This window comes from Streptomyces sp. NPDC050806 (genome assembly GCF_055586425.1).
In genome coordinates, this window is record NZ_JBVJIF010000001.1 from 813,344 (window position 1) to 868,918 (window position 55,575).

The following is a 55,575-nucleotide window of genomic DNA, read 5'->3' on the forward strand; positions in this document are numbered from 1 at the left end:
GTGTTGCGCGCGTACTGGTACTCGCTGGTGCCTTCGTCGAGCTCGGTCAGCCGCTCGAAGAACAGCTTCGACAGCGCCCTGGCATCCTGCGGCGCCACCTTGGCGGCTTCCTCGACCCACGGCAGTCCGGCGTCGATGGCCAGGGACTCGCCCTCGGCTCCCGCGGTCACCTGTTCCTCGGTATCCACCGCCGGCGACGTCGTCATGCTTCCACCCTCCCGAATGTTCATCCTGAGCTCAGGTCTCAGCGTCGTCTGCCCGTGCTCCACGATTCTATGCATCCCTTCGCGAATTCTGATGCACGAATTCGAGTACAGGTATCGGAGAGCGCCTGTCGGCGGCAAGCACGGGTGGTACATGAGATATCTCGTGCGATCGGGGTACAGGTGTGACACCCGTCGGTTGATGACTTAAGAGAGGTGCTGTTGTGCTGCTGCCGTCTCCCGAGACACTGCGCAATCTCGTCGCCCGGTACGAGGAGCTCCAGGTCCTCCACTCCGAGCAGGGCTCCTATGAGACGGCCCGGCGCCTGGAGGACATCACCTACACGCTGTGCGTCTCGACCGGCACGCGGACGCCGGAGGACGCCCTCGTCGTGGCCGAACGCCACCTGGCCCGTGCCGAGATCGCGGCGGCCACGCCGTCCGATGTGGCGCTCACGGCCTGAGTGGTGAGGAGCGGCCGCTCAAGGTGCTACAGTTGATCTTGAGCGCGCCGCGGAGAAACCTCAGGCGGCACGCCTCGCGTCGGTGGTCCAAGGAAAGACGCCCCGCTTCCTGCGGGGAGATGCAGGTGCAAGGCCTGCCCGGCGCTCCGCATCAGCACGGCCCCCGCCTCTCGGGCGGGGGCCGGCGTCGTTTCCGTGCGGGTTCCGGTCAGTTGCCGCGGTCCGCGGGGCCACCGTGCTCGACGGTCAGTGGCGCGAAGGCGACCCGGGTGACCGACCCGTCGTCGGCCCACCGGAAGGTGATCGCCTCGCCGTCGGAGTCCGCCGAGATCACCGACACGGCATCGGCCAACGGCACACCTTCGGCCTGCGCGGACCCGGCCACTCCGGACAGCGACGCGACGGCCGCCACGAGCACCGTCGCGTCCGCCTCCGCGACGGGAGCCGTGCTGAGCCGGGGAATCACCGCCCAGCGCGTGAACGCCGTGCCCTGCGGTGCGCGCGCCTCGTCCCGCTCCGCCCAGCCGTGGACACCGTGCAGCTCCGAGACCAACTCCGGTGCCTGATCCGGGCCCGTCGCCCAGCCCGTCTGGCGTATCCGCGCCCCGTACGGCACCCCCGCCGCCCGGTGCACCCGCAGCTCGTACCGGCCACGCACCACCGTCACGCTGCGGACTTCCAGCCCCGGCACCATCGGCGGCCCTGCCGCGAACACCGGGCGGTGCCAGGAGGCGGCCCAGCCCCAGCCATCGCCGCTGCCGGCGCCCAGCGGCTGGATCCGGCAGCGCAGCGACGCCCGCCCGCCGGCCTCGACCGACAGATGGTTGTCGGGCACGTTCGCGGGAGCGGTGGGGCCGGTGCTCGTCGAGTAGGCGAAGCGCCCGTAGAGCACGTCGTGCACGGCGGCGGTGTCACCCTCGTGCGGACGGACGTGATCGCTGCCGTGATTGTGCAGCCGCGCGATGCCGTCGCCGCCGGTGGTCTGGATGAGCAGGCCCGGCGCGGGAAGCGCGAGCACCCGGTCCGCGCCCTCGGCGGGCGCCGCCTCCTCCGTGGCCGTCCACAGCGGATCGCCGGCCGGGGCGAGGAGCGCCACGAACGCCTTGGACGCCCAATAGGGCGAGCCGGGCCCGGAGTACGTCTGGAGGGAGGCGTCGTGCGGCCCGTGCCAGCCCAGGCTGAGCAGCCCGTCGTCGGCCCCGACCCCGCCCCGGGTGACGAAGTAGCGCAACGCACCGCTCAGCAGCCGGCGGGAGACGCCCGGGGCGAGGGGAGTGTGCCCGGTCAGCGCGCCCAGGCCCACCGCGGCCCCGGCGGCGAAGCGGTACGTCAGTGAGCGGCCGAAGTGGACCGGGGCCCCGTCGCCGCCGAAGAGGAGCGAATAGCTTGCCAGATGCTCTCCGAGCCGGGGCCCGTAGAGGTCCAGCATGGCCTTGTCGTCCGCGAGGTGGGCGTGCAGCACCGGATAGAGGTGCAGTGCCCAGCCGTTGTAGTGGTCAAAGGCCCGGCCGTCGCCGTCCGCGTACCAGCCGTCGCCGCGGTACCACGTCTCCAGCAGGCGCAGGCCGCGCTCGATGGCCCGCCGGGTCTCGGCGTCACCGCGGCCGACCGACTCCAGGAACCCGGCCACGGTGACGGCGAAGAGGTACCAGTTGTTGGGCGCCGGGGTGTGCCGCAGGGCGCCGCGCAGCCATTGCTCGGCACGGTCCTGCACGGCGCCGTCGAGCCTGTCCCACAGCCACGGCCGGGTCAGCCGCAGGCCGAGCGCGACGGACGCCGACTCCACCATCGGCTGGCCCTGTACGTGATGGTCGAGGATCAGCGGCCAGGACTCGGCGTCGGCACGGCCCGGCGTACGGGTGCCGGCGGCGAGCCCGTCCGCGTACCGGCCGAGGAAGCCGTGCGGGTCGGTGCCGCCCGCGCCCGCGACGCGGAACGCCGCGGCCAGGAAGGTACGGGCGTATCCCTCCAGGCCGTCGGAGCGTACCCCGGACCGGGACGGCCGGCCCGGCAGGTCCAGCAGCGCGCCGCCGGGCGTGGCCCAGCGCCAGGCGGCGTCGACCAGCCCGTCGGCGGCGGCCTCCCAATGGGCGCGGGTGTATCCGGTGTGCGGGCTGAGAGCGCGGTCCTCGGGCGGCAGGTGCGGAAAGTGGCCGGTACGTGCGGATGCGGGGGTGCCGGGGACATCGTTCATGCCAGGAACGCCAGCCTTTCGCGGTGTACGGGATGGGCGAAGCCGTCGCCCGCGGCCCAGCGCGCCACCTCACTCACCGTCAGTTCGGCGAGGCGGCGCCATTCGTTGCCCTGGGAGCCGGCCAGATGCGGGGTCAGCAGGGCGTTCTCGCAGTCCCACAGCGGGTGGTCACTGGGCAGCAGCTCGGGCTCGGTGACATCCAGGACCGCGTGGACGTGGCCCGAGGCCACCGCGTCGGTCAGCGCGTCCTGGTCGACGACGGCTCCCCGCGAGGTGTTGATCAGTGTCGCGCCGGGGCGCAGCCGGCCGATCAGCTCGCGGCTGACCAGGCCCCGGGTGGCGGGCAGCAGCGGCGTGTGCACGCTGACGACGTCACTCGCCGCGAACAGCTGCTCAAGACCCACGGTCGGCACGCCCAGCTCCGCTGCCTCGGCCTCGGTGACGTACGGGTCGTAGAGCAGGACCTGGAGGTCGTACGGGCGCAGCAGTTCGATCACCCGCCGCCCGATCAGCGAGGCGGAGCAAATACCCACCGTCCTGCGGTAGTTGCCGATCGAGCGGTCGGTGTGCAGCCAGTTGTCGCGGCTGCGGGTGGCACGGTAGTCGCGGGCGCGCTCCAGGACGCGTTTGTTCGCCAGCAGGGTCATCGCCACGGTGTACTCGGCCACCGGCAGGGCGTTGGCCGCCGCTGCCGAGGAGACCTCGATGCCGCGTTCCCAGCAGGCCTCGGTGAGGTGGTTGCGGACGCTGCCCGCCGAGTGCGCGATGGCCCGCAGCCGGGGCGCGGCGGCCAGCACCGCGTCGTCGACGGGCGGACAGCCCCACCCGGTGACCAGTACCTCCGTCGTGGCGAGGACCGCGCGGGCCCGTTCGGTCGTCAGGTCGTCCAGTACGGGGAAGGGCGCCGGCTCGCACACGGCGGTGAGGGCCGCCGTCTCGTCCGGGCCGAAGACGGCCGTGGCGGCGTCCTGGCTCATGGCGAGCGCGGCACGCGGCCGGCGACGGACGTCGGGCATGGAACTCCTTCGACTTGTCGTACGCGGGCTTACTTCACCGCTCCGGCGGTGAGCCCCGAGCGCCAGAATCGCTGCAGCATCATGAAGGCGAGGATCAGCGGCAGCACCGCGAGCAGCGAGCCCATGACGACGACGGGGTAGTACTCGGGGGAGACGGTCGCCGAGCTGTTCCACGTGTACAGCCCCAGGCTCACCGGATACAGGTCCTGGTCGGACAGCATCACCATCGGCAGGAAGAAGTTGTTCCAGATCGCGGTGAGCTGGAAGAGGAAGACGGTCACCAGACCGGGCCCGAGCATGCGCAGGGCGACCTTGAAGTACGTGGCCAGTTCGCCGGCGCCGTCGATGCGGGCCGCCTCCAGCACCTCGTCGGGCACATACCCCTGGCTGAAGATGCGGCCGAGGTAGACGCCGAAGGGGTTGAAGAGGACGGGGATGAAGACCGCCCAGAAGGTGTTCACCAGCCCCACGCCGGACGCCATCAGGTACAGCGGCAGGGCGAGGACGGTCTGCGGCACCATGACGGCGGCCAGCACCAGGCCGAACAGCTTCTCCTTGTGCCGGAAGCGGTACTTGTCGAAGGCGTAGCCGCAGGCCATGCTGATCAGCGCGCCGAGCGCCGCGCCGACCACCGCGTACAGCAGGCTGTTGCCGTACCAGCGGCTGTAGAGCCCGCCGTCCATGGAGAACACATCGCCCAGGTTGGCGAAGAGCGAGAAGTCGCCGAGGGACAGCAGGTCGCTGCTGAAGAGCGCCTCACGGTTCTTCGCGGCGGCCAGCACCAGCCACAGCACGGGCAGCAGGGTGTACAGCACGCACACGCCGACCACGACGTTCACGGCGGTCCGGCCGAGCATGCGGGGACGCAGGGCGGTGGAGGTGGTGGTCATCGGGCAGCCTCCTCCGTGCCGCCGGACCGGTTGGTCCAGCGGGTCACGCCGTAGGACAGGGCGATGGTGCAGATGAGCAGGATCACGGAGGCGGCCGCCGCCAGGCTGTAGTTGTTGCGGTTGAAGGCGGCGTCGTAGATGTACATGCTCGGGGTGAACCGCGAGTTGATCATCGGCGTCTGCTGGCCCAGCAGCATCGGCTCGGTGAACAACTGCAGGCCCCAGATCAGCGTGAACATCGCGACCATGACGACGGAGGACCGTACGAGCGGGGTCTTGACCTGCAACGCGGTGCGCACCGGCCCCGCGCCGTCGACCACCGACGCCTCGATCACCTCGCGCGGCACCGCCTGGAGCGCGGCGTAGAAAATGATGGTGTTGTAGCCGAGGTTGCTCCACACCGCGATGTTCACGATGGAGGGCAGGACGGTGTGGACACCGAGGAAGTCGACGGTGATGTCCCCGCGGGCCAGCAGCTCGATCACCGGGCTGATGCCGGGGGTGTAGAGGTACAGCCAGATGATCGCGGCGATGATGCCGGGCACCGCGTGCGGCAGGAACAGCGCCAGCTGCGCCCAGGACCGCAGCCGCACCACCCCCGAGTCCAGCAGCAGTGCGAGACCCAGGGCGCACACCACCATCAGCGGGATGTAGACCAGGCAGTACGCGGCGACGGTGCCGAGGCCGCCGAGGAAGGTCGGGTCGGTGAGGACGGCGGCGTAGCTGCGCAGCCCGACGAACACCGTCCGCTCCGGGCCGAACCCGAGCCCCGGCTGGTCGGCGCCGAAGAAGCTCAGCCATACGGCGGTGCCGACGGGGATGAGGAAGACCGTCACGAGCAGGACGAAGAACGGCGTCATCAGCACGCCGCACGCGCCGAGCCGCCGCCTCCGTGCGCCGCGCCGCTGGGCGGCGGCGGACGGGGCGGCGGCCCGGTCGGGTGGTGCGACGGCATCCGTGGTGGTTGTGGTCGTGGTCATGGTGTCACCTGCCTCTCTGACGGTCGTCAGCTGCTGCGTGCGGTGGTGGCCAGGCCGAGGGCCCTGAGGTCGGGCATGGTGCCGCGCTGGGCTTCGCGAACGGCGTCGATGATCGTGCCCTGGCCGCCGGCGGCACGGGCGAACCCGTCCTGCATGACTTTCTGTGTCGCCGTCATCCGCGGCCCCCACGTCCACCGGTCGTCTATCAGCCGGGCCTGGTCCCGGAAGAGCGCGTAGATGTCCTGGCCGGAGTAGTAGCGGCGGTCGAAGGCCTTGCGGCCCACCTCGATCAGCCCGGGGGCCGCGGGGAACTGACTGCTGGTCCCGCTGGAGAGCCGGGCGCGCAGCGCGTCGGGATGGGTGACCTGCCAGCTGATGAACTCCAGCGCGGCCTCGGGGTTCCGGCAGTCCTTGGTGATGGCGAAGGTGGAACCACCGTGGGTGGCGCTCACGGGGCGCTTGGTGTCCCACTGGGGGAGGGGCGCCACGGCCCACTTGCCCGCCTGCTGCGGGTGGGCGTTCATCTGCGCGCCGGCGTCCCAGGCGCCGCTGAGCCGGGCGAGCAGCCGGCCCTGGCCGACCTGGGCGGTGCCGCGCGTGCCGTCGGTGGGATTCATGAAGATCAGGTCCTGGTCGTACAACCGCTGCCAGTAGTCGGCCACCCGCCGGCTGGGTGCGTCGGCCATGGAGACGTTCCAGGCGCCGCGCGAGGTGTCGAACCAGCGGCTGCCCGCCTGCCAGGACCAGGCGGCGAACTGCGTCATGCCGTCGGTGGGAAACAGCGCCAGCCTGCGGTCCGGTGCGCGCTTCCGCACCACCCGCGCCGCCTCCTCGAAGTCGTCCCACGTGGCGGGGGCGTCCAGGCCGTACTCCCGGAAGAGGTCCGTCCGGTAGTGCAGCACCATCGGCTCGACGTCCAGCGGGACGCTGAAGACCCGGCGGTCGAAGGTGGTCAGCTGGAGGGCCTGCGGCAGCAGCTTGCCGCGCAGGTCGTCGTCGACGAGGTCGGTGATGTCGCGGGTGACGCCGTCGATCGCGAAACCCGGGACCTGGGGGTACTCGATGGTGGCGACGTCCGGCGCGTTCCCGGCCCGGGCGGCGTTGCTGAGCTTGGCGTATCCGCCCTGCGCGCCGGACGGGACCTGCTGGAAGTCCACCTGGATGTGATCGTGTGTGCGGTTGAACGCGTCCACCACTTCCTGGCTGCCGCGCAGCGCGGACCAGAAGGTGACGCGAGTGGTGCTCTTGCCAGTGGTGCGCGGCTGTCTGCCGCCGCTGCCGGTGCAGGCGCTCACACCGGACACGGACAGGGCGGCGAGCACAGCGAGTACGGATCGACGGCTCTGTTGACCCGGCATGCGTGCCTCCCGCGGCTCGTTTCGGGACACGGGAATAGTGATCGGCACGACAGAACTCGGTCAATAGAGCGATCAGAAGAAAATAAAGCGGTCAAACGCTCATTGAGGGAGGGTCAGCGACCGCGAAGCCTGATGACCATTCACTCACCCGCACCGGCCGGCAGTGTGGTCGAGCCGCGGACCTGCAGATCCGGCAGCAGCTCGATGCGCCGTACGGGTGCCGGGCGTCCTCCGGAGGACGGCTTCAGCCGGTGCAGCAACAACTCGGCCGCCGCCCGCCCGACCTCCGTCTTGGGCGGCGACACCGCGGTCAGCGGCGTACTGCCCAGCGCCGCGACCACATCGTCGTACGCCACCACCGAGAAGTCCTCCGGCACCCGTATCCCGGCCTCCTGGAACCGCTGGACCAGCATCAACGCGTCCACGTCCCCGTGCAGCAGAGCCGCCGTCGCGCCACGGTCACGCACCAGCTCCAGGACATCGGGCGGCTCCTGACCGCCCTGCGCCCGGCCGCCGTCCTCCGCCCCGGCCCGCTCGCGCTCCGCCGCTTCCGGCACCGCGGTCGGCGAACTCAGCGTCACCGCCCAGTCCTCGATCTCCGTCCGCTCCGCCGCGATCGCGGTGAACGCCGCACGCACCGCCCGGGCCGTCGGGCTGTCGTCCCGCGCGGCCAGAATGATCCGCCGGTGGCCCAGCGCCACGAGATGCTCGACGGCGAGATGCACGCCGTACCAGTGGTCGGAGCAGACCGAGTCCAACGCGTGCAGCGCGCTGCCGGGCCGCGGGCGGCGCTCCATCAGCACGGTCGGTACGTCCAGCGCCCCGAGCCAGCCGTAGTCGGCCTCCTCCGCACCCCGCCCGCGCCACCGCGGCGCGATCAGCAGCCCCCGCACACCACTCGCCAACGCCCGCTCCACCATGGGGCGTTCACCGCCGGACACGGCAGGCGCGATGTGCAGCGCGATGCGCATGCCGGCTTCCTCCAGCACGGTACGCGCACCGTGCAGGGTCTCGAAGAGGTACGAGTGCCGCTCGGGCACCACCAGGCCGATCGCCGGAGCCGAGTCCTCACCCGGCCGCCCGCCCGCCGCCACCGCCGCGGCGGCACCCCTACCCGCTTCCTCGACCGGCACGATGGAACGTGCCACTCCGTGACCGCGCCGCAGCTTCCCGGCACGCTCGAGGTCCTCGACGTCCCGGCGGACGGTGACCACCGAGACCTCCAGCTCGGCCGCGAGGTCGGCGACGCGAGCCGACCCGCGCGACCTCAAGACGGCCAGTATGCGCTGCCGCCGCAGTTCCACCGGTTCCCGCATGCCCCGCCCCCTGTGTGTGCGTTTGAGCGTTCGGCGGCAGCATAACGATCAGCACCGCTCGGCACGAGGGAACCGGCTGCCCCGTCCTATCGAGTGCGCCGCTTGAGCATCGCCTTGATGGCGTACACGTCGCTGTAGTTGGACGGCCCGCTCCGCGTGTCGTTGTAGAGCGCGTTGGCGGAGAAGTAGCTCATGTTGACCGCCAGTGGATCCTGGACGAGCTCGACGCGGTACGTCCTCCCTTCGCGCAGCCGCGCCGCGGCGTAGGTGGAGCCGCGTACGGCGGTCCAGCTCCCGGTGTTGGGCAGGGCGATGACATGCTCGGCGACCGCGCGGTCCGTGGCGTCGTCGATGACCCGCAGCATCTTCATACCGCCGGCCACCCCGGTGTTGATCGCGCCGCCCACCGCCGCGTTCGCCTGCAGCAGGTACTCACCACTGGCCTCGGGCCGGATGCGGGCCGTGATCCGGTCGCCCGGTGCGGTGCCCCAGTCCGCGTAGTACACACCGTGCTCACCGTGGGCCCGGCGCCCGCCGACGACATCGAAGTCCGCGCCGGTGACCTTGATGACCCGCTCGTCGTCCGGCCCTCGGTAACACCGCGGTTCCGCGTGCTGCGACGTGTTGCCGCTGGAGGTGTAGCGCAGCCGGACGCTGTAGCAGTGCGAGACGTCAGCCGCATCCGTGGCGCTGCGATCGGTCCAGTTCTGCGTTCCGCCGGTGACGGGCCGGTCCTCGGCGATCACCTTGCCGTCCCGCAGCACGTCCATGGTCACGCGGGAAGCGTCTTCCGTACCGATGTCCACGGACAGCCGCATCCGGCCGTCTCCGTCGGCCTCGACGCCGTGCACGGCCGGCGTCCTCGGCCCGTACAGCGCCTCCTTCGAGGCGGTGTTCACCGGCTCGGGAGCAGGCGTCGCGGAACCCGCCCGCGGCGGACCCAGCTCGATCACGACCTTCGAGGTGCTCGCGCCGAGCATCTTCTCGGTGATCGGAGCGCCGGAGGGCAGCCGCTTCCCGTTCACCTGCAGCGACCTGACCCGGTAGGCACCCTCCGCAGCGGTGCCCTTCGGCAGGTCGAGCGCGATGTCCAGCCGGTGCCCGCGGTAGTTCACGTTCCGCAGCGCGGCCCGGCCACTGCCGCGGAAGTACTGGTTGCGCACCTGTGCCGGCAGGAAAGGGCGCACATGCAGCCCGTCCGGCCGCGCGTCCATGCCGAAGAGACTCTGCTGCACCATCGACAGCATTCCCGAGATGCTCCACAGCTGCCGGTCGGAATTGATCTCCGTCTTGGTGCCGCCGTCCAGGAGGTTGATGTTCTCCTTGTTCGTGCCGAAGAGCGCGGCTCCGCGCACCAGCGACCGCGCCTGGACCGCGGCCACCCCGTCGTTCCCCGTCTTCGCGGCCGCGCGCATCAGGTACGCGGTGACGAAGGGCCAGATGCCGTTGTTGTGGTACGCCGGTACGCCCTGCTGCTGCGGCCACAGCACGGACGGCCCGTACGGCGTCTGCGGGTAGTTGGCGACGGCCTCCCGGGCCTGCCGCGGGGTGGCGACACCGGTGAGCACGGCCAGCGAGGTCCCCAGCGCGTCGTACCGGTCGGCCGGCGCGGTGTCGAGCTCGGTGGTGAGCATCTGGGAGAACTGTCCCCGCTCCGGCAGCCAGAACTCGCTCCGGATCGCCGAGGCGAGCCGGCCGGCCCAACCGCGGTACTTCGCTGCGGCCGCGGCATCGCCCGCACCGGCCGCGAGGCGCGCCGCGGCATCGATGGCCACCCAGTGGGCGACGTTGGTCGACAGCGAACGAGAGGTGGCGATGGTGGCCACATCGTCCTTCGTCCAGTCCGGATAGCTCTGCTCGCGCCAGTCGAGGAAGGAGTGCTCGCCCTTGTAGAGCCCTTCCGACGGGTCGTGGACGACCTTGCGGTCGTGCTCGACGGTGTTGCGGATGGCGTCGTACGCCTTCGCCGCGAAGGCGGTGCGTTCGCCGTCCGCGTCCGGGAGCCAGTCCAGGATCTCGCTCGCGCCCAGCGCCCACACCACCCGGTCGGTGGAGCTCGGATAGCTGCCGCCGGTACCGGTGTCCTGGATGATCTGCGTGTCCCCGGAACCGTCCCGGCGGTCGCTGAGCTTGAACGCGAGCGTGTTGCGCATCCGCTCCGGATCGGCGGCCGTCAGCCCCAGATCCGCCGAGTAGGAGACATCGCGCGTCCACACGTACGTCCACGACTTGCCGGTGATGTAGCAGCCGCCCGGGCAGGCGACCGGCTTGCCGTTGTTGTACGAACCGTCGGTGAGCCGGTCGGTCGCGTTCTGCGCCGCCTCGTCGTGCGCCATCGCGTACAGCCCGTCCAGCAACACCGAACCGGACCGCAGTGCCGGCCGGTCCGCCCGCTCACGGAACGTCCGCTCGGTCCGCCCCTCTTCCGTCTCCTTCGTCGCCACCGAGCCGACCAGCTGGTACGTCCGCAGGCAGTCGTCCCCCGAACCGGCGACATCGACGATCGTGAGCGCCGCCGTCCCGGTCCCGCCCGCGAACCGCCCGCTGTCCCCGATCTCCCCGCACCCCTCGGCACCGCCACCGCCGGCCATCGAGCCGGCCCGGCCCTCCGGCACCGCCGCGCCGGCCGGGGACACGAGGACACCGGAGGACGCCAGCACGGCCAGGGCGATCAGCCCACCGCCGATCGGTCCCGTTCTCGTACGCCTTCGCCCACGCACCATGTATTCACCTTTTGAATAGAGGGGAGAGGTTGGTGGATCATTCCCCTACGAGAATTTCGGCGAAGTTAGCCCTCCTTCGCAGGCCCGTCAAGGGTTCTCGTGGCCATCATGGGACCTCCGGCTTCAACTCCCGAACCCTTGGGGAGGAAATCCGCCAGCCCCTCCACGCACTGTTTGGCGATGTCCACGGAGCGCGGCAGCATCACGCTCTCGTAGGCACGGACCCCGTCGTCGAGCGTGGCTTCCCGGACGATGGCCTTGGCCAGGTCGGCGCCGTCGAGGATGGCGAGGTTGGCGCCCACGCCGAGCGGGGGCATGAGGTGCGCGGCGTCGCCGAGCAGCGTGACGCCGGGAACGTGGTGCCAGGTGTGCGGCACGGGCAGGGCGAAGAGCGGGCGGTCCACGAACCCCTCGTCGTTGTCCCGCAGGAGCGCGAGCAGGCTGTCGTGCCAGCCGTCGAACCGCTCCAGGAGGTGCGCCCGTACGGCTGCCGTGTCTTCCAGCCCCACTCCCGCGGACGTGTACCAGTCCCGCGGGGCGCGGAAAGCGGCGACCACATCGAGACGGCCACTGCTCGTGCGCTGAGTGATCAGCCCCTTCTCGTCGGCCCGCGCCATCATGGTGCCGTGGCCGACCAGGCGCGCCACGTCCGGATGGCGGGCGCCCACGTCACTCAGCCCTGTCCCGACGAAGGTGATCCCGGTGTACGCGGGCACGGCGTCGGACAGGGCCGGGCGCACCCGCGACCACGCGCCGTCGGCACCGATGACCAGGTCGAAGTCCAGTTCGGTGGCATCGCTCAGACGCAGGCGGCCGGTGCCGTCGCCGAGCGGCACGACGCCATCGACGGGGCACCCCCACCGGACGGTGCCGGGGGCGAGGGAATCCAGCAGCAGACGGCGCAACAGGCCACGGTCGATCTCCGGCCGGTCGGCCTCGCCGTCGTCGGGCAGTTGGTGTGCGGTGAGGGCCGCCGTACGGGGATCGAGCACCCGCCATTCCTGCCCCTCGGCGCGGGCGAGCGCATGGAATTTGTCGAGCAACCCGGCGTCACGCAGCGCGAGTTGGCCGGTGTCGTCATGTATGTCGAGGGTGCCGCCCTGCGCGCGGGCGTCGGGTGCGGGCTCGCGCTCGAAGACGGTGACGCGCTGACCGTTCATCTGGAGGATGCGGGCGCAGAGCAGGCCGCCGGGGCCGGCGCCGACGATCGCGATGTGCGGACGGGGGGTGGTGTCTCTCATGTGCCACTCCAGCGGTGTGTGGGGTGCAGGCGTAGGCGGGGCGTGGGCCTCGCCCCACCAAAAAAGCACACTGACTAAGAAAGTGCAATCACTAAACTTTTATAGTGAATCAACCCTGAGGTACGGTGTGCCGGTGAACGAACCGATCGGACGCCGTGAGCGCAAAAAGGCCCAGACCCGCCAGTCACTGGCCGACGCGGCGCTCCGCCTCTTCCTCGACCGCGGCTACGACCAGGTCGGCGTCAAGGACGTCGCCGATGCCGCCGACGTGTCGGTGACGACGCTGTTCAAGCACTTCCCCTGCAAGGAAGCGCTGGTCTTCGACCGGGACGACGACTTCCGCGAAGCGCTCGTCGGCGCCGTACGCGACCGCGCGCCCGGCCGCTCCATCCCGCAGGCGCTGTGCGAGTACGTCCGCACCACGCCCGGGCCGTACTCCGTGACGGCGAAGACCGCCGACGAAGCGCAGCTCGCCACCTTCCTGCGACTGGTGGAGGAGACGCCGGCCCTCGCCGAGTACGCCCACCACCTGTGGACGCGCCACGAAACGGACCTCGCGCGGGCCATCGCCCAAGAGGCCGGCGCCCCCGAGGACGACGTCGCCTGCACCGCGCTGGCGCGATTCGCCCTGGAGGTGCCCTCTCTCGCCTGGCGCCACGCCGACCCGCAGCGCGCCGCCGAAGAGGCCTTCGCCCTGCTGGAACGGGGCTGGGCGCAGCTCCCGGTGGGCAACCGCTGATCGCCGCGACGGCGTCCTCCCCGCCATGACCACGATTCCGCCGCCCCGCCTGACGATGGCCGAGGAACTGCTGCTCCTGGCCCTCGACCCCACCCGCTCCCGGCCCCGGGGCCAGTCCGCCTACCTCCGCTACGGCCTGGCAGCGGCGGCGCTCGCGGAGCTGGAGGGATACGGCAGTGTGGCCGAGGAGCGGGGACGGTTCGTGGTCCTGCGTCCCTTGCCGGTCGGTCAGCCGCTGCTGGATCAGGTGCTGGGCGACCTCGCCGCCGGCCCGGCGGGCGGAGCCAACGGGAAGGGGAAGGGCGAGCGTCTGCAGGCCTGGCTCCGTCGGTACGGAAAGCAGGCGGAACACCTCGCCGCCGCTGCCCTCGCCGACCGCGGCGCGATCCGGGTGGCGGAACAACGCGCGCTCGGTCTGTTCCCCAGCCGGCGCTATCACGTGGTCGACCGACCGCTGCACGAGCAGGTACTCGCCTCCTTCCACGACGCCCTGGAGCAGGGTGTCCCCGACCGCCGTTCCCGCGCCCTCGTCGGACTGCTGCTGGCTACGGAGCTGGCCACGCGCCTGGGCGTCCCCTGGCGCGTACGCCGCGAACTGAAACCCCTCGTCCGCGAACAGTGGTTCGCCGAGGCGGTCCGCAAGCAGATCTCCTCGGACAAGGCCGCGGCCGGCAGCGGGGGTTGAGGATGCGGCCGGGGGGTCGAGGGGTGGGACGGGCGTCGCGGCCGTTGTGCCTTGTGGTGCGCGGTATGCAACGTACGGCGTGCGACGTACCGAGTACGCTGGCCGCGTGACCATGCACAAGACCGTCGATGTGAGTGTCGACGCCATGCTTGAGGACCTGAGGACACTCGTCGAGATCGAGTCTCCGTCGCGCGACATCGACGCCCTGACGGCATCGGCGAACGCAGTCGCCGCATTCATCGAGGACCGCCTCGGCGGCCGGGCCCGCCTCGTGGCGAGCGAGGCCGGTCCCCACATCCACTGGTCGGGTGGCGGCGACCCCAAGGTGCTGATCCTCGGACACCACGACACGGTGTTTCCGCTCGGCACTCTCGCCCGTCGCCCGTTCAAGGTCGAGGGCGGCCACGCGACCGGGCCCGGTGTCTTCGACATGCTGGGCGGCCTGGTGCAGGCCGTTCACGGTGTGGCGTCGCTCGACGACCGGTCCGGTGTCGAGGTCCTGGTGACCGCCGACGAGGAGGTCGGGTCCCACGCCTCGCGTGCGCTCATCGAAGAACGCGCGCTCGCGTGCGGCGCGGTGCTCGTGGCCGAGGGCGCGGCCGACGACGGTGGCCTGAAGACCGGCCGCAAGGGCTGCGGCACGTTCCAGGTGACCATCACGGGCCGCGCTTCGCACGCCGGGCTGGAGCCGGCGGCCGGGGTCAACGCCCTGGTCGAGGCGGCACACCAGGTATTGGACATCGCGGCACTCGGCCGCCCTGACATCGGCACGACGGTGACCCCGACCGTCGCCTCCGCAGGCACCCTGGACAACGTCGTACCGGCGGAGGCCACCATCACCGTCGACGTCCGGGTCGAGTCGGCGGACGAGAAGAACCGCATCGAGACGGCCTTCGCGGCACTGGCTCCGCACCTCCCCGAGGCGAAGATCGCGGTACAGGGGTCCGTCGGCCGTCCTCCGATGCCCGAGTCGGCGTCGGCCGACCTGTTCGCCGTGGCTCAGCGGCTCGTACCCGGCCTGACGGGCAAGGCGGTCGGCGGCGGCAGCGACGGAAACTTCACGGCCGCCCTGGGCGTGCCGACGCTCGACGGCCTGGGTGCGGTCGGTGGCGGTGCACACGCCGACCACGAGTACCTGGTGGTCGCGGCCATGACCGAGCGGGCGCAGCTCATCGCCGGTCTGGTGGACGCGATCGCACACGCCTGACCACCGTCAGCTCCACGGCGCGGGCCCGTCGCCGGCGGACCAGTCGATCAGTTCCGTGCCACTGAAGCAGAGGATGCCGCACTGTTCGGCGTACTCCAGGGCGGGATCGGTGAACGTACTGGTGGTGACGAGCGCCGCGACATCCGCACCGTGGACGGTGTAGCAGGTGCCGCCGAAGCGCTGGAGATCCTGCGAGCCGACCCTGTGGGTCTCGGCGTAGCGCTTGCACTGGATGACCACGGTGCGGCCGTCGGGCGCCCTGCCCACGATGTCCGCACCGAGGTCGTGGGCGCCGCCGACGACCTGGACGTCGAAGCAGCCGTCCCGTTCGCACAGCGCGGCCACCGCGCTCTCGAACTCCTCGGCCCCCATGGCCGCGTAGTCCAACACGCGCCCGGCTTCTTCGGCTTCAGCTCCGAATCCGACTTCGGACTCGTCCACCGTGAGACCCTGTTCGCCCGATGCGCCCGTGTGACGGACGCTCCCTCCGCGAGGACGGAAGCGCAGGACCCCGAAGACCAGCGCCGCGATCAGCAACACCACGACGAGGCTCGCCACAGGATGGCGAGCCGCACCGTCCAGGCCCGTTCTCAGCATCAGGCCGATCCCGACGATGCCGATGGCGATCAGCCCGAAGCAGACGGTGAGCTGGCGCAGGCTGAAGGCAGGGCGGCGGGTGACGGGGCGGGGCCGGCGAATCGGTGTGACCATGAGGCGCTCTCCAGGGCTGGGCGAAGATCGTTTTCTTCAAGTGCCCTGGATCAGCCGAGTTACTGCTGCACTTTCAGTTGCCCGTGGAACGCCCGGTGTTCGGGCTGCCCGCCCTCGTCACCTGCTGTGTCCCCAGGTCGGCGGCCCCGGATCAGCCGTTGGGGCCGCCGTACGGAGTGGGCCGGGCGTCAGGCCACCGGGGCCGGCGCCGGGTAGGTCGGGTACTCCACCCCGGAGACGTGCTGGACGACGCGGATGACCTGGCACGAGTAGCCGAACTCGTTGTCGTACCAGAGGTAGAGGATCGCGTTGTCACCGTCGACCTTGGTGGCACCCGCGTCGACGATCGAGGCGTGGCGCGAGCCGACGAAGTCCATCGAGACGGCGTCGGGGGCCGTGGTGAAGTCGATCTGGCGCTTCAGCGGCGAGTTGAGCGAGACGTCGCGCAGGTAGTCGAGGACCTCGTCGCGGGTGGTCTCGCGGCCCAGGCGCAGGCTGAGGATCGCGATCGAGACGTCCGGGACCGGCACCCGGATCGAGCTGCCCGTGATCGGCGCCTTGAGGTCCGGCAGGGCCTTGGCGACGGCCGAGGCGGCACCGGTCTCGGTGATCACCATGTTCAGCGGCGCGGAGCGGCCGCGGCGGTCGGCCTTGTGGTAGTTGTCCAGCAGGTTCTGGTCGTTGGTGAACGAGTGGACGGTCTCCACGTGCCCGCGCTCCACACCGAACTCGTCGTCCATCGCCTTCAGCGGCGGCACGATCGCGTTGGTGGTGCAGGAGGCGCAGGACAGGACGCGCTCGTCCGGCTTGACGGTGTCGTGGTTGACGCCGTGCACGATGTTGGGCACGTCGCCCTTGCCGGGCGCGGTCAGGACGACCTTGTCGATGCCGGGGCGCAGGTGCTGGGACAGGCCCTCGCGGTCGCGCCACTTGCCGGTGTTGTCGATGAGGATGGCGTCGTTGATGCCGTACGCCGTGTAGTCGATCTCGGAGGGATCGTTGGCGTAGATCACCTTGATGGTGTTGCCGTTGGCGACGATCGCGCCGTTCTCCTCGTCGACCGTGATCGTGCCCTGGAACTGGCCGTGGATCGAGTCGCGGCGCAGCAGCGAGGCGCGCTTGACGAGGTCCTGGTCGCCGCCGCCGCGCACGACGATGGCGCGCAGCCGCAGGCCGTTGCCGGAGCCGGCCTTCTCGATCAGGAGGCGGGCGACCAGGCGGCCGATGCGGCCGAAGCCGTACAGGACGACGTCACGGCCCTCGCCGCGCTCGATCTTGTTGGCGCCGGTGGCCCCGGCGACTGCCTCGGCGGTGAACTGCTCGACGGACAGGCCCCGGTCGTCGGCCTTGTAGGTCTCGGCGAGCCGCGCGAGGTCGATCTGCGAAGGGCCGAGATCGAGCGTGGTGAGAGCCTGCAGGAACGGCATCGTCTCGGTGACCGACAGTTCCACACCCGCGATCTGCCGGGCGAATCGGTGCGTCTTGAGGATGCTGACCACCGACTTGTTCACCAAGGAGCGGCTGTGGAGCAGGACGGTGACGTCCCGCTCCCTCTGCAGCTTCCCGATGATCGGGATCATCGACTCCGCGATCTCCTCGCGAGTCTTCCAGTTGGTGAACGAGTCATCGTTGACAGTCACAGGATTTATCTTTCGAGCTAGGCGGTGCTCATATGGTAACCCGACCCCGATTTGATCATCACGCCGGTCCCGCGCGAGAGGCGGGGTGGCTGGTCATCGCGGCCGCGCGGGAGCCGGGGGGCCACAGGGCGGTGCCGGGGCTGGCGGCCAAGCCCGTCATCGACCTGATGGCGGCAGCTGACGATCTCGCCGTGGTGGCGGCCCGGGAAGCCGGGTACGGCGCACTGGCGGACCTGGGCTACCGGCGGCACCGCAACGGCATGACCGACCGACTGCTGTACGTCCGTGCCGCCGACGGCCGGAGGACACGCATCCTGCCTCCGGCGTCTACTTCTGCCGTGTTCCAGGGGCGAGCGGCTTTTCGAACCAGTGGTGCGCGTAGGGCTCGTCGTTGAAGGCGGGGACCTCGGTGTACCCGCTGGAGCGGTAGAGGCGCGTGGCCGCTTCCAGGGCCTTGTTGGTGTCGAGCCGCACCAGGTCGCTGCCGTGCTGGGCGGCGCGTTCCTCCAGCTCGGACAGGAGGCGCCGGGCCAGGCCGAGCCCTCGGGCGCGGGGAGAGACCCACAGTCGCTTGATCTCGGCCGGCGCTCCGGCGGGCAGCTTCAGCCCCGCGCAGCCCACCGGCTCGCCATGCAGCCGGGCGACGAGGAACAGACCGCGAGGCGGGCGCAGCTCGCCCGGGTCGGGCAGCAGGCTGCCTGCCGGGTCGAAGCCGCCGTCGAAGAGCTCTTGCAGCTCGGTGGCGTAGGACCGCAGGCAGTGTGCGGCGTCCGGGTGGCCGGGGTCGAGCGCTTCCACGGAGACCACCGAGGCGGTCAGCAGCCGCTCGACCTCCGCCATGGCCGAGGTCAGCCGGTCCCGCTGCCGGGCGTCGAGCGGGGCGAGGAGCGATGCGGCGAGCGCGTCGCTGCGGTCGTCGAGGAGGGCGCGTTCCGCCCGCCCGGCCTCGGTCAGCCGTACGGTGCGTACCCGTCGATCGCGGGGGTGGGGCTCGACGGCGATGAGACCGTCGCGCTCCAGCGCACGCAGCAGTCGGCTCACGTAGCCGGAGTCGAGGCCGAGCCGGGCCCGTACGCCGCGGACGTCGTGCGTGCCCTCGTCGTCGATCTCCCAGAGCAGCCGCGCCTGGCCGTAGGGGCGAGCACCGCCCAGATAGTGGTCGTGCAGCACTCCCACCCGCTCGGCGACCGTCCGGTTGAAGCGTCGTACCTGCTCTACTTGTTCCGTCATATTCTCTGACCTTAGTCAGGTAATGGTGACGGGGTAAAAGTCGGTGGCCGGCGCGCGGGGGCCCGCCCTCACCGCCCTGCCCTCTCCTGCGCCCCCTCCTCGGCGTTCGCCAGCCAGAAGAACAGGGGCGGCAGCACCAGTTCGATGACCGTCAATGCCACCTGGAACCAGTGCGGCCATCCGTGCACGGCAAGCGACAGCAGGCGCCCGATCGCGCCCAGCGCAAACACTCCGGCCAGCCATCGCACCGCCGTCGCGGGGATCGGTGACTGCCGTGCCGCCCAGAGCCAGGCGAGCCCGTACCCGGCGAAGATCGCGCCGAAGAAGCGCCCGAGGCTGTCGATCGTCGGGCCGGCCGAGCCCGCGCCCGGGATCGCGGCGTTGCCGAGCAGTACGTGGAAGAGCCCGATCGCCACGCAGGCGTACCCCATCACCAGCGCGAGCCCGCGCAGCGCCTTGCCTCTGGTCATGTTCCGCCCCTTCTTCCGCCGCCGGTCGCGTCTGGTTGACACGTGTCTACTAAGCTACGGCCAACTAGTAGACGCGTGTCAACTAACATGCGGCTGTGTCTTCTCGTCAGCGCCTCAGCCCAGCCGACCGCCGTGCTCAGCTCCTTGCTGTCGCCGCCCAGCTCTTCGCCGCGCAGCCGTACGACGAAGTGCTGATGGAGGAGGTCGCCGAGCGCGCCGGTGTCTCCCGCGCGCTGCTCTACCGCCACTTCTCTAGCAAGCGGGACCTTTTCGCCGCGCTCTACCAGCAGGTGGCCGAGCAGCTGCTCGCCAAGACCCGGCTCGACCCGGCCGACTCCCTGGTCGAGCAGCTCACCGAGGGGCTGGACGCCCATATCGCGTACTTCGCCGAGAACCGCAACACCGTGCTCGCGGCGAACCGGGTACTGGCCGGCGACCGCCTGATCCAGACGATCATCGCCGGCGAACTCGACGCCCTGCGGGAGCGGTTGCTCAGCGCGCTCGCGCTGACCGATGACCACACCCGGGTGGCGGTGTCGGGCGTACTGAAGAGCTGGCTGGTGTTCGTTCAGGTGCTGTGCGTGGACTGGCTCACCGAGGAGACCTGCACCCGCGCCGAACTGCGCGACGTATGCATCGGCGCCGTACTGGGCGCCATCCGCCCTCTCCTGGCCGAGGACCCCGCCCCGGACTGGCCGCACTGACACTCCACTGACGGGGACCATCACTCCACTGACGCGGGCCATGCCGTGCCCGGGACTGCGGTGCCGTATCGGCGGCCTGTCGGCGGGGTCACCGAGCCGTAGGGAATCTGTCGGCGACCACTGCGATGGTCAGGGAGGGCAGATCTTGCTGCCCGTTCCTTCCCATCGCTACCGCCTCTCTGTCGCCTTCCCTTTCCTTCGCACTCCGCAGTCCCGCACACGAGGAGCCGCCACATGTCGTCCGTATCCCGGTCCCAGCAGTGGGACGTCCACCGACTCCCGCGGGCGGAAGAGCGCACCATCCTCGTCACCGGGGGTAACGCGGGCATCGGGTATTTTGTCGCGGAGCAGCTCGCCGGGGCGGGGGCCACGGTCGTCCTCGGCAGCCGGAGCACGGACCGGGCCCGGGCCGCGATGGACTCGATCCGTGCCCGCGTGCCCGGTGCGCGGCTACGCCATCTGCGGTTGGACCTGGCGGAGTTGACGTCCTTGCGCGGCTCCGCCGATGCGCTGGAGCTGGACCGCCTGGACGCGGTGGTGCTCAACGCCGGAGTGGCGCTCGACGACCTGCCGCGGAAGGTCACCGAGGACGGCCACGAGTTCATGTTCGGCATCAACCACCTCGGTCACTTCGCCCTGACCGGATGGCTGGCACCGCTGCTGTCGGCCGCGCCGGCGGGCCGCATCGTGACCGTCGGCAGCTTCGCAGCCAGGTCGGAGCGACTGGACCTGGAGGACCTGCAGTCCACTCGCGACTACCGGCCGAAACGCACCTATGGGCGGTCGAAGCTGGCCCAGATGCACGTCGCGTTCGAGCTCGACCGGCGGCTGCGGGCGGCCGGCAGCACGGTACTGAGCGTGGTGGCCCATCCCGGCGGTGCACTGGACTCCCTGACGCCCTCGCGCCCGCCGGTGCACGAGAGGAGCGTCGGAGACCGGCTGCGCGGCCTGCCCGGCGGCCTGCTGGTCCAAGGCAAGGACGCCGGTGCATGGCCCATGGTGCGTGCCGTCCTCGACCCGGAGGTGAGGGGAGGGCAGCTGTGGGAGCCGAGAGCCTTCGGCCTGCGAGGCCGCCCCCGGCTCGCACCCGTCCAGGGCCACTACACGGACACTGCGGTGGCGGTGCGCCTCTGGGAGGCCAGTCGCGAATTGACCGGATCGGAGCCGCACTTCGCGGCTCAGGAATCCAGCACGGCGGCGACGGCCTCGATCTCCACGAGCTGATCCGTGTAGCCGAGTACGGTGACGCCCATCAACGTACTGGGAACGTCGTGCTCGCCGAACGCGTCCCGCACCACCTCCCACGCCGTCACGAGGTCTTCCTGCCGGTGTGAGGCGACGAGCACGCGCGTGCTGATCACGTCGTCCAGCGCGGCGCCGGAGTCCGCCAGGGCGGTCCGCATGTTCGCCACGGCCTTGGCGGCCTGGCCTGCGTAGTCCCCGACGGCCGCCGTGGAGCCGTCCTCGTTCAGCGGGCACGCTCCGGCGAGGAAGATCAGCCGGGACTCGGCGGGAGCGGTGGCCGCGTAGGCGTACTCGGCGACCTCGGACAGGGCGGCAGAGCGGATCAGCGTCACGGCACGGGGCATGGGCATTCCTTTGTCGTCTTTGGCGGGCCGTCCACGACCCTGCCAAAGACGCGCTCGGCAATCGACACAATTTTCCCCGGGCTGCTTCCGCCGGGGCTCGTACCGGCTGTTACGCCGGGGCCGCCAGCAATGCGCCGTGGTCGGCGAGGTGCCGGTTGCGGCGTGCGGAGGGGCTGAGGCGGAGGCGGTGCGGGTCCCACCACCAGGAGGTGGCACTGATGTCCAGCGGTTCGGCCCGCGCGTCGGTGGGCATCGACGCGAACGTATGGGGCAACGCCGCCGGATCGTGCGGTGTGGTGTAACGGTGGCTGCTGATGCCCCAGTCCAGCGAGGCGCGTATGAAGTGCCCCAGGCTGTCGAGGTACTGCCGCAGCTGCGGGCCGGACTGGGAGGCCAGGGCGGTGCACACGCGCTGGAAATGCACCATCACTCGGTCGCGCTGGGCGATGGCCTCGGTGACGGCCTGGGCGGGGGACAGGCCGTGATGCTGCGTCAGGACTCGCAGCACGTTGAGGTAGTAGCCCCCGGTCTGCCCGGCCTCCTGTACTTCTTTGTGCGCCGAAAGCAGGTCGTTGTCCCAGGTGATGATGAAGGAGGCCATCTGGGCCGCGGCGCGGACCGCGGGGTGCGCCCGCTCCTGGGGCGACAGCTCGTACCCATAGCCCATTTCGAGCAGCGGCAGTACGACGGTGGTGGCGCCGTCGTACAGCCGCATCAGCGTGTAGTCCTCCAGGTCGGGCACGCTGCCGGCCCCACGGTGCCCGGCCTCCCAGGCCACCGACAGGGCGTACTCCCGCAGTGCGTTGACCCACAGCGCGACCTGCCCCGCCGTGCCGTGCTGCGCCACTCGGGACCGCAGGTCCCGCAGTCCCGCGGCCAGCGGATCATCGGTCAGCAGATCGGCTTCCGGGTTCTCGGCCACCCACAACAGACGTTGCAGGGCGGCGGTGAGTGCGCCCGGTGCCTTGCCGAGCTCCCCCTCCTCGATGACGCCGTCGTCCACCAGGAACAGCCACAGCACGAAGTCGCCCAGGAGTTGCGCCACATCCTCACGACCGGCAGGGAGGATGCGCGCGGCGAAGACCCCGATGTCCTGCTCGGCGAGCCGCTCGCTCAGCCGGGTGCCGGCCCCGAATCGGCGTGCCCAGGCAGCGGTCCGTGCGTCGATGGCCGTGTGGCGAGGGTGGACGGCGGACGGGATCGGGGCGTAGAGCGGGGGTATTTCGGGGGTCGGGGTGCTGGCCGGTGGGTCTATCAGCGGACTCATCTGGCGGGCCCTCCTGAGGCGCTTCGGTCACTCCCCCGGGGTGCTTCGCGGGCACCCAGTGTGATCAACAGACCGCATATTATGCGCCACCGCACATTGATCCAATAGGGGAAAGGTCACGCGTAAGTGCCGCGTAAGCTGGGCAGACCGCCCGGTACGAAAACGGGGTTGACCGGCAGATTTCCCCACAGAAGGGCAGGGCTGAGCGACAGTCCTAGAACTACCGTTCGTTGAGAGGTGCTCTCGACGCAAGTGGCCGATAGGCCAGTTCCTCCTTTTTGCGCCAAGCCGGGGATCGGCTCTCCTGGCCTCCCTCGGCCTCCGCTGGTCTCTGCCGGCCTCTACTGGCCTCGCCAGATGTTGTCGAAGGCGGCTGCTTCGATGGTGCGGCGCTGCCGTACGGCTTCCAGTTCCGTCACCGCCCCGTTGACGGCGGCGAGTACGGTCACGATCGCTTCGTTGTCAAAACTCGGGGAGTCCTCCGCCGGGGCCGGCGCATCGTGGACCCCGGCGGCGGCCGCGAGGGCGGCGAGTACGGGCTCGCCGGACGCCAGGCGATCGGCCGCGTGGCGGCGAGCGGGCGAGTCGGCAGCCAGCTCCGATCGGCGGTGCCGGAAGGGGAGCCAGCGGCGGCGGCCCCGAGCGACGCGCTCCGGCACCCCTGCCGCCCCGGTTCCTCCCGCTCCTCCCGCTCCCTCCGAGCCTCCCGTTCCCTCCGGGCCTCCCGTTCCCTGCGACCCTCCCGGTTCCGCGGTCCCTTCGGGGCTCTCCATGGCCAGCTCGGCCAGGGCGGCCATATAGGCCGCTGACAGGCCACGGCCCCGGCGCCACAGCCAGTCGTCGACCGACTCGTAGGGCATCTGGCGAACGAGCAGCGAAGCGGCCTCGTCGAGCTGACGGTCTGCCAGGTGTCCCGCACTGCTCGGCACGATGCGCTCGCCGTCCAGTACGAGCACCTCGGCGGCGAGCAGGTCGATCAACTCGGCCCCCGCGAGGGCGAGCGACAGGTCGCCCGGGTCCACCGGATGGCCGGAAGCCACGTCGAAGGCGACGATCAACAAGTCCCGCGGTGTGGTCATGAACGGCTCCGTGTAAGAGGCGCGGCACCGGCGGCGACACGCTGCCGAGTGGCCGAGTGGCCGACGATGAGGATCTGCGCTGATCAGGAGCTTCGCTTACGTGCCGACTGTACTCCGGCGCGAGGGTGTGGCGGGGGAGTAGTGCGCCTCGCGGCGACGGCTCCAAGCCCTGGCGGCCCCAGGTCATGACCTTCTGCCGCCGACCTCCTGCTGTCCGGCGCGCGGGCGGTGGCGCGCGGTGGTCAACTGAACGATGTTGATCATTCGCGGGCGGCAGGGAGAACGGAGCGGTCCATGGCCTGGGTGGTACTCATCGTGTCGGGCGTCCTGGAGACGGTCTGGGCGACAGCCCTTGAGGCGTCCAGGAACTTCTCCCGGCTGTGGCCCTCCCTCCTGTTCATCGGCGCGCTCGCGCTCAGCATGGGCGGACTGTCGTACGCGGTGAATCACATTCCGCTCGGCACTGCTTACGGTGTGTGGGTGGGCATCGGCGCCGTGGGAACCGCCGTCTACGGGATGGTGGCGCTCGGCGATCCGGCGACGGCCGCGCGCCTGGTCTGCCTGCTGCTGATCATCGGCGGGGTGGTCGGGCTGAAGCTGCTGCCCTGATCAAGGAGGGCCGCGCCTCTTGCCCGTCCGGCATCCGTCCGGGCGCGGGATGGGCGCCATCCGGAGGCCGTCCGGCCCGCCATCCAGTCGGCCGTCCGGACGAGAAACCCGGATACCCGGACCTGCCTTTGCATGGAAATGCGTAATCGTGCATACTCTTCCCATGTCTAAGGTCCTCACCTCCCTCCCCGCCGGCGAGCGCGTCGGCATCGCCTTCTCGGGCGGCCTCGACACCTCCGTCGCGGTCGCGTGGATGCGCGACAAGGGTGCGATCCCGTGCACCTACACCGCCGACATCGGCCAGTACGACGAGCCCGACATCGCCTCGGTGCCCGGTCGTGCGAAGACCTACGGTGCCGAGATCGCGCGCCTGGTCGACTGCCGCGAGGCGCTGGTCGAGGAGGGCCTGGCGGCGCTCACCTGCGGCGCGTTCCACATCCGCTCGGGCGGGCGTGCTTACTTCAACACCACGCCGCTCGGCCGTGCCGTCACCGGCACTCTCCTGGTCCGGGCGATGCTGGAGGACAACGTCCAGATCTGGGGCGACGGCTCGACCTTCAAGGGCAACGACATCGAGCGGTTCTACCGCTACGGCCTGCTCGCCAACCCGAACCTGCGGATCTACAAGCCGTGGCTGGACGCGAACTTCGTGACCGAGCTCGGCGGCCGCAAGGAGATGTCGGAGTGGCTGCTCGCCCACGACCTGCCGTACCGCGACAGCACGGAGAAGGCGTACTCCACCGACGCCAACATCTGGGGCGCCACCCACGAGGCGAAGACGCTGGAGCACCTGGACACGGGCGTGGAGACCGTTGAGCCCATCATGGGCGTGCGGTTCTGGGACCCCGAGGTCGAGATCGCCACCGAGGACGTCACGATCGGCTTCGAGCAGGGCCGCCCGGTGAGCATCAACGGCAAGGAGTTCGCCTCCGCCGTCGACCTGGTGATGGAGGCCAACGCCATCGGCGGCCGCCACGGCATGGGCATGTCGGACCAGATCGAGAACCGGATCATCGAGGCCAAGAGCCGCGGCATCTACGAGGCGCCCGGCATGGCCCTCCTGCACGTCGCCTATGAGCGCCTGGTCAACGCGATCCACAACGAGGACACCCTCGCCCAGTACCACAACGAGGGCCGGCGTCTCGGCCGCCTGATGTACGAGGGCCGCTGGCTCGACCCGCAGGCGCTGATGGTGCGCGAGTCGCTGCAGCGCTGGGTCGGCGCGGCCATCACCGGTGAGGTGACGCTGCGGCTGCGGCGCGGTGAGGACTACTCGATCCTGGACACCACGGGCCCGGCGTTCAGCTACCACCCGGACAAGCTGTCCATGGAGCGCACCGAGGACTCGGCCTTCGGCCCGGTGGACCGGATCGGCCAGCTCACGATGCGCAACCTCGACATCGCCGACTCGCGCGCCAAGCTGGAGCAGTACGCGGGTATCGGCCTGATCGGCACCGGCAGCCCTGCCATCGGCGCTGCTCAGGCGGCCGCGACCGGGCTGATCGGCACCATGCCGGAGGGCGGCGCAGAGGCGATCGCCTCCCGCGGCGAGGTCTCCGGTGAAGACGAGGCGCTGGACCGCGCCGCGATGGAGTTCGGCACGGACTGACCATCGCTCTCGGCGAGGTGCCAACGTTCTCCGCGAGGGCTTGGGGCGCTCGCGGCGAACGAGACATCGGAAGGCCGGCCCGACGTCGAGGACGTCGGGCCGGCCTTCCGATGTCAGGGACCCGGTCTTTCCGATGCCCACCGTAGCGATGAGGTACAGTCGCAGAGTCCTGTTGTCTCCGATAGAGGTGGACGTTGCGCATCTGAGGTTCGCGATCATCACGCGGTACGGCATCGGCCGTACGCCCGTCACGTCGTATCCGGCATTCCGCCGTCCGTGACCTCGCGTGCATGCGACCTCGGTGCCTGAGCTGTCCCTCGCCCTTCGGAGAGCTGCACCCCCTTTTTCCGCCGGTTCGGTCGCCGCGTGGTGCTCGCACACGTAGTCCCCATCCACCGCGTACGACTGCGAGAACACCATGTCAGGACCGACGCCCCACGCCTCTGTGACCTGCTCCGCCCTGTCCTTCCAGTGGCCGGACGGCACCACCGTCTTCGACGGGCTCTCCTTCACCGTCGGCAAGGGCCGCACGGGCCTCGTCGGTGCCAACGGCACCGGCAAGTCCACACTCCTCCGCCTGCTGGCCGGCGACCTGAAACCCGCCCGGGGAGCGGTGACCGTCGGCGGCCGCCTTGCCCACCTCCCGCAGAACATCACCCTGGACACCTCGCTCCGCGTCGACCAGGCGCTGGGCATCGCCGAACGGCGCACCGCCCTGCGCGCCATCGAGGCGGGAGAGGTGGCCGAGGAACACTTCGAAACGCTCGGAGACGACTGGGACGTCGAAGAGCGAGCCCTGGCCACACTGGGCTCCCTGGGGCTCGGCAACCTCGGCCTCGACCGCACCGTGGGAGAGATGTCCGGCGGCGAGACCGTACTGCTGCGCCTGGCCGCGCTGTTGCTGGAACGCCCCGACGTCCTGCTGCTCGACGAACCGACCAACAACCTCGACCTGTTCGCGCGCCGCCGTCTGTACGAGGCGGTGGACTCCTGGCGTTCCGGCACCCTAGTCGTCGTCAGCCACGACCGTGACCTGCTGGAACGGGTGGACCGTACCGCCGAGCTGCGGCCGGGGTCGGTGAGTTGGTACGGGGGCGGATGGTCCGCGTACCAGGAGGCACTGACCACACAACAGGAGGCGGCAGGCCGCACGCTGCGGGCGGCCGAGGCCGATGTACGCCGACAGCAGCGCGAACTGGAAGAGACCCGCATCAAGGTGGCCCGCCGGCAGCGGCAGAGCAAGAAGCTGGACGCCCAGCGGCGCGCCCCGAGGATCGTCGCCGGCGAACGCAAGCGGTCGGCGCAGGAGTCCGGCGACAAGCTGCGTGGCCTGCACGAAGAACGCCTTCAGGAAGCGCGCGAGCGCCGCGAGGCGGCCGCGGACGCGATCCGTGACGATGCCGAGATCCGGGTGAGCCTGCCCCACACCGCGGTACCGGCCGGCCGCACCGTCCTGAGCCTGCACGAACTGCAACCGTCCTTCGGCAGGCTGCGCTCCGCCACCCTCGATGTGCAGGGGCCCGAGCGTGTCGCACTGGTCGGCCGCAACGGAGCAGGAAAGACAACACTCCTGCGCACCCTCACCGGTGAGCTCGCCCCACGGTCCGGTACGGCCACGGCACACGTGCCACTGCGGTTCCTGCCGCAGCGCCTGGACGTGCTGGACGACGAGTTGAGCGTCGCCGGGAACGTGGCCAGGACCGCTCCGGGCGTCACCGACAACCACATCCGCTCGCAGCTCGCCCGCTTCCTGTTCAAGGGGGCGCGTGCCGAACAGCAGGCGGGGACCCTGTCGGGCGGCGAGCGCTTCCGGGCGGCCCTGGCGGCGACCATGCTCGCCGCACCTGCTCCGCAGCTTCTCCTGCTCGACGAGCCGACCAACAACCTCGATGTGGCGAGCGTACGACAGCTGACCAGCGCCCTTGAGTCATTCGAGGGTGCCCTGGTGATCGCCAGCCACGATCTGCCGTTCCTGGAGGCGGCCGGCATCACCCGCTGGCTGCTGGTAGACGAGGAGCTGCGGGAGACCAGCGAGGACGAGGTACGAGCCGCTCTGGAATCGCCGCAGACCGACTGAGTCCGTACCTGAGTCCGTACCGATTTCCTCGGTTCGAGAAGACGCACGAGAACACGCACGAATAGACGCACGAGAAGACACGCAAGAAGACACAGGAGATACGTACATGAGCAACACACCGTCGTCCGTGCGGAGCGAGGGGAGCGCACCGGCAGAGCTCCGCCCGGTGCGCTTCGCTCCCGAACTGGCCACCGTACTGAGCGGCATGGACGACTTGCGGGACGCGTTCCCGTCGGACCCCGCCATGGTTCCCGAGTGGCGGAAGCGGCTGGCCGGCATGGTCCCGGACCCCACCCTGGACGAGCTGCGTGCCGACGGAGCCTTCGAGGTGTACGAGAGGAGTGTGCCCGGTCCCGTCGGGGCGCCGGAGGTCTCGCTCCTCGTCGCCCGTCCAGTCGGCCTGGCGGCGGACGCACCGGTGGTCTATCACGTGCACGGCGGTGGGATGATCAGCGGCAGCAACCGTGCCGGCCTGGACGTGATCCTGCGTGAATGGGCGGAGCCGCTGGGGCTCGTCGTCGTTTCCGTCGCATACCGCCTCGCGCCCGAACACCCCTACCCGTCAGGCGTCGAGGACTGTTACGCCGGCCTGCGGTGGGTCGCCGAGAATGCCACGCACCTCGGTGGCGATCCGGCGCGCATCGTCGTCGCCGGCGGCAGCGCGGGTGGCGGCCTCACCGCCGCGCTGGCCCTGATGACACGCGACCGCAACGGCCCCCGCATCCTCGGCCAACTGGCGATGTGTCCCATGCTCGACGACCGCAACGACACGGCATCCGCCCGGCAGATGGCGGGACATGGGCTGTGGGACCGTCATGACAACGGCGTCGGATGGGCTTCGCTGCTGGGTAAGGCGTGCGGTACCGCGGACGTACCGGCGTACGCGGCACCCGCCCGGGCCACGGACCTGTCGGGGCTGGCGCCCGCGTACATCGACGCGGGCGCGGCCGAGACCTTCCGCGACGAGGCCGTCACGTACGCCACCCGCATCTGGCAGGCGGGCGGGGATGCCGAACTGCACATCTGGCCGGGCGGCTTCCACGGCTTCGACCAGCTGGCCCCCGAGGCCGCCGTCTCCCGCGACGCCCGCCAGGCCCGCGTCCGCTGGCTGCGCCGCATCCTGAACGGATGACATCGGGTGGTGGGGGAGACTCAGGCCGCCATCCACGGCACACGACACACGTGGGGCGTCATACCCACTGGACACAGGGATCTGATCACGGTCTTGCGGATCGCTCGCCAGGTGCGCAGGGAACACACCAAACGGACGCTCAGCTCGACCGGTTCCCGCGCGCCACTGTCCTGACCGGGGTGTTCCCAGCCCCACTGCTCCGCCAGAAAGTCGTAGGCGTCAGCGGTCGCCAGCCCGCTCCCCAAGACCGTTCGCGCGACGGGTACTTCGACGACCCGAGCGCTCCGGGCGGCCACAGCCTCGTCGACGAGCCCCCTGACCCACGCCAACCCTTCCCCGTCCGCGTACAAACCGAATCTCAGGGTCCGCGTCCTCATCACATCGCCTTCCGCACCGCCCGCTGCCCACTGCGCCACACGATAGTGGGGTCCGGCACGCTCGACATGCGGACTCCTGATCCCTGATCCCTTTGGGAGAAGAGCCGTAGCGGGCGCGGCCACTGCGGTGGCCGCGCCCGTCAGGAACCGCGTACTGTCACCAATCCGCGTACCGCTTCGCTGCCGCGAGAGTGAGGTGCCGCGATGGCCGAGTCCACGGGTGAGTCCGCAAGCGCTCCTTCCTTTCCTCCGCTGCCGGAGTGGCTCATCCCCAGGCCCCACCTGGTGTCCCAGCTCGCCCGTGGTGTGCTCGGCCCCTTGACGGTGGTGGTGGGACCGCCGGGCGCCGGCAAGACCGCGCTGGTCACCGAGTGGGCGCACACCTCGGCCCTGCCCGGGCCAGTGGTGTGGGTCACCTGCGATGGCGGGAAGGAAGTGCCCGGAGTCTTCTGGCCGCGCCTGGTCGGCAGGCTGCGGGAGGTCGGGGTGGGCCTGGCGTACGCAGGCGGGGACGCCACCGCATCGCGCGCCGGCACCGCCGACGGGCGCCCCTCGGCTGCCCAGGTGGCGGAGGACCTGGCACGGCGCACCGAGCCCGTGGTGATCGTGCTGGACGACTTCGAGCCGGCGCCGGGCTCGGCGCCGGCGGAAGACGTGACACTCCTGCTCAGGCACGCGTTCCCCTTGGTGCGGCTGATCGTGGTCGCACGCAGGGACCCGCCGCTGCACCTCCACCGACGTCGCCTCGCCGGGGAACTGACCGAACTACGCACCGGCGACTTGGCGTTCACCGAGAAGGAGACCGTGACGCTGCTCGCTCAGCACGATGTCACCCTCACCTGTTCGGCGGTGCGGCGCCTCGCCCGGCGTACGGAGGGCTGGGCGGCGGGGCTGCGGTTGGCGGCCATGTCCATGGCCGGACACCGGGACCCGGCAGCTTTCGTGCGGCGCTTCGCCGGCGACGAGGAGGCGGTCGTCAGCTATCTGGCCGAGGAAGTGCTCGATGTCCAGCCCGCCCCCATGCGTCATCTGTTGCTGGTCACGAGCATTCTGGACCGGGTGAACGCGGAGCTGGCGGCCGCCGTCGCCGGAGCGGACGCCGACGGCCGGTTCGCCGTGCTGGTACGCCAGAACTCCTTCCTGCATCCGCTGGGGGAGGGGTGGTACCGGTACCACCGGATGTTCCGCGATGTGCTCCTGCTGCGGCTGCGATACGAAGCTCCGGAGCGGGTCGCGCGGCTGCACCGACGGGCCGCCGGCTGGCTGGGTGAGCATGACCTGCTGCCCGAGGCGCTGGGACATGCCCTGGCCGCCGGTGATCCGGCGTATGTTGCCCAGGTGGCGGTCGAGCGGCTGGCGGTCGGGCGGATCCTCGGGTTCACCGGCGAGGCACTGCCCGAGGGCCTGATCCGAGGCCTCTCGCAGAGCGCGGCCACGGAAATGGCCACGGTCACCGCCACGGACTCGGACAGGGCGCGAGGCTGTGAAGTGTTGTTGCTGGCGGCTGCGGTGGCGCTCGCACAGAGGGATGTTGAGGGTTGTTACGAAGCCCTGCGGAAGGCCGACGCGCTGATTGCGGAGCTGCCCCACGGAGCCGAGAAGGCGGTACCCCTCACCACTCGTCTGACGCGAAGCGTGATCCGTATGGCGGCCGGGGCGGCCACAGCGGCCATGGTGGCGGACTGCCCCGTCGAGCCCTCGTGGGCGCTGGCCGCGGCGTCCGAGGCCGAGGAGTTGTGTGCCGGGCTTCCGGGAGACATCATCGAGCGCCGGCCGGAACTGCGGGCCTTCACACACTTCGTACGTGGCGGCGCCGAACTGCGCTGCGGCCGGCTGAAGCGGGCGGAGCAGGAACTGCTCGCGGCGTTGAAGGGCATTGGCCCGCACGAAAACAGTCCGCTGCGACGCGACTGCCTCATCGACCTCGCCCTGCTCGCGACGCTCCGCGGACGGACGCGGTCCGCCGCCGAGCTGGCCGCGAGCGCGCAACGCCCAGAGGTGCGGGGGTGGGCTCCGGCGGACCGTTCCCGGGCCGCACTCCACGTGGTCCATGCCTGGTCCCACCTCGCGCGCGGCGAACCCGCTGCGGCCCGGCACGAACTCGACCGCGTCGACGCGGCGTTGTGCATACCGCCGTACGATCCTCCGGTCGTCGCCCTGCGCCGCATAGCGGTCGAGACGGCGGACATCTGCGAGTACGGCGCCGCTCCCACGGCAGAGGCGGTGCGAGACCTCTGCGCGGCGGTGTCGGGCCCGTGGTCCACCGAGGGGCTGGAGCGCGCGGTACGGCTGGCGTGCACCGCCGCGCACGGGCTGCCGAGGCCGGCGGGTACTCCCTGCCACGCGCCCGGCGCGGTCGAGCCGGGCGGGGTCCCGCCGGAGTCCGCCGGGAGCCGGGGCGCGGCGAAGCGCCAAGTGCTCAGTGGGCGGGAGCGCGACGTGCTGGAACACCTCGCGCGGACCATGACCACCGAGGAGATCGCCGCCGAGATGTACCTGTCGGTCAACACGGTCAAGACGCACCTCAAGAGCGTGTACCGGAAGCTGGACGTGACCCGGCGCTCGGCAGCGGTCCGACGCGCCCGCGAGTGGGAACTGCTGTGAGGGTGCCGGGGCACCGGGGCAGCCGGACACCACTGGCGGGCCGGACGCCACCGGTGGGGCGGGTACCACCGGTGGATGTCCGGCCACACCAGTCGATGTTCACCCGCCCCCCGAGGCCGCCCCCGGTTCCTCGGTCGGCGGTAGGCGGCGTACTTCCATGAGTTCGAGGCCCAGCGCCTGGATCCGGTCGAGGATGCCGTAGAGCGCGGCCTGGTCGAGGCGCGTACCGCGCAGCACCGTCTCAGCAGGGTGCCGGGTGACCGTCAGGTCGCCGAACGCTTCCCTGAAGGCCTCGCCGACCGTCCCGCGAACGCGGATCTCGAACCCGGCGCCGCCCCGCGGCCCTTCCGCCTGCTCGGTCCCGCCCATGGCATCACCTCCACCGCGGCCATGCCGTGTTGTGCCGTGCCGTGCTGTGTCGCCCATTCTTGCGGTCCGCGATCCGGCGGACGCATCACCTCACGTGGGTGAGGCCGCCACGCCCACGGCGGCAGCGGAAGCCGCCCCGCTCATCGGCCGGCGGGAGGCGATTGTGCGTCGTCATCGCCCGTCGGCACCGGAAGGCCGAGCCGCTGTCCGACCGACCGTTCATGGGTCACCAGATAACCGATGGCGATGCCTGCCACCACCGTGGTGCAGAAGAGAATCAGCCAGGACAGGAGGGTGAAGACCGACCCGAGCAGTCCGAACTGGTCCACGCTTCGCCGCAGCGTACCTGGCATCCACAAGCTCGATGTGGCGGCGAACATCGACGTTCCCGCGCCGGTGAGCAGCGCACCGGGAAACAGCGGCAGCCAGCCGACGCGGCCCGCCAGCAGGAGATGCTGGGTCCACCACCACAACCCCGTCGCCGCGGCGACTTGAAGGGGGAAGCCCAGCCACACACCGGTACCGAGCCCATTGCGCAGCACACCCTGGAACACCAGGGCGGCGCTCCACACGAGCAACCACAGGAACCACCGCCACACCGCGGTACGCGCGGGCGTGTGCGGCAGGTGCCAAGCGCGCTCGCACAGTCGCTGAAGTACCCGACTGAGCGCGGTGGCGGAGACCAGCGTCAGCAGCGCTCCCAGCACTCCCCACACACCCGAGCCGCGCTCGCTGCCCGCATAGACCTGCTCGACCTGCCCCAGCACGACACCCTCGATGCCGAGTACGTCACGCAGCGACGTTCGTAGCTGCTCCCGCACCTCTGGCGGGCAGTAGGCCGCGATGACGAAGAGCATGGGCAGTGCGGTCAGGAACACCTGTGCCGCGAGCCGGGTCGACAGATCGAGGACACTGACGCTCCTCAACTGCTCGGCGAGACGGTGACCGAGACGGCGTACGCGGGGCAACCAGCGTCGTACGACCGGCGCCGCACGGGAGACCAAAGTCCGAGAGGCCAAAGTCCGAGAAGCCAGAGCTCGCGAGACCGCAGACACAACAGCCATCTCCGCCGCCCCCTACGCCCGCCCGGGTCCCTGAGCCTGTGCGGTCTCCGCCCTCCATTCAGCCGCCGTCCCCGTCGGTCCGGCATCCCCCGCAGCGGGTGAATGGGCGGCAGCAACCAACTACCAGCAACAAGCGGAAAGTGGCAAGCGGCAAGGGGCAATCGGTCAGGCGTCAGGGACCGGGACCGGACGGACCGCGAGCAGGGCGATGTCGTCGGCACTGTCGGCGCTGAGGCCGATGAGCAGCTCGTCGCAGAAGACATCGAGTGGTTCGCGGGCCAACGGGGCAGTGTGCCGGCGGAGCCTGGCCATGGAGACGTCCAGCGACTCGTCGCGGCGTTCGATGAGACCGTCGGTGTACAGCAGCACGGTCGAGTGGGGAGGGAGCGGATCCTCGGCGCCGGGACGGGGCATGTCGGGGTCCATGCCGAGCAGCAGCCCCATGCCTCCCTCAAGGTAGGACGTGTCGCCTTCTCTGGTGGTGAGCAGCGGTGGCAGATGGCCGGCCGAGGAGTGTCTGAGCGTCCACGGCCCGCTCTCGGGACCCTCGACGAGGCCGTAGACGCAGGTGGCGGTCGCTTCCTGGTACAGGCTGTGATTCGCCAGGTCCAGGCGGCGCAGCACTTCCTGCGGCGGCTCCTGCCGGTCGACGGCGATGCCGCGGAGCATGCTGCGCAGCTGACTCATGGCGACGGCCGCCTCCAGGTCGTGCCCGGAGACATCACCGATGACGACAGCGGTCTGTCCGTTGGGAACGACGAAGCTGTCGTACCAGTCGCCGCCGACCTGCGCGGCGGTGGAGGAGGGGGCGTAGCGGGCCGCCATCTCCAGGTGCGGGAGGTCCGGCAGGACGGGCAGCAGGGAGCGCTGGAGGCGCTGGGCGATCTGCCGGGACTCCTGGTAGAGGCGGGCGTGTTCCACGCCCAGAGCGAGGTTGCGGACCAGGGCGTCGACCTGGGGCAGGTCCGCTTCGGTGAACGGCTGCTCCTCGCCGGTACGCGCCAGTGTGAGAGCGCCGAAGACCGCGCCGCGCGCCCGCAGCGGTGCGACGACGGCGCTTCGCGCGCGCATTCGCTCGAACAACTCGACGTAGTGGGTGTCCAGGAGAGTGCCGCTCCGGTGCGGCGGCGGGGTCTCGCTGAGCAGCAGCGGCCCTGCTCCGCGCAGCACCCGGCCCAGCGGGCCCCGAGCGCTTTCGGACAGTGCGGGAAGCCGGCCCGTACTCACTTGGGTGGGCAGTGACTCGGGCCCGCGGTGGGTGACGCACACGCGCTCCAGCTGGCCGGACTCGTCGAGCAGATCCACCACGCACCAGCCGGCCAGTCGCCGGCTGAGGATCGCGCACACGCGTTGCAGTCCCTCTTTGAGGTCAGTGGTGCCGCTCAGTGCGTCTCTGATGTCGGCCAGGAGCAGGAGCTGCCGCTCCAGCGCCGAACCGGCGGCCTCGTTGTCACTCCGCTCCGAGACACGCTCCGGTGTGTCCGGCAGCGCAGGCGCCTCCGGCGCACCCGACCCCTTCGGCCCGCCCTGCCCCGGCTGCCCGACCTGCTCCCGCTCCATCAGTTCGTGCTGCTGACGCGTCCCGCTCGGGGCCTGCGCGGCTTCGTTGCGGTCCTCCTCGGGGAGGTGCGGCGAAGGGGGCGGGAGAACCGTCCGCGGCGTGAGCTGGGCGACGAACACGGGGCGGCCGTCGGCCGTCTCCTGCGTCTGGATGAACAGGCGCACGGGGACCAGCCGGCCGTCCCGGTGCAGTGCGGGCAGCGGTACCGAGCGCCCCAGGATGCGGGGCCGACCGGTGAGCAGGAGGGAGGTGAACGCCGCCACGTGGCGCTTCCGCAGGTGTTCCGGGATGAGGTCGGTGAGCCGTCGGCCGATGAGGTCGTCGGCCTGCCAGCCGAGCATGTCCGCCGCGGGGCCGTTCGCGGCGATGATCCGGTTGTCGTCGTCGGCGGCGATGGTCGGAGTGCTGCCGGCCGTCGCATGACCGGCGTCCCAGGGCGCCGGCTCCAACGGGCTGGCGCTCGGCTCGCGGGGCATCACGGTCCACGCGGTGGGCGCTCCGCCGGCGAGCTGACCGGCCAGCTCATCGAGCAGCCAGTGGCTCAGCGCACGGTTCTGGGGGAGTGCCGGCAGGGTGAGGAGACGCTCGTCGCGGGCCGCCTCCTCGGCCGTGTCGAGTACCCGGCGCAAGGTGTGTACGGCAGGCCCGGCATCGGCCGGAAAGGGCAGCCGAAGGGTGTGGAAGTTCGGGGCCGAGGGCTGCTGTTCCCATTCGGCCGCCACACAGGCGCTGATCACATTGTTCGTGTCGTGCGCGGTGACGAGGTCCTTGGGGCGCACACCGAAGCTGTTTCCGGCGGCCGCGGCAAGTGTGAGTTCGCGCAGCAATGAGCGGCAGTGCTGCTGGGACGCGACGTACAGCGCGCCCGGCAGGTCGACGAGTGCCACGGTACGGGTGGGGGCGGAAGCAGCCGGTACCGCGGTCCGCCACCCGGGGGGCGGTGGCTGCCCTCCGCCGAGCCACAGCTCGCACCACACCGTCTTGGAGCCCTCGCCGGTATCGACGCCGTACCGGGACGCGAGCTGCTCGGCCATCTTCAGGCCCCGACCAGAAGTGGCATGCGGGAAGTGGCCCTGGGGCACCAGCTGCCGGCGCGGCCGAAGGTCGCTGACCTCCGTACGCACGGTGTGGCCGAGGAGCCGGACCGATACCTCGACCGTGGTGGCCGCATGCAGTACGGCGTTGGTCACCAGCTCACTGACCAGCAGGGTGGCGCTCTCCGCCACCTCGGAGGCAACGCCTTCCAGCGCGCTCCGAACGAACCGCCGAGCCGACGCCACGCTCTCCGGCCGTGGTGGAAATGTATGCGAGAGCACCGACCTCGGCAGGCTGCTGTGACCCATGAGGGCAGTGTGCTTCACACGGCTGCCGCGGGGCTCCGTCCTCCGGGAGTGTCCGGCCGGCCCACTCCCGGAGATCCGCCACCTGGCGGAGGGGCCCCACCGATGTCCCGCCGATGTCCCACCGGTGCCGCTGGCAGGCGATCGGGCGCGACGACTCAGCCGGTGTCCGTCCCGGAGCGCCGTGCCAGCTCCGCCAGGACCGTCATCGCCCGCTCGGCGTGCTCGTACGGCACGAAGAGGTGGTCGTGGTGAAATCCGGCGATGACGTTGCAGCTCAGGCCGGCGTCGGCGAGCTCTCGCGAGACCGCGGCGGTCAGCCCGACCGCTTCCAGCGCGGAGTGCACACGCAAGGTGATCCAGCCGGCCACGTACTCGTACGCGAGCACCGCCGCGTCGGCTTCCTCCCGTCGCACCACGAGGGTCAGGCCCTCGTCCTCGGCGACGGTGGCCACGGGGGAGACGCCGGAAGGCACCCCGCCCTCGACCGTGGTGAACACGTAGCAGCCCGCGTTCAGCTCCGGACGCATCCCGCTCAACAACGTTCGCAGATCGCTCTCACCAGCCATGACCCTCACCCTACGGGCTGTGCGCATTCCGACCGTGCGGGGCAGGTGAGTTCTCCGGTTGCTGTGCGGCAGGCCCTGCCTCCGGCACCGTTTCGGTCAGCGCTGCTTCGACGGGGCACGCGCAGTCGCCCTCGGCGGCACCGTCGGCCAGGCCCGCGAGGGCCGTACGCATCCGTGCGAGGTCGGCGATGCGCGCGTCGAGATCCGCGAGTTTGGCGTCGATGACGGTGTGCAGCTGCGGGGAGGCGACAACGCCCTCCTGAGAGAGCGCCAGAAACGCCGCGACATCTCCCATGCCGAAGCCGAGCCGTTGGGCACGTTGTACGAAGCGGGCGCGGCGGACGTCGTCCGGCGAGAAGCGGCGGTAGCCCGAGTGCGGGTCGCGTGCGGGGGCGAGGAAGCCACGCCGCTCGTAGTAGCGCAGGGTGCTCAACGGCACGCCGGCGGCGCGGGCGGCTTCGGCAGGCGTCATCGTCGTCGTCATCGGGACACAGTCTCCCGGACGTGGAGCGTACGTGTGCTCCGCTGCCTTGCCCGTATCAGCTGCCGTCCCTGGGCGAGCAGGAAGCCGATCTCGACGGCGAGAAAAACGGCGAGCACGGTGCTCGCGCCGTTGACCATCGCCACCGTCATCAGGAAGGCGAAGGCCATGCGGCCGGCGGTGTCGGCGGCCGTGGTCACGGCGTCGCCGCGCACCAGACGGACCACCGCCCACATCGTCACCAGTACGCCGAAGAACGTGACGAACAGCAGGTGTTCCGGCCCGAAGCCGCCGGGCGCGGGACCGGGCAGGCCAAGGGCGGTGTGTACGGAACGTAGCCCGTCGATGGCGAGCCGGGCGGTCCAGGGAGTGGCGAAGACCGGTGCGACGGCGAGGTCGTAGAGGGCGCCGATCCGGGCGGGGCCGGTCCACGGGCGGTGGTTCGGGTGCGTCATGCGGGCAACGCTGCACCTTGCACCGCGGTGCGAGGTCAAGCCGGCGTACTGCCCGCCACGCGGCCCGGCCGTCGCGCGGGCCGGGCGCAGTGCAGCGCGAAGAGGATCGTGGCGGCCTCGGCGGGGCGCGTGGGGTGGTAGCCGGTGAGCTCGGTGAAGCGCGTCAGCCGGTTCAGCACGGTGTTGCGGTGGCAGTACAGCTCACGGGCCGCTGCGGTCGCCGAACCGGTGTCGCAGTAGGTGGTGACGGCTTCCAGGAGCCGCTCGCGTTCGTGTGCGGGCAGCGGTTCCAGACCGGCCAGAACGGAGTCGGCCAGTACGGCCGCGGTCGGGCCCAGCCGGGCGACGGCCACGGGCATCCAGGCGTCCGCGAGGGTCACCGGGCCGGACGCCGCCGGTTCCAGGACGGCGGCTATCGCCTCGGTGACCCGCACCATGTCGGGCACGCGCGCCAGCCCGTGCGCGACCGGCCCGACGGCGCACGGTACGCCCTCCAGCCAGGCGGTCGTGGGCGGCCCGTCGGCGCCGGGCGGGAGCGCGGCGATCAGGACGAACATGCCGTGGTGCTGTTGCAGGTGAGTGCCGCGGTCGGTGGTGTGGGAGGCCATGACCTCGCGCAGTCGCGCCTGCGACTCGGGTGGCGCAACGACGACGGCGAAGTCGCACGCGATGTCCACCTGCAAAAGCGTTGCGGTCTGGGCGAGCAACTGGGGGTCGCGGCCGTCGGACGACAGCAGGCGGCCGATGAGCGTGGCCTTCTCGCGTGCGCGCTCGCGGGCCAGTACGGCGACCTCGTCGAGGTAGGCGGCGTGGGCGTGGACGGTGTGGTACTCCACGGCCTCCCACACCCGTACGGCGCCCTCGGTCAGCTCGGGCATGGCCGGGGCCGGCGTGCGTTCGAGGAAGGCGTTCCACAGCACACGGAAGTCCATCCGGATCGCCTGCAGCAGCCGGTCCAGCGGTACGCCCTGATGGGCGCGGCGGCGGCCCAGCCGTACGGGGGTGAGCAGCAGGTCGTCCGGTACGGGCAGGCCGCCGATGAGGCGGAGCAGCATTTCGTAGCAGGTACGGCCGGTCTCGCGCAGGTCCGTCCGGTCGACGACGTCCTCGTAGTTGTCCAGCCGGGCGACCTCGTCGACGTAGCGCTCGACGAGCGTGTCGAGGTCGTCGAGGCAGTCCCGGGCGAGGGTGCGGAGCACCGGCGGCACGGGCGCGTGCATGCGGTGGTCGGTGGGCCACCCGGATGGATTGTGCATCTGCCCATTATGCGGCGGCGAACCCGAAGCATTCCACCATTGTTCAAGCACGGTTTCACCAGGCATTCTGCTGATCACGCCCGGGATTCGCCGACTGCGGCAGACGTGATCTTGAGGGGAATTGCCCAATGCATCTGACACCACGCGAACAGGAGCGTCTGCTGCTGTTCTCCGCTGCCGAGCTGGCCCGCAGGCGGCTGGCCCGCGGCGCGCTGCTGGGCGCCACCGAAGCGACGGCACTGGTGTGTGACGAGGTGCTGGAGATGGCCTGGGACGGCCTGCCGCTGGAGGAGGTCGTCGCCGCGGCGCCGGGCGTCGTACCCCGCGACCGACTGCTGCCGGGCGTGGCAGCGGCGGTACCCAGCATTCAGGTCGAGGCGCTCTTCCCGCACGGCACCTCACTGGTGCACCTCCCCGAACCGTTCGGCCCGGCCGAGCCCGCAGGCCCCGGCGCGGTGCTGACCGCCGACGGCGACGTCGAGCTGGCGCCCGATCGCCCGCGCCGGACACTGACGGTCACCAACCAGGGCCCGCGCACGGTCTGGGTCTCCTCGCACTTCCCGCTGGAGGAGACCAACAACGCCCTCGTCTTCGACCGCGAGGCCGCGCACGGTCACCGGCTGGACATCCCGGCCGGCACCTCGGCCGCATTCGCGGCGGGCGAGACGCGGGACGTCGAGATGGTGGCACGAGGAGGCAGCCGATGAGCACTCTGGACCGGCGCGCGTACGCGTCGCTGTACGGCCCGACCGCCGGTGACCGGGTACGTCTCGCGGACACCGACCTGTGGGTGCGCGTCGAGGCGGACGACACCGAGCCCGGCGAGGAGCTGCTGGGCGGCTGCGGCAAGACCGCCCGCGACGGTCTGCTCGTCGCCTCCCGCGCACCGCGGGAGAGCGCGCTGGACATGGTCATCCTCGGCGTACTGGTCATGGACCCGCTGATCGGCATCCGGAAGACCAACATCGGCATCAAGGACGGCCGGATCGTCGGAGTGGGCCGCGCGGGCAACCCCGAAACCACCGACGGTGTGGAGCTCGTCGTCGACTCCCACACCGCGATGATCACCGGCGAAGGGCTCATCGCCACGCCCGGTGTGGTCGACTCCCACGTACACCTCTCCAGCCCCGAAGTGGTGCCCGCGGCGCTGTCGGCGGGTGTGACCTCGCTGGTGGGCATGGGTATCGGCGGTGTCTGGGACGTGGGCGCGAACCCGGCGTACAACCTGCACAGCCTCATCGAGGGCTGGCGCGACGCACCCATCAACGTCGCCTTCCTGGCCCGCGGCTCCAGCTCCTCACAGGAACTGCTGGAGCGCGCCGTACTGGCCGGGGCCGGCGGCTTCAAGATCCACGAGGACTGGGGCGCGACCCCGCGCATCGTGGACACCTGCCTCGGCGTCGCCGAGCAGGCGGACCTGCCCGTCGCCCTGCACACCGACACCCTCAACGAGTCCGGCTACCTCGCCGACACCCTCGACGCGACCGGCGGCCGGACCGTGCACGCGTACCACGTGGAGGGCGGTGGCGGTCACCCCGACCTGCTGGAAATCGTCTCGCAGCCGCATGTGCTGACCTCCTCCACCACCCCCACCCTGCCGCTGACCCCGGCCACCGCCGCCGAACTGCTGCCCATGACGCTGACGGTGCACCGCGGCCACCACGACGTACCCAGCGATCTCTCCATCGCACAGAGCCGCCTGCGCGAGCACGCCATCGCCGCCGAGAACGCACTGCACGACCTGGGCGCCATCTCCATCGTCAACTCCGACTCCATGGGCATGGGCCGCATAGCGGAGACCGCCCGCCGCACCTGGCAACTCGCCCACGTACAGGCCATGCTGGCGGGGGAGACGGGCCCCGACGCCGACAACAACGCGCGGGTGCTGCGCTACCTCGCGAAGATCACCCTGAATCCGGCGATCGCCCACGGCATGGCCGCCGACGTCGGCTCGCTGCGCCCCGGCAGCCTCGCCGACGTGGTGCTCTGGCGCCCCGCAACCTTCGGCGCGCAGCCCGAACTGGTCCTGAAGTCCGGCTTCGTCGCCTGGGGCGTCACCGGCTCCGGCTCCGGATCCACCCGGCTCACCCAGCCGCGTGTGATGAAGCCGTACTTCGGCGGCCTGGGCGCCGCGCCCCGCCGCCTGTCCACGGTGTTCGTCTCGCAGCAGTGCATCGACGACAAGCAGTCCTTCGAGGCCCTGCCGCGCGGCGTGCGCTACGCCCCACTGCGCAACTCCCGCGGCCTGAGCCGGGCCGACATGATCGCCAACACCGCCGTGCCCGATGTGCGGGTGCCCACCACACCCGACTCCGTCCTCGTCGACGGCCGCCCCATCGACATCCACCGCGCCGCCGAACTCCCCCTCACCCGGCTGCAGAACCTGGCCTGAAGGACGCATGCTCGACCTGAAACTCACCCACGCCCGCATCCGCACCGTCGACGACGCGCGGCCCACCGCCCACACCCTCGGGGTGCTGGCCGGCCGCATCGTCGGCCTCGACGAGGACATCACGGACCTGCCGGCGCGCACCACGCTCGACTGCCGCGGCGCGACCGTCGTCCCCGGCTTCGCCGACGCGCACAACCACATGGCCTGGTACGGGCAGTCGCTGGACGAGCTGGACCTCTCCGCCGCGGCCACCCTGGACGCGCTGTACGACGCGGTCGCCGCCCGCGCCGCCACGCTCCCCGCCGACACGTGGGTGATCGGCGCCGGCTACGACGACACCGTCATGGGCGGCCACCCGCACCGCGCCGCCCTCGACCGGGCCGGCGGCGGCCGCCCCGTCTGGCTGAAGCACCGCTCCGGCCACATGTGCACCGTCAGCAGCGCCGTCCTCGACCAGGCCGGGGTACTGAACTGCACCGCGCCCGAACCGGAGGGCGGCGTCGTCGTACGCGGGGCCGACGGCGCCCCCACCGGACTGCTGCAGGAGCGGGCACAGAACCTCGTCACCTCGCTCACCCTGCCCGTCTCCCTCGACAAGCTCGCCGGCGCCATCGGCAAGGCAGCCACCGCGTACACGGCCGAGGGCCTCACTCACGTCACCGAGGCAGGCATCGGGCTCGGCCTCATCGGGCGCAGCCCCGTCGAGGCCGCCGCCTACCAGCTGGCCCGCGAGTGCGGCACCCTGCCAGTCCGCGTCGAGCTGATGGTCGCCGGCGACAACCTCCACCCGCTCGCCGCACACGCCGACGACCACACCACCACCGGCCTCGACCTGGGCCTGCGCACCGGCTTCGGCGACGACCGGCTCCGGATGGGCCCGGTGAAACTGTGGCTCGACGGCTCCCTGATCGGCCGCACCGCCGCCGTCACCGAGCCCCTGTGCGGCCACGACCACGGCGGTGTTTACCAGGACAGCCCCGACGACATGCGCGCCCTGATGGTCGCCGCACACCGCGCCGGCTGGCGCATCGCCGCCCACGCCATCGGCGACGAGGCCATCGACCTGGCCCTGGACACCTTCGCCGAGGCCCAGGCGAGCGCGCCCCGCCCCGACGTACGCCACCGCATCGAGCACTCCGGCGTCGTACGCCCCGACCAGCTCGAACGCTACGCCGCACTCGGCGTCGTCCCCGTCCCGCAGGCGCACTTCCTGCACGCCGTGGGCGACACCATGGCCGAGGCGCTGGGTCCCGAACGCATCGGCTGGCTGTACCGGCACCGCTCCTTCCTGGCACACGGACTGCGCGTACCCGGCAGTTCGGACCGCCCGGTCGCCCCCGGCGCGCCGCTGCTGGGCATGCAGTCGATGGTGCAGCGGCTCAGCCGCGACGGCCTGCTGCTCGGCGCCGACGAGCGGGTGACCGCCGAACAGGCGCTGCGCGCCTACACCCTGGACGCCGCCTGGACGAGCCACGAGGAGGACCGCCGCGGCAGCCTGGCGCCCGGAAAACACGCCGACTTCGTGCTGCTGGCCGAGGACCCCACCGCCGTGGACGCCGGCCGCATCAGCGCCATCGACGTACTGGCCACCTTCGTGGCGGGCGCCTGCGTGCACGGCGCCGACACCCTGACGGACCACACCTCCGTCACCGGACCTCACCCCGCCCCCGCACGCTCCGCCGCGTGACCGTCCCCAAGGAGCCCCTCATGAACCACCTCGACCAGACCGGCCACCCCCCACCGGGCGCCGCCGACGGCACCGGCCGAACCCCCTCCGGCACCACGACCGCCGTCGTCACCGGCAAGGACGCCGGACGCGTGGCCTTCGCCGCCTTCGTCGGCACGACGCTGGAGTGGTACGACTACTTCCTCTTCGGCACCGCCGCCGCCATCGTCTTCGACCGGCTCTTCTTCACCTCCCTCAACCCCGCGACCGCCACCCTGGCCGCCTTCGCCACCTTCGGTGTCGGCTTCGCGGCCCGCCCCATCGGCGCCGTACTGTTCGGCTGGCTCGGCGACCGCATCGGACGACGCCCCGCGCTGCTCATCACCGTGATCGGCATCGGCATCGCCACGGGACTCATCGGCGCGCTCCCCGGCTACGCCACCATCGGCATCGCCGCGCCGCTCCTGCTGGTCCTGCTGCGCCTCCTCCAGGGCATCGCCGTCGGCGGCGAGTGGGGCGGCGCGGTCACCCTGGCCGTCGAGCACGCGCCGCCGGAGAAGCGCGGCCGCTACGCCGTGCTCCCGCAGGTGGGCTCCCCGGTCGGCACGCTGATGTCCTCCGGCGCCTTCGCACTCGTACTGATGCTGCCGTCCGCCTCCTTCGACTCCTGGGGCTGGCGCCTGCCCTTCCTGCTGGCCTTCCCGCTGACCGCCATCGCCTTCTACATCCGGCGCAAGGTCGAGGAATCACCGCTGTTCGACGAACTCCTCAGGCAGGACCAGCGCGCCAAGGTGCCCGCACTGGAGGTGTTCCGGAAGGCGTGGGGCCGGCTGCTGGTGGCCATCGCCTCCGCACTGCTCGGCGTCGGCGGCTTCTACCTGCTCACCACCTTCGTCATCAGCTACGGCACCGGCACCCTGGGCCTGCCCAAGAGCCTGATGGTCAACGCGACGCTGGTCGCGGCCGGGGTGGAGATCGTCGTCATCCTCGCCATGGGCCGACTGGCCGAACGCATCGGCCCTGGCCGGGTCACCGTGTGGGGCGGCCTCATCACGGCCGTGTGCGCCTTCCCGCTGTACTGGCTGATCGACACCAAGAACCCGGCGGTGGTCGTCCTCGCCATCGCGCTCGGCATCGGCCTGATCGCGGTGACGTACGCGGTCTCCGGCGCACTGCTGACCGAACTGTTCCCGGCGAACCTGCGCTACAGCGGCGTGGCCCTGGCCTACAACCTCGCGGGCGCACTGACGGGGTTCCTCCCCTTCCTCGCCACCGCGCTGCTCGACGCCGCCGGCGGATCCACCTCCTGGCCCGCGGCCCTGCTGCTGGTGATCATCGCCCTGCTCACCGCACTGGGCGGCCTCCTGGGCGAGCGACTGCGCGTACGGGACGACGTGGTGAGTACGTCGCCCACTGAGTGACGACTCCGGGGCCGGGCTCCCCCTTGGCACGCCGACAGCCGGCTGCGCATCGCACTGCACCGCATTGCTTGCGCAGCCGGCTGCGGTGTTCTGTTACGGGGACGACGTCACGGGGGCACAGCTGCGGGGGCTACGTCACGGGGACGACCGCCACGGGTAGCGGGACTCGAAGCTCAGGCCCGACAGTTCCTGCTCGGTCGTCTGCAGCGCGGTGGCCAGCGTCCGCTGGAAGAAGCGCATCGATTCCTTGCGACGGAGTCGTTTCGTCGGGAACCACCAGCGCAGGTGGGCGAGTTCGTGAGGCCTCGTCCGGCAGTACTTCACGATCTGCGTGCGCTCGTGCAGCGTCAGTTCCAGCTGATGCACCACGAGTGAGTTCACGTCGTCGATGGAACCGGCGAAGCCTTCCATCGCGGCCATGATCACGCAGGCGTCCGTGAAGGCCCGCGAGTAGTCGGCCTTGTGGAGCCGCGCCGGCGGCAGCACGACCGTCAGCCGGGTCTGCAGACCGTGCTGGGTGATCTGCTCGATCTCCCACTTGAGGGCTTCCCGGATGCCCTGCCCGGGCGGCAGGATCAGCACGATCGAGTGGGCCCGGCGGATGAGGGTACGCACCGCGGTCTGCCACTGGTCGTGCGGCGAACGCATCCACCGAGGCCCCGGTGGCGCGAGCCGGCGGTCCTGGTCGACCAGGGCGTACGTCTGCATCCTCAGGCTCTTGCGGGTGGCCCGGGCGACGATCTGCTCCATGGTCGAGGCGCCGAACCACGCGTGGGGGAGTACGACCTCGCCGTCACTGCCGAAGGGCCGCAGGACGAGGCAGTACTCCTCCCGCGAGCCCACCAGCGGCCCGACGACCTCGTGGTACGGCTTCGTCTCCGCGGACCGCCGGTAGCGCCCCCAGGTCAGTGCGATCGGTATCGCGACCCAGGCCAGGAAGATCAGGGGGCGGCCGAAGGTCATCGGGTCGAAGTAGAAGCCGTTCCGCCGGTGCAGGATCAGCAGCTGAATGCCCAGGTACACGAGCACACCGACGCCCACGAGAAGAAAGACGCCGTGCCCCCGTAACCCCCGCCACAGCTTTCGCCCACGCATGAGCGTGAACATAGCGCGCTCACGCAACGCTGGTCCACCAACTACGGTCCGGACAGGCCCGGTTACATCACCTGCCGCCGCCGATGGTTCACGTGGCGACGATCGCGGCGAAGGCCACGAGGTACGACACCGAGAAGATGGCGGGCACCCATTGCTCGACATGGGTCAGCGGTACGTACTTGCGCCAGTCCCGCCCTTCGCCCAGGGCTCCCCATTCGGCCCGGGAGTACGCATAGGCCGGCAGCTTCTCCTCGAAGGCACCGATCACCGCGTACTTGGCGGCGTTGAGCTGCCGGTAGGAGCGGACCATGACCCACCACGCCGCGCACTGGGCGAGCAGGATGAGCAGCCCGGAGAGCAGCACCCAGTCCGACATCCGGGCCAGCCGACTGGTCGGAACCATCGCCACGATCGCCACGACAGCGCTGTTCAAGGACAGGAAGAAGGTGTTCGTGAGGTTGCGCCGCGCACTGACCCGATCGGCCATCTCCACGCAGAGCTTGTACTGCTCGAGTATCGCCTGCCGGTAGTGCTCCTTGGCCTGGCTGTAGTCGGACGTACTCACGTCCGCGTTCCACAGTGCATCCCCGATGTCACTCATGCCACCAGCATGCCGAACAGCCGCCCCCGACTCTCCCGTTTCCGAGATCCTGTCGGGGGACATTGGCAGTGCGTCGACGGTGAGCAACCTGGTGCGCGGCACAACGGCGGCCGCGATCCCAGGCCGGGAGCACGACCGCCGGGCCGCCGGCGCCGCATCGAGGCTTCTGAGGGTTGGAGGGCTCGGTGTGTTGTGGTTGAGCCGGGGGCTCAGTTCATGTGCTCGATCTGGATGAGGTTGCCGCAAGTGTCGTCCAGTACCGCGGTGGTGACCGGGCCCATCTCGGTCGGTTCCTGGGTGAACTCCACCCCCAGCTCGCGCAGGCGGGCGTACTCCCTGTGGACGTCCTCCACGGCGAAGGAGGTGAAGGGGATGCCGTCCTTGGCCAGCGCCTCCTTGTACGGCCTGACGGCGGGGTGGACATCCGGCTCCAGTACGAGCTCGGTGCCCTCGGGGTCCTCGGGCGAGACCACGGTCAGCCACTGGTACTCGCCGAGCGGGACCGCGTGCTTCTTCATGAACCCCAGCACCTCGGTGTAGAAGCGCAGGGCCTTGTCCTGGTCGTCGACGCAGACGCTCGACAGGTGGATCCTCATTTTCCGTTCTCCGGTGCATTGGGCTTGAGCCATCGAGTGGCGATGCGCTCAAGCGGTTCGATGGTGAGGTCGTGGAACTTATAGCGGCCCTGGCGCCGGGTCCGGATCAGACCCGCCGATTCCAGTACGGCGAGATGCTGACTGATCGCCTGACGGGATGATCCGAGACCGTGCCTGGTCGTCAGCCGCGCGCAGATCTCGAACAACGTCTGACCGTCCCGCTCCGTCAGCTCGTCGAGGATCTTCCTGCGAGTGGGGTCTGCCAAGGCCTTGAAGACATCGTCCGACACCACCACACCATAGGCAAGTCGTGGCTTGCCTATCAAGTCGAGCGGTCCCGGTGTGTCGAGCGGTCCCGGCGCGTCGCGTGTGCCGGGACCGCAGCCGTCAGCTGTCAGCCGTCAGTGTCAGCTTTCCAGCGCTGTCATGCCGCCTGCTCCGTCCGATGGGCGCGGTTGACGGCGGCCATGATCGCGTTCACGCCGGCTGCCACGATGGAAGTGCCGGCCCCGGCTCCCCACCGGTCGTCGTGCCCGGCGACCTCGCAGTGGGCGTACGCCACGGCCTCGCCACTGCTGCCGGTCGATGTGGCGTGCTCGCTGTAGGACAGGATGTCCACTCCGATGCCGGCTTCGCGCAGCGCAGCGGTCATGGCGGCGAGCGGTCCGTTCCCGGTACCCCGTACTTCCTCCGGGCCGGTGGGTGTGTCCAGCGTGGCGGTGAATTCCTGCGTGCCGCCATCGCCCTCGCCATCGCCATTGCCCTGGCTGTCGGCATTGCCCTCGCCCTTGCCCTCGCCGGCGCGGTGCGGCAGGGAGGTCCACCGGCTGAGGGTGTACGGGCCGGAGGTGGCCGGGGCGGTGTAGGTGAGGTCGAACAGGTCCTTGAGGTCCTTGTGGGACACCTCCTGCTTGGTGTCGTCGGTGACCTGCTGCACCGTGTGCGAGAAGTCGATCCGCATACGCTGCGGCAGGTCAAGGCCGTAGTGGGTGTGCAGCAGGTGGGCGATGCCGCCCTTGCCGGACTGGGAGTTGACCCGGATGACTTCCTCGTACGTACGGCCGATGTCGGCCGGGTCGATCGGCAGGTACGGCACGTTCCAAGGGGCCGCATCGGGGGCCACGCCGAGTTCGGCGGCCTGCTTGGCGTGGGCCAGCATGCCCTTGGAGATGGCGTCCTGGTGGGTGCCGGAGAACGCGGTGTGCACCAGGTCACCGGCGTACGGGTGGCGGGGGTGCAGCGGCATGCGGATGCAGTCCTCCACCGCGGCACGAACGGTGTCGATGTCGGAGAAGTCGATCATCGGGTTGACGCCCTGCGTGTACAGGTTCAGGGCCAGCGTGACTAGGTCGACGTTCCCGGTACGCTCGCCGTTGCCGAACAGGCACCCCTCCACGCGCTGCGCTCCGGCCAGAACGGCGAGTTCCGCGCAGGCCACCCCGGTGCCGCGGTCGTTGTGGGGGTGGACGGAGAGAATGACGCCGTCGCGGTTGTCCAGGTTCTTGTGCATCCACTCGATCTGGTCCGCGTACACGTTCGGCGTGGAGATCTCCACTGTCGCCGGCAGGTTGATCACGACCGGGCGGTCCGGCGTGGCCCGCCACAGGGCGGTGACGGCGTTGCAGACGTCGAGGGCGTAATCCGGCTCGGTGCAGTTGAAGACTTCCGGGGAGAACTCGAACCGTACGTCACTGTCGGACAGCTCCTTCTCGGCGCGGTGCATCAGATGCTCGGCCGCCCGCAGGATCAGGTCCTTGTGCTCGGTGCGGCTCTTCTGCAGCACCAGGTCCCGCCAGGTGGGGGCGCTGGGGGTGTACATGTGCAGCAGTACGCGCGGCAGGCCGCGGACGGACTCGACGGTGCGGTCGATGAGCTCCGCCCGTGCGGGGGTGAACACACTGATCGTCACGTCCTCCGGCACCGCACCGCTCTCGGCGAGATGGCGTACGAAGTCGAAGTCCGTCCGGCTGGCGGACGGGTAGGCGACCTCGATCTCCTTGAAGCCCATCGCCATCAGCAGGTCCAGCAGCCGCCGCTTGCGTGGAGTGTCCATCGGCTCGGGCAGGGCCTGATTGCCGTCCCGCAGATCCACCGGGACCCACAGCGGTGCCGTCTCGATGCGGCGGCCCGGCCAGTCCCGCTGTTCCATCGCCGGCAGCGGGACGCGCTCGTGGGCCGGGCGGTACCGGTCGTGCCGCATCGCGGAGGGGCGCTGCGGATTCCACGCGGGAGCGCCGGGCGGAATCTCCCCGGCGGGGGAGCGCAGACGGGAGAAAGCGGGGTGCCGCGAAGCGGCGGAGTGCCGTGAACCGGCGGAGTGTCGAGAGAAAGCACAGTGTTCGGTCACGAGGTTCTCCTTGAGCGAGGTATGCCAGGTGACCGGCGCACAACCGACCCCCCGCTGCGGGGTGCCGGTCACATGGTGATCAAGCCCCGCAGCGGCAGCCAAGAAGAAGGAGCCCACGCAGCGTCATGCCGAGTACAGTACTCACACCTCAGCTCCTCAGACAAGCTGAGGTGTGAGGGTTTGTGATCGCCAAGATGGGGAGCCGACATGTCGCCGGGATACATTGGCGTTCTCAGACCTCAGTCCTCAGCTCCGCAGACAACTGCCCAAGCCCTCAGCTCCGCAGACAATTGCCCAACCGCCAAACCGCCAAACCGTCAGCCATCCCCTTGGCGACCAGAGAGGTAGCAACCGGATGCCGCTCGGCACGCTCCGTCCCAGCCCGCTGGTGGAACAGGCCGCGCAACACCTGCGCGACCAGATCACCGAGGGACACTGGCCGATCGGTACCAAACTCCCCGGCGAAACCACCCTCGCCAAGACCCTCGGCGTCGGCCGCTCGACCGTGCGGGAGGCGCTGCGCGCCCTGGCCGGGGCCGGTCTGGTGCAGGCGCGGCAGGGCGCCGGCGTCTTCGTCATCGCCACCGAGCCCGAAGACGACTGGCCCACCCGGCTCCGTCGGGCAGCCATCACCGATGTCTACGAAGTCCGGATGCTCATCGAAGTCGAAGCCGCCCACATGGCCGCGGAGCGGCGCACCGATGGCGACCTCGCCGCTCTCGACGCGGCCCTGACCCAACGCCGCCGGGCCGCGAAGGCGAGCAACGCCGAATTCGTCGATGCCGACATCGCCCTGCACGGTGCCGTGGTCGCCGCGGCCCACAATCCCGTACTCACCGGCCTGTTCGACGAGTTCGTACCCGTACTGCGGCAGGGGCTGGTCGACTTGGTGGAGCTGCTCGACCTGCGGTCCGGCGACTCGAACCATGGCGACGAGGGACATGCCGCCCTGGTGGCCGCCATCGCCAGGGGAGACGCCGAAGTGGCTGGGCGGACGCTGCGCGGAGAGTTGAAGCAGACGCTGGCCCAGCTCCGGGCGAGGTGACCGCGGGCCCGTGTCAATCGCGGGACCGGGCCTGCCGCCTCCCCCTCAGTACGGTGATGGTGCGCTCGCACCACTCACGGTTGCCCTGCTCGAAGGCCAGGCCGCGCAAGCACGTCAGATACGGCCCGATGCGGTCGCCGTCCCGCAGGAACTCCTCCTCCGTACGGTCCTGGCGCATGCCGCGCAAGAGCTTGCCGAAGAGGTCGATCTTTGCCTGGGCGAAGGCGGCGCGCTCGGAGAGCTGTCCGATCAGTGCATCGGTGTCGACGTGATCGGCAGCCTGAACCTTGACGAGCAGGTCGTCGCGGACGAAGGAGGGCTTCCCTGACGCGGCCGTGAACTTCTCCAGCTCAGCCAGCCCTGCCTCGGTGACGTGGAACAGGCGCTTGTTCGGCCTGGCTTCCTGAACCACCTCGCGGCCGGCGATCAGCCCGTCCTTCTCCAGACGGGTCAGCTCGGCGTAGAGCTGCTGCGGCTGCGCGTGCCAGAAATTCGCCACGCCGAGGTCGAATGCCTTCGCCAGCTGGTAACCACTGAGCTCCTCGTCGAGCAGAGCCGCCAGCACGGCGTGCCTGAGCGCCATCGGACCGCCTTCTTCATCCCACTGTTTCCGCCGTCCCGTCCCTCTGTCCCGGGCTCAGGATCCATGGTACTCATGAAAGTGACTAGTCATAATCATGAATATGAGGAGTGAGGGTGATGAGTATGGAGGGCGAGCACGCCATGACCCCTGCCGACCGTTTCCGTGCTGCTGTGGACCGTCGTGACCACGCGGCGCTGAATGACCTGTTCACAGAAGACATCCGCTTCTACAGCCCGGTGAAGTTCACCCCCTTCGAGGGCAAGCCGATGGTGCTGGGCCTCTTCGGTGTCCTGTTGCGTACGTTCGAGGACTTCCGCTACATCGGCGACTACACGGGCACCGCGCAGACCAGCACCGACGGCTCGTCCGCCGACTCCGCCGTGCTCCTCTTCCGCGCGAAAGCGGGCGGGAAGGAGATCCACGGCGTGGATCTGCTGCACTTCGACGACCACGGCCGGATCAAGGAGTTCACCGTCATGGTGCGCCCCCAGTCCGCCGTACACGCACTCGGCGAGGCCGTCCTCGCCGGCCTGGTGGAGGACGGCCTCGTACCGGCCCCTTCAGGGCAGTAGGCAGCGACCGCCCCGGCCCCGCCGCCCAGGCCGCGGCGGGGCGATCGGGGCGAGAAGCCGGTCGACTCGGCGGCGAACGGCAACTCAGTACGGAGTGGTGTGGCGAAGCCCCCGTATCGCTCCCCTCACCGCGCCACGACCGCGTACGGTTTACAGCGACGCCCGCCTGGAGGACATGAGGACATCATGAGCGCCCAGCCCGAACACCCCGCTGATCCCAGGGTCCGCCCGCTCCCGCACACCATCGACGCCGTGGCCGACGCTCTTGCTGGTGCCAAGCGCATGGCCTTCTACGCCGAGATCGGTCAGGCGGAGGAGGGCGAGCCCCTCAACGCCACCCTGCGGAAGTGGTGGATGGAAGCGATGTTCGACCAGCAGCCCGGTCGCCAACAGCGCCTGGCCGACGCCGCCGCCGGCCACGGCCTGGTCTCGCTGCCCCACCCGGTCGGCGGTGACGAGTGAGCAGTCCCGCACCGGGCTGGAGCGTGTCGCTCACCCAGGAGGCCGCCGGCGTCCTGGAAGCGATGCGCACGGGCGGCAATCACGAGCTGCACGACCAGCTCGTGCGGTTCGTTCGCGCTCTCGCGCTGGAGGCCGGCGCCGCGGCCGACGCGGACAAACCGCTTCCCGGCCTGCCGATGGGGGACGGCCGCCACAACGTCGACGTACCCCGCCTGCCAGTCCTGATCAGCTACGTCATGCACCCCGAACCGCGTGAGCTCCGCGTAACCGACCTCCTCTGGCTCGGCTGACCGGCTACCGGCTACCTGCCGTCTGCCTGGTTGCCTGCCCGGCTCCGTTGCGGGCCACTGACGCGGGCGAAGTGGCCACTCACGCAGATGAAGTGGCCGCTCCGGCCGTGTCGCCCCGAGAGGCGGCAGGGTGATCGGTCGCCTCCTCCAGGAGGCCATTGATCCAAGCGCGGTCGGAGAACTCGCGAATCAGAGCATCGATCCGGCCGCGCCGGTCCTGGAGTTTGTCCGCGCTGGTACGGCGGTTGAGGAGGCCGCCCTCATGCGTCATGGCGGCGTCCTCCTGATGCGCTGCGAGCCACTCCTGGACCTTCTCCAGAGTCTCCGCGCGCTGCTGCTTGAGGCGTACGGCGATGCCGACGAGCGCAGGGAAGTCGGCGGCGGTGGCGCCCGTGAGCTCCAGGGGCTCCGCCGCCATGGTGATCTCCAGCGGCTTGAAGACGTACTTCTCCAGCGCGCGCAACTGCTCGCTGTTCCCGGCACCCTTGCGTGCCTGGGCAAGCGACCTCATGAACCTCTTGAGCTGCGTCTGCGCCAGTCCGGTATAGATCCGGACGGTGTACGCGGCCTCCTGTCCCGGGCCCATGTGGAGGGGACGGCTGCGGAACGCCGCGATGCGGGCATCGTTCATGTCGTGCGCGGAGACAGCGGTCTCCTGGCTGAGCACCTCCCAGCCCGCCGGGCCGTTCCACAACATGTTCGTCGTCTCGAACAGCCCCTCCTGCTCGGGGCTTTCGTACTCCTCCGGACCGAACCAGTCCGAGGGGCGGCGGTCGCGGCGGAAGTCGCGGGCGGGCTCGCGGTTGGCCAGGCTGGTGGGGGACTGGTAGTGCCAGGCGGTGAAGCGGTCGTCCTGTGCGTCACCGGTGAGGGCGAAGGCGCAACCGTTCATCGTGGCGGTGAACACGAACTCCGAACCGTGCCCCTGCTTCCCGGCATCCTTGGGAATCCGCGAGTGGCCCACGGAGGTGTCCGGGGCCGCGGTCCGCCCGGTGAGGTAGGGGACGTAGAAGGACGACAGGTAGGCCTGATCGGGCAGCACCGGGGGCAGACCCCGGTGCCCGGAGAGCGGGGCGAGCAGGTCGTCGGTGTCACCGAACGCCTGCACGTACTTCTCCACGGCCGGGGTGAGCAGATACGCGGGCCTGCCCTCCTTGGCGCGCCGGGTGTCCGGTACGAGAACGAACCAGTGCCGATTCCACTTGCCCATCCGGCTGACGAAGGCGTGGTGGTCCAGGGGCAGCCCGCCTGTCCGGCTCTGCATACCCAGCGTGAAATCCAGGGCGAGCGCGGAGGTCGACAGGAACGCCTTCGGGTCGTGTACCAGGTCGTCCGCAGGAGCACGCTGCACCACGGGTCCCGCGGAGTGCGCAGCGGCCCCCGAACGGCCCTGTGGCTCCCGTGCGGCGGTCTCCGAACGGCCCCGCAACTCTCCTACGAACCGGCTCACGGCAGCATTGCCCGCCGTACGCTGCAGTGCCGTCAGCGCGACCGCCGCGGGACTCCCGCCACGCGACGAGACCGGTGCGGACTCCTGAGCCGGCGCGCTACGGGCCGTCGGCCGACGGTACGGAACGGCTGCCTTGCCGGTGCCTTCCTGCTCCTGGTGCCGGTGCACGGCAGGCCCTCCCTCAACCAGCGCTCCGCTCCCATACGCGCAGCTCACCTCTGCTCCACATCTACACGACAACACCCCGGGGCGGAACGAACGAAGGGGCACCCCTGAGGGCATGATCGTCGCGCCGCATGGCCGGGCCCGCGCCGATGTGCATGTGCATGCGGATATGGATGTGGATGTGGATGTGGATGTGCAGGGGACCACTCTGCCCTTTTCCTCAGGACATGTGGCCCACGGCATTCGTCCGGCGGCGGAAGACCGTCAGGTTGGCGGCCAGGGTCGCGGCCACGGCCAGACCAATGCCCAGCACGGCGCCGCCCGGGCCGAGAGCCGGTGCGCTGAATCCAAGGGCCAGCACCACGAGCACACCCGCCACCACCAGCAGCCCATGGCCCACCGCACCGGTACCGGTCGTCCAGTGCAGAAAGCCGAGTACGAGCAGCACGATCGCCGTGGGGACGGCCACGGCGAGCCCGGCGGCCTGGGCGGACAGCTGCCCGTGGTGCTCGGCGGCATCCAGCGCGGCCTCCAGCCCGGCACCGAGCGCGGCCAGCGCCGCGAAGACGAGGTAGTGCCCGTACCCCCAGGTCAGGGCGGTGCGGAGAGTGCCGAGGTGGGCGTCGCTACCGGTGAAGTAAATCCACCACAGTGCGAAGACCAGGATCAGCCCGCCGATCGCGATCAGTAGCACGGAGGCGGTCAGGCCATGAGCGGACACGGCCGACTGCACGGCCGCGAGCGAGGCGAGAATGACTTCGCCGAGCACGATGATCGTGAACAGGCTGTACCGCTCGGTGATGTGTTCCGGGTGCCAGTGAGTGGCCCTCCCGTGATACTCGGCCCAGGCCGGTACGGCGAGTTCCGCCGCGACGAGCACCACGAACGTGACAGGGGCCCAGCCTCCCGGCGCCCAGAGCCGGGCGATCCACCCGGCCTGTACCACGACGATGCCGGCTGCGTAGCGCAGAGCGGCTTGCCGGCCGCCCGGGTGCTCGGCGGCGGCCCGGAGCCACTGCGTGATCATGGCGACGCGCATGATGACGTAGCCGATCACGACAACGGAGAAGTCGCCGTGCTGGAACGCGGAGGGAACCCCCGCGGCCAGTACGAGTACGCCGGCCATCTGCAACAACGTCAGAAGCCGGTAGAGGATGTCATCGGTGTCATAGGCGGAGGCGAACCACGTGAAGTTCATCCACGCCCACCAGATCGCGAAGAACACCGCCGCGTATCCGACCAGGCCGGCCCCGACATGCCCCTCGACCAAGGCGTGGTGCAGCTGCGCGGCGGCCTGGGAGACCGCGACCACGAACGTCAGGTCGAACAACAACTCCAACGGCGTCGATGCCCGGTGCTCCTCTTCCGGATCCCGTCCGCGCATCACCCGCCGCAGCGGTCCGATCCGCTCCACGGCGCTGTCGCTTCCGCTCATAACCGTCTCTCCCGAGCTGTTTCCTTCATACCGTGGCTTCCCCTTCGGCGTGCGCCCTGCCCGGTACGAAAGCCCTCACACCGGACGAGGTGACCGTGCCGGGGCGGGCCGCCGACCGCCGAACGCCGAGGCAAGCCTCCCGCCCGCCACGGTAATCACCGGTCGCGTACACACCCACAGCCCTCTCCGGCAGAACGACAACAGCCATCCGCAGGGCCACCCGTATGGCCGGACACGCGACGGGAA

General features: G+C 70.5%; 51 protein-coding genes (1 of these 51 running past the window's edge). 20 read left to right on the top strand and 31 right to left on the bottom strand.

Annotation, left to right across the window (positions count from 1 at the left end; all coding sequences use genetic code 11):
• Positions 1-206 carry the 5' portion of an RNA polymerase sigma factor SigF gene (locus ACZ6WH_RS03665; protein WP_432849801.1) on the bottom strand. It extends 688 nt beyond the left edge of the window, so only the first 206 of its 894 coding nucleotides appear in the window; the start codon lies at positions 204-206; the stop codon falls past the left edge of the window.
• Positions 207-427: 221 nt separating this feature from the next.
• On the opposite strand from ACZ6WH_RS03665, the gene ACZ6WH_RS03670 reads away from it, so the two are divergent.
• Positions 428-667 carry a DUF5133 domain-containing protein gene (locus ACZ6WH_RS03670; protein WP_361551215.1) on the top strand — a complete coding sequence of 80 codons (240 nt, stop codon included), beginning with the start codon at positions 428-430 and terminating at the stop codon, positions 665-667.
• Between the two features lie 208 nt (positions 668-875).
• Here ACZ6WH_RS03670 and ACZ6WH_RS03675 read toward each other — a convergent pair whose 3' ends face one another.
• From ACZ6WH_RS03675 to ACZ6WH_RS03710, 8 genes are all read right to left on the bottom strand, one after another.
• A complete protein-coding gene (locus ACZ6WH_RS03675) occupies positions 876-2,861 on the bottom strand; it encodes a DUF2264 domain-containing protein (RefSeq protein ID WP_469725688.1) in 1,986 nt (661 codons plus the stop codon).
• The gene (locus ACZ6WH_RS03680) at positions 2,858-3,877 is read right to left on the bottom strand and encodes a hydroxyacid dehydrogenase (protein WP_469725690.1); all 1,020 of its coding nucleotides are present in this window, start codon (positions 3,875-3,877) and stop codon (positions 2,858-2,860) included. The genes ACZ6WH_RS03675 and ACZ6WH_RS03680 overlap by 4 nt, the downstream gene beginning before the upstream one ends.
• A gap of 29 nt (positions 3,878-3,906) precedes the next feature.
• Positions 3,907-4,767, bottom strand: a complete 861-nt coding sequence (locus tag ACZ6WH_RS03685; RefSeq protein ID WP_432849797.1) for a carbohydrate ABC transporter permease — start codon at positions 4,765-4,767, stop codon at positions 3,907-3,909.
• Positions 4,764-5,747, bottom strand: coding sequence for a carbohydrate ABC transporter permease (locus ACZ6WH_RS03690; protein ID WP_469725692.1), 984 nt, complete (start codon positions 5,745-5,747; stop codon positions 4,764-4,766). The genes ACZ6WH_RS03685 and ACZ6WH_RS03690 overlap by 4 nt, the downstream gene beginning before the upstream one ends.
• A gap of 26 nt (positions 5,748-5,773) precedes the next feature.
• On the bottom strand, positions 5,774-7,105 hold the full coding sequence (locus tag ACZ6WH_RS03695; RefSeq protein ID WP_469725694.1) for an ABC transporter substrate-binding protein: 1,332 nt from the start codon (positions 7,103-7,105) through the stop codon (positions 5,774-5,776).
• 140 nt (positions 7,106-7,245) lie between these two features.
• Entirely contained in the window at positions 7,246-8,421 is a 1,176-nt protein-coding gene (locus ACZ6WH_RS03700) for a substrate-binding domain-containing protein (protein WP_469725696.1), read from the bottom strand.
• An 86-nt stretch (positions 8,422-8,507) separates the two neighbouring features.
• The gene (locus tag ACZ6WH_RS03705) at positions 8,508-11,144 is read right to left on the bottom strand and encodes an alpha-L-rhamnosidase-related protein (protein WP_469725698.1); all 2,637 of its coding nucleotides are present in this window, start codon (positions 11,142-11,144) and stop codon (positions 8,508-8,510) included.
• Between the two features lie 65 nt (positions 11,145-11,209).
• Entirely contained in the window at positions 11,210-12,385 is a 1,176-nt protein-coding gene (locus tag ACZ6WH_RS03710) for an FAD-dependent oxidoreductase (protein WP_469725700.1), read from the bottom strand.
• Positions 12,386-12,518: 133 nt separating this feature from the next.
• Here ACZ6WH_RS03710 and ACZ6WH_RS03715 point away from each other — a divergent pair, with 133 nt between their 5' ends.
• The 3 genes from ACZ6WH_RS03715 to ACZ6WH_RS03725 all read left to right on the top strand — a co-directional run bounded on the left by ACZ6WH_RS03715 (position 12,519) and on the right by ACZ6WH_RS03725 (position 15,016).
• A complete protein-coding gene (locus tag ACZ6WH_RS03715) occupies positions 12,519-13,124 on the top strand; it encodes a TetR/AcrR family transcriptional regulator (protein WP_469725702.1) in 606 nt (201 codons plus the stop codon).
• A 25-nt stretch (positions 13,125-13,149) separates the two neighbouring features.
• Complete coding sequence (locus ACZ6WH_RS03720) at positions 13,150-13,809, top strand: GOLPH3/VPS74 family protein (protein WP_469725704.1); 660 nt, start codon at positions 13,150-13,152, stop codon at positions 13,807-13,809.
• Between the two features lie 112 nt (positions 13,810-13,921).
• The gene (locus ACZ6WH_RS03725; RefSeq protein ID WP_469726255.1) at positions 13,922-15,016 is read left to right on the top strand and encodes a M20 family metallopeptidase; all 1,095 of its coding nucleotides are present in this window, start codon (positions 13,922-13,924) and stop codon (positions 15,014-15,016) included.
• Between the two features lie 6 nt (positions 15,017-15,022).
• On the opposite strand, the gene ACZ6WH_RS03730 is transcribed toward ACZ6WH_RS03725, so the two are convergent.
• Together ACZ6WH_RS03730 and ACZ6WH_RS03735 are read right to left on the bottom strand one after the other, a co-directional pair.
• A complete protein-coding gene (locus ACZ6WH_RS03730) occupies positions 15,023-15,727 on the bottom strand; it encodes a restriction endonuclease (protein WP_469725706.1) in 705 nt (234 codons plus the stop codon).
• A gap of 188 nt (positions 15,728-15,915) precedes the next feature.
• Positions 15,916-17,367 carry a glyceraldehyde-3-phosphate dehydrogenase gene (locus tag ACZ6WH_RS03735; protein ID WP_432849783.1) on the bottom strand — a complete coding sequence of 484 codons (1,452 nt, stop codon included), beginning with the start codon at positions 17,365-17,367 and terminating at the stop codon, positions 15,916-15,918.
• 32 nt (positions 17,368-17,399) lie between these two features.
• Here ACZ6WH_RS03735 and ACZ6WH_RS03740 point away from each other — a divergent pair, with 32 nt between their 5' ends.
• The gene (locus ACZ6WH_RS03740; protein WP_469725709.1) at positions 17,400-17,762 is read left to right on the top strand and encodes a GrpB family protein; all 363 of its coding nucleotides are present in this window, start codon (positions 17,400-17,402) and stop codon (positions 17,760-17,762) included.
• Here ACZ6WH_RS03740 and ACZ6WH_RS03745 read toward each other — a convergent pair.
• Both ACZ6WH_RS03745 and ACZ6WH_RS03750 read right to left on the bottom strand, forming a co-directional pair.
• Positions 17,695-18,597: a bifunctional helix-turn-helix transcriptional regulator/GNAT family N-acetyltransferase gene (locus tag ACZ6WH_RS03745; RefSeq protein WP_469725710.1), complete on the bottom strand. Its 903-nt coding sequence runs from the start codon at positions 18,595-18,597 to the stop codon at positions 17,695-17,697. The two genes, ACZ6WH_RS03740 and ACZ6WH_RS03745, sit on opposite strands and share 68 nt — an antisense overlap.
• Positions 18,598-18,665: 68 nt before the next feature.
• A complete protein-coding gene (locus tag ACZ6WH_RS03750; RefSeq protein WP_469725712.1) occupies positions 18,666-19,067 on the bottom strand; it encodes a DUF4345 domain-containing protein in 402 nt (133 codons plus the stop codon).
• A gap of 95 nt (positions 19,068-19,162) precedes the next feature.
• On the opposite strand from ACZ6WH_RS03750, the gene ACZ6WH_RS03755 reads away from it, so the two are divergent.
• Complete coding sequence (locus ACZ6WH_RS03755; RefSeq protein WP_469725714.1) at positions 19,163-19,771, top strand: TetR/AcrR family transcriptional regulator; 609 nt, start codon at positions 19,163-19,165, stop codon at positions 19,769-19,771.
• Positions 19,772-20,005: 234 nt separating this feature from the next.
• Positions 20,006-20,995, top strand: a complete 990-nt coding sequence (locus tag ACZ6WH_RS03760; RefSeq protein WP_469725715.1) for an SDR family NAD(P)-dependent oxidoreductase — start codon at positions 20,006-20,008, stop codon at positions 20,993-20,995.
• On the opposite strand, the gene ACZ6WH_RS03765 is transcribed toward ACZ6WH_RS03760, so the two are convergent.
• The 3 genes from ACZ6WH_RS03765 to ACZ6WH_RS03775 form a co-directional block, all read right to left on the bottom strand.
• Positions 20,950-21,360 carry a RidA family protein gene (locus ACZ6WH_RS03765; protein ID WP_469725716.1) on the bottom strand — a complete coding sequence of 137 codons (411 nt, stop codon included), beginning with the start codon at positions 21,358-21,360 and terminating at the stop codon, positions 20,950-20,952. The genes ACZ6WH_RS03760 and ACZ6WH_RS03765 overlap by 46 nt on opposite strands.
• A gap of 109 nt (positions 21,361-21,469) precedes the next feature.
• A complete protein-coding gene (locus ACZ6WH_RS03770; RefSeq protein ID WP_469725717.1) occupies positions 21,470-22,627 on the bottom strand; it encodes a selina-4(15),7(11)-diene synthase in 1,158 nt (385 codons plus the stop codon).
• A gap of 341 nt (positions 22,628-22,968) precedes the next feature.
• A complete protein-coding gene (locus tag ACZ6WH_RS03775) occupies positions 22,969-23,706 on the bottom strand; it encodes a GPP34 family phosphoprotein (RefSeq protein ID WP_469725719.1) in 738 nt (245 codons plus the stop codon).
• A gap of 294 nt (positions 23,707-24,000) precedes the next feature.
• On the opposite strand from ACZ6WH_RS03775, the gene ACZ6WH_RS03780 reads away from it, so the two are divergent.
• From ACZ6WH_RS03780 to ACZ6WH_RS03800, 5 genes are all read left to right on the top strand, one after another.
• Entirely contained in the window at positions 24,001-24,315 is a 315-nt protein-coding gene (locus ACZ6WH_RS03780) for a DMT family transporter (protein WP_469725720.1), read from the top strand.
• A 163-nt stretch (positions 24,316-24,478) separates the two neighbouring features.
• Positions 24,479-25,924, top strand: coding sequence for an argininosuccinate synthase (gene argG / locus ACZ6WH_RS03785; RefSeq protein ID WP_469725722.1), 1,446 nt, complete (start codon positions 24,479-24,481; stop codon positions 25,922-25,924).
• Positions 25,925-26,342: 418 nt separating this feature from the next.
• Positions 26,343-28,001: an ABC-F family ATP-binding cassette domain-containing protein gene (locus ACZ6WH_RS03790; RefSeq protein ID WP_469725723.1), complete on the top strand. Its 1,659-nt coding sequence runs from the start codon at positions 26,343-26,345 to the stop codon at positions 27,999-28,001.
• Between the two features lie 106 nt (positions 28,002-28,107).
• The gene (locus tag ACZ6WH_RS03795) at positions 28,108-29,133 is read left to right on the top strand and encodes an alpha/beta hydrolase (protein WP_469725724.1); all 1,026 of its coding nucleotides are present in this window, start codon (positions 28,108-28,110) and stop codon (positions 29,131-29,133) included.
• A gap of 581 nt (positions 29,134-29,714) precedes the next feature.
• Entirely contained in the window at positions 29,715-32,114 is a 2,400-nt protein-coding gene (locus ACZ6WH_RS03800; RefSeq protein WP_469725726.1) for a helix-turn-helix transcriptional regulator, read from the top strand.
• Between the two features lie 99 nt (positions 32,115-32,213).
• On the opposite strand, the gene ACZ6WH_RS03805 is transcribed toward ACZ6WH_RS03800, so the two are convergent.
• The 7 genes from ACZ6WH_RS03805 to ACZ6WH_RS03835 form a co-directional block, all read right to left on the bottom strand.
• On the bottom strand, positions 32,214-32,483 hold the full coding sequence (locus ACZ6WH_RS03805) for a hypothetical protein (RefSeq protein WP_432849764.1): 270 nt from the start codon (positions 32,481-32,483) through the stop codon (positions 32,214-32,216).
• Between the two features lie 140 nt (positions 32,484-32,623).
• A complete protein-coding gene (locus ACZ6WH_RS03810) occupies positions 32,624-33,340 on the bottom strand; it encodes a ribonuclease BN (RefSeq protein WP_469725728.1) in 717 nt (238 codons plus the stop codon).
• 372 nt (positions 33,341-33,712) lie between these two features.
• Complete coding sequence (locus ACZ6WH_RS03815; RefSeq protein WP_469725730.1) at positions 33,713-36,451, bottom strand: SpoIIE family protein phosphatase; 2,739 nt, start codon at positions 36,449-36,451, stop codon at positions 33,713-33,715.
• Positions 36,452-36,606: 155 nt separating this feature from the next.
• Positions 36,607-37,017 carry an ACT domain-containing protein gene (locus ACZ6WH_RS03820; RefSeq protein ID WP_469725731.1) on the bottom strand — a complete coding sequence of 137 codons (411 nt, stop codon included), beginning with the start codon at positions 37,015-37,017 and terminating at the stop codon, positions 36,607-36,609.
• A 10-nt stretch (positions 37,018-37,027) separates the two neighbouring features.
• A complete protein-coding gene (locus ACZ6WH_RS03825; protein WP_469725733.1) occupies positions 37,028-37,501 on the bottom strand; it encodes a MerR family transcriptional regulator in 474 nt (157 codons plus the stop codon).
• Positions 37,498-37,953 (bottom strand): hypothetical protein, encoded by a 456-nt coding sequence (locus tag ACZ6WH_RS03830; protein WP_469725734.1) that lies wholly within the window; start codon positions 37,951-37,953, stop codon positions 37,498-37,500. Before ACZ6WH_RS03830 ends, ACZ6WH_RS03825 begins: the two co-directional genes overlap by 4 nt.
• A 35-nt stretch (positions 37,954-37,988) precedes the next feature.
• Complete coding sequence (locus tag ACZ6WH_RS03835; protein ID WP_469725736.1) at positions 37,989-39,209, bottom strand: PucR family transcriptional regulator; 1,221 nt, start codon at positions 39,207-39,209, stop codon at positions 37,989-37,991.
• Positions 39,210-39,337: 128 nt separating this feature from the next.
• Between ACZ6WH_RS03835 and ACZ6WH_RS03840 the strand changes: the two genes are divergently transcribed.
• From ACZ6WH_RS03840 to ACZ6WH_RS03855, 4 genes are read left to right on the top strand one after another with little or no spacing between them, the layout of a single operon-like run.
• A complete protein-coding gene (locus ACZ6WH_RS03840) occupies positions 39,338-39,916 on the top strand; it encodes an urease subunit gamma (RefSeq protein WP_469725737.1) in 579 nt (192 codons plus the stop codon).
• Entirely contained in the window at positions 39,913-41,601 is a 1,689-nt protein-coding gene (locus ACZ6WH_RS03845) for an urease subunit alpha (protein ID WP_469725739.1), read from the top strand. Before ACZ6WH_RS03840 ends, ACZ6WH_RS03845 begins: the two co-directional genes overlap by 4 nt.
• 7 nt (positions 41,602-41,608) lie before the next feature.
• A complete protein-coding gene (locus ACZ6WH_RS03850) occupies positions 41,609-43,288 on the top strand; it encodes an amidohydrolase (protein WP_469725741.1) in 1,680 nt (559 codons plus the stop codon).
• A 20-nt stretch (positions 43,289-43,308) separates the two neighbouring features.
• Positions 43,309-44,688 carry an MFS transporter gene (locus ACZ6WH_RS03855; protein WP_469725742.1) on the top strand — a complete coding sequence of 460 codons (1,380 nt, stop codon included), beginning with the start codon at positions 43,309-43,311 and terminating at the stop codon, positions 44,686-44,688.
• Between the two features lie 135 nt (positions 44,689-44,823).
• Here the strand turns inward: ACZ6WH_RS03855 and ACZ6WH_RS03860 are convergent, their stop codons facing one another.
• The 5 genes from ACZ6WH_RS03860 to ACZ6WH_RS03880 form a co-directional block, all read right to left on the bottom strand.
• Positions 44,824-45,783 carry a hypothetical protein gene (locus ACZ6WH_RS03860; RefSeq protein ID WP_469725744.1) on the bottom strand — a complete coding sequence of 320 codons (960 nt, stop codon included), beginning with the start codon at positions 45,781-45,783 and terminating at the stop codon, positions 44,824-44,826.
• 88 nt (positions 45,784-45,871) lie between these two features.
• Positions 45,872-46,384: a RipA family octameric membrane protein gene (locus tag ACZ6WH_RS03865; RefSeq protein ID WP_399716228.1), complete on the bottom strand. Its 513-nt coding sequence runs from the start codon at positions 46,382-46,384 to the stop codon at positions 45,872-45,874.
• Between the two features lie 209 nt (positions 46,385-46,593).
• A complete protein-coding gene (locus tag ACZ6WH_RS03870; protein WP_469725747.1) occupies positions 46,594-46,980 on the bottom strand; it encodes a VOC family protein in 387 nt (128 codons plus the stop codon).
• On the bottom strand, positions 46,977-47,270 hold the full coding sequence (locus ACZ6WH_RS03875; protein ID WP_469725748.1) for an ArsR/SmtB family transcription factor: 294 nt from the start codon (positions 47,268-47,270) through the stop codon (positions 46,977-46,979). The genes ACZ6WH_RS03870 and ACZ6WH_RS03875 overlap by 4 nt, the downstream gene beginning before the upstream one ends.
• Before the next feature lie 134 nt (positions 47,271-47,404).
• The gene (locus ACZ6WH_RS03880) at positions 47,405-49,180 is read right to left on the bottom strand and encodes a 2-isopropylmalate synthase (protein ID WP_469726257.1); all 1,776 of its coding nucleotides are present in this window, start codon (positions 49,178-49,180) and stop codon (positions 47,405-47,407) included.
• Positions 49,181-49,682: 502 nt separating this feature from the next.
• Here ACZ6WH_RS03880 and ACZ6WH_RS03885 point away from each other — a divergent pair.
• Positions 49,683-50,372 (top strand): FadR/GntR family transcriptional regulator, encoded by a 690-nt coding sequence (locus ACZ6WH_RS03885; RefSeq protein ID WP_469725750.1) that lies wholly within the window; start codon positions 49,683-49,685, stop codon positions 50,370-50,372.
• Positions 50,373-50,385: 13 nt separating this feature from the next.
• Here ACZ6WH_RS03885 and ACZ6WH_RS03890 read toward each other — a convergent pair whose 3' ends face one another.
• Positions 50,386-50,955: a PadR family transcriptional regulator gene (locus ACZ6WH_RS03890; RefSeq protein WP_469725751.1), complete on the bottom strand. Its 570-nt coding sequence runs from the start codon at positions 50,953-50,955 to the stop codon at positions 50,386-50,388.
• 140 nt (positions 50,956-51,095) lie between these two features.
• Between ACZ6WH_RS03890 and ACZ6WH_RS03895 the strand changes: the two genes are divergently transcribed.
• The 3 genes from ACZ6WH_RS03895 to ACZ6WH_RS03905 all read left to right on the top strand — a co-directional run bounded on the left by ACZ6WH_RS03895 (position 51,096) and on the right by ACZ6WH_RS03905 (position 52,279).
• Positions 51,096-51,527: a nuclear transport factor 2 family protein gene (locus ACZ6WH_RS03895; protein ID WP_469726259.1), complete on the top strand. Its 432-nt coding sequence runs from the start codon at positions 51,096-51,098 to the stop codon at positions 51,525-51,527.
• A gap of 186 nt (positions 51,528-51,713) precedes the next feature.
• A complete protein-coding gene (locus ACZ6WH_RS03900) occupies positions 51,714-51,989 on the top strand; it encodes a hypothetical protein (RefSeq protein WP_361551103.1) in 276 nt (91 codons plus the stop codon).
• Positions 51,986-52,279, top strand: a complete 294-nt coding sequence (locus tag ACZ6WH_RS03905; RefSeq protein ID WP_469725753.1) for a hypothetical protein — start codon at positions 51,986-51,988, stop codon at positions 52,277-52,279. The genes ACZ6WH_RS03900 and ACZ6WH_RS03905 overlap by 4 nt, the downstream gene beginning before the upstream one ends.
• Before the next feature lie 79 nt (positions 52,280-52,358).
• Here the strand turns inward: ACZ6WH_RS03905 and ACZ6WH_RS03910 are convergent, their stop codons facing one another.
• Entirely contained in the window at positions 52,359-53,630 is a 1,272-nt protein-coding gene (locus ACZ6WH_RS03910; RefSeq protein ID WP_469725755.1) for a hypothetical protein, read from the bottom strand.
• A gap of 484 nt (positions 53,631-54,114) precedes the next feature.
• A complete protein-coding gene (locus ACZ6WH_RS03915; protein WP_469725757.1) occupies positions 54,115-55,329 on the bottom strand; it encodes a low temperature requirement protein A in 1,215 nt (404 codons plus the stop codon).
• Positions 55,330-55,575 lie beyond the last annotated feature (246 nt).

Excerpts from the sequence above, each read along its gene's own strand:
- ACZ6WH_RS03675 (WP_469725688.1), bottom strand. The coding sequence starts at position 2,861 with ATGAACGATGTCCCCGGCACCCCCGCATCCGCACGTACCGGCCACTTT.
- ACZ6WH_RS03680 (WP_469725690.1), bottom strand. The coding sequence starts at position 3,877 with ATGCCCGACGTCCGTCGCCGGCCGCGTGCCGCGCTCGCCATGAGCCAG.
- ACZ6WH_RS03685 (WP_432849797.1), bottom strand. The coding sequence starts at position 4,767 with ATGACCACCACCTCCACCGCCCTGCGTCCCCGCATGCTCGGCCGGACC.
- ACZ6WH_RS03690 (WP_469725692.1), bottom strand. The coding sequence starts at position 5,747 with ATGACCACGACCACAACCACCACGGATGCCGTCGCACCACCCGACCGG.
- ACZ6WH_RS03695 (WP_469725694.1), bottom strand. The coding sequence starts at position 7,105 with ATGCCGGGTCAACAGAGCCGTCGATCCGTACTCGCTGTGCTCGCCGCC.
- ACZ6WH_RS03700 (WP_469725696.1), bottom strand. The coding sequence starts at position 8,421 with ATGCGGGAACCGGTGGAACTGCGGCGGCAGCGCATACTGGCCGTCTTG.
- ACZ6WH_RS03705 (WP_469725698.1), bottom strand. The coding sequence starts at position 11,144 with ATGGTGCGTGGGCGAAGGCGTACGAGAACGGGACCGATCGGCGGTGGG.
- ACZ6WH_RS03710 (WP_469725700.1), bottom strand. The coding sequence starts at position 12,385 with ATGAGAGACACCACCCCCCGTCCGCACATCGCGATCGTCGGCGCCGGC.
- ACZ6WH_RS03720 (WP_469725704.1), top strand. The coding sequence starts at position 13,150 with ATGACCACGATTCCGCCGCCCCGCCTGACGATGGCCGAGGAACTGCTG.
- ACZ6WH_RS03725 (WP_469726255.1), top strand. The coding sequence starts at position 13,922 with ATGCACAAGACCGTCGATGTGAGTGTCGACGCCATGCTTGAGGACCTG.
- ACZ6WH_RS03730 (WP_469725706.1), bottom strand. The coding sequence starts at position 15,727 with ATGGTCACACCGATTCGCCGGCCCCGCCCCGTCACCCGCCGCCCTGCC.
- ACZ6WH_RS03740 (WP_469725709.1), top strand. The coding sequence starts at position 17,400 with ATGGTAACCCGACCCCGATTTGATCATCACGCCGGTCCCGCGCGAGAG.
- ACZ6WH_RS03745 (WP_469725710.1), bottom strand. The coding sequence starts at position 18,597 with ATGACGGAACAAGTAGAGCAGGTACGACGCTTCAACCGGACGGTCGCC.
- ACZ6WH_RS03750 (WP_469725712.1), bottom strand. The coding sequence starts at position 19,067 with ATGACCAGAGGCAAGGCGCTGCGCGGGCTCGCGCTGGTGATGGGGTAC.
- ACZ6WH_RS03760 (WP_469725715.1), top strand. The coding sequence starts at position 20,006 with ATGTCGTCCGTATCCCGGTCCCAGCAGTGGGACGTCCACCGACTCCCG.
- ACZ6WH_RS03765 (WP_469725716.1), bottom strand. The coding sequence starts at position 21,360 with ATGCCCCGTGCCGTGACGCTGATCCGCTCTGCCGCCCTGTCCGAGGTC.
- ACZ6WH_RS03770 (WP_469725717.1), bottom strand. The coding sequence starts at position 22,627 with ATGAGTCCGCTGATAGACCCACCGGCCAGCACCCCGACCCCCGAAATA.
- ACZ6WH_RS03775 (WP_469725719.1), bottom strand. The coding sequence starts at position 23,706 with ATGACCACACCGCGGGACTTGTTGATCGTCGCCTTCGACGTGGCTTCC.
- ACZ6WH_RS03780 (WP_469725720.1), top strand. The coding sequence starts at position 24,001 with ATGGCCTGGGTGGTACTCATCGTGTCGGGCGTCCTGGAGACGGTCTGG.
- argG (WP_469725722.1), top strand. The coding sequence starts at position 24,479 with ATGTCTAAGGTCCTCACCTCCCTCCCCGCCGGCGAGCGCGTCGGCATC.
- ACZ6WH_RS03790 (WP_469725723.1), top strand. The coding sequence starts at position 26,343 with ATGTCAGGACCGACGCCCCACGCCTCTGTGACCTGCTCCGCCCTGTCC.
- ACZ6WH_RS03795 (WP_469725724.1), top strand. The coding sequence starts at position 28,108 with ATGAGCAACACACCGTCGTCCGTGCGGAGCGAGGGGAGCGCACCGGCA.
- ACZ6WH_RS03800 (WP_469725726.1), top strand. The coding sequence starts at position 29,715 with ATGGCCGAGTCCACGGGTGAGTCCGCAAGCGCTCCTTCCTTTCCTCCG.
- ACZ6WH_RS03805 (WP_432849764.1), bottom strand. The coding sequence starts at position 32,483 with ATGGGCGGGACCGAGCAGGCGGAAGGGCCGCGGGGCGGCGCCGGGTTC.
- ACZ6WH_RS03810 (WP_469725728.1), bottom strand. The coding sequence starts at position 33,340 with ATGCTCTTCGTCATCGCGGCCTACTGCCCGCCAGAGGTGCGGGAGCAG.
- ACZ6WH_RS03815 (WP_469725730.1), bottom strand. The coding sequence starts at position 36,451 with ATGGGTCACAGCAGCCTGCCGAGGTCGGTGCTCTCGCATACATTTCCA.
- ACZ6WH_RS03820 (WP_469725731.1), bottom strand. The coding sequence starts at position 37,017 with ATGGCTGGTGAGAGCGATCTGCGAACGTTGTTGAGCGGGATGCGTCCG.
- ACZ6WH_RS03825 (WP_469725733.1), bottom strand. The coding sequence starts at position 37,501 with ATGACGACGACGATGACGCCTGCCGAAGCCGCCCGCGCCGCCGGCGTG.
- ACZ6WH_RS03830 (WP_469725734.1), bottom strand. The coding sequence starts at position 37,953 with ATGACGCACCCGAACCACCGCCCGTGGACCGGCCCCGCCCGGATCGGC.
- ACZ6WH_RS03835 (WP_469725736.1), bottom strand. The coding sequence starts at position 39,209 with ATGCACAATCCATCCGGGTGGCCCACCGACCACCGCATGCACGCGCCC.
- ACZ6WH_RS03840 (WP_469725737.1), top strand. The coding sequence starts at position 39,338 with ATGCATCTGACACCACGCGAACAGGAGCGTCTGCTGCTGTTCTCCGCT.
- ACZ6WH_RS03845 (WP_469725739.1), top strand. The coding sequence starts at position 39,913 with ATGAGCACTCTGGACCGGCGCGCGTACGCGTCGCTGTACGGCCCGACC.
- ACZ6WH_RS03850 (WP_469725741.1), top strand. The coding sequence starts at position 41,609 with ATGCTCGACCTGAAACTCACCCACGCCCGCATCCGCACCGTCGACGAC.
- ACZ6WH_RS03855 (WP_469725742.1), top strand. The coding sequence starts at position 43,309 with ATGAACCACCTCGACCAGACCGGCCACCCCCCACCGGGCGCCGCCGAC.
- ACZ6WH_RS03860 (WP_469725744.1), bottom strand. The coding sequence starts at position 45,783 with ATGCGTGGGCGAAAGCTGTGGCGGGGGTTACGGGGGCACGGCGTCTTT.
- ACZ6WH_RS03865 (WP_399716228.1), bottom strand. The coding sequence starts at position 46,384 with ATGAGTGACATCGGGGATGCACTGTGGAACGCGGACGTGAGTACGTCC.
- ACZ6WH_RS03870 (WP_469725747.1), bottom strand. The coding sequence starts at position 46,980 with ATGAGGATCCACCTGTCGAGCGTCTGCGTCGACGACCAGGACAAGGCC.
- ACZ6WH_RS03880 (WP_469726257.1), bottom strand. The coding sequence starts at position 49,180 with ATGCGGCACGACCGGTACCGCCCGGCCCACGAGCGCGTCCCGCTGCCG.
- ACZ6WH_RS03885 (WP_469725750.1), top strand. The coding sequence starts at position 49,683 with ATGCCGCTCGGCACGCTCCGTCCCAGCCCGCTGGTGGAACAGGCCGCG.
- ACZ6WH_RS03890 (WP_469725751.1), bottom strand. The coding sequence starts at position 50,955 with ATGGCGCTCAGGCACGCCGTGCTGGCGGCTCTGCTCGACGAGGAGCTC.
- ACZ6WH_RS03895 (WP_469726259.1), top strand. The coding sequence starts at position 51,096 with ATGACCCCTGCCGACCGTTTCCGTGCTGCTGTGGACCGTCGTGACCAC.
- ACZ6WH_RS03900 (WP_361551103.1), top strand. The coding sequence starts at position 51,714 with ATGAGCGCCCAGCCCGAACACCCCGCTGATCCCAGGGTCCGCCCGCTC.
- ACZ6WH_RS03915 (WP_469725757.1), bottom strand. The coding sequence starts at position 55,329 with ATGAGCGGAAGCGACAGCGCCGTGGAGCGGATCGGACCGCTGCGGCGG.